Annotated in this window: 56 protein-coding genes, 1 pseudogene and 2 other annotated features (2 of these 59 running past the window's edge); of the genes and pseudogenes, 40 read left to right on the top strand and 17 right to left on the bottom strand. The window is 40.7% G+C overall.

Annotated features, from left to right (window positions below; genetic code table 11):
* On the bottom strand, positions 1-744 hold the beginning of the coding sequence (locus tag SB660_RS12105; protein WP_410582743.1) for a multifunctional 2',3'-cyclic-nucleotide 2'-phosphodiesterase/3'-nucleotidase/5'-nucleotidase. 3,540 nt of this gene lie to the left of the window's left edge; 744 of the gene's 4,284 nt are visible here — the first part of the coding sequence; it begins with the start codon at positions 742-744; its stop codon lies beyond the left edge, outside the window.
* Between the two features lie 254 nt (positions 745-998).
* On the opposite strand from SB660_RS12105, the gene SB660_RS12110 reads away from it, so the two are divergent.
* Positions 999-1,517, top strand: a complete 519-nt coding sequence (locus SB660_RS12110) for a type 1 glutamine amidotransferase domain-containing protein (RefSeq protein ID WP_342498104.1) — start codon at positions 999-1,001, stop codon at positions 1,515-1,517.
* A 102-nt stretch (positions 1,518-1,619) separates the two neighbouring features.
* On the opposite strand, the gene SB660_RS12115 is transcribed toward SB660_RS12110, so the two are convergent.
* Both SB660_RS12115 and SB660_RS12120 read right to left on the bottom strand, forming a co-directional pair.
* A complete protein-coding gene (locus tag SB660_RS12115) occupies positions 1,620-1,835 on the bottom strand; it encodes a DUF1128 domain-containing protein (RefSeq protein ID WP_003214000.1) in 216 nt (71 codons plus the stop codon).
* 77 nt (positions 1,836-1,912) lie between these two features.
* Entirely contained in the window at positions 1,913-3,268 is a 1,356-nt protein-coding gene (locus tag SB660_RS12120; RefSeq protein ID WP_058015725.1) for an alanine/glycine:cation symporter family protein, read from the bottom strand.
* Between the two features lie 174 nt (positions 3,269-3,442).
* On the opposite strand from SB660_RS12120, the gene SB660_RS12125 reads away from it, so the two are divergent.
* The 3 genes from SB660_RS12125 to SB660_RS12135 are packed head-to-tail and all read left to right on the top strand — an operon-like array spanning position 3,443 to position 5,103.
* Positions 3,443-3,913: a low molecular weight protein-tyrosine-phosphatase gene (locus SB660_RS12125; protein WP_058015726.1), complete on the top strand. Its 471-nt coding sequence runs from the start codon at positions 3,443-3,445 to the stop codon at positions 3,911-3,913.
* Positions 3,914-3,933: 20 nt separating this feature from the next.
* A complete protein-coding gene (locus tag SB660_RS12130; RefSeq protein ID WP_058015727.1) occupies positions 3,934-4,266 on the top strand; it encodes a YtxH domain-containing protein in 333 nt (110 codons plus the stop codon).
* An 18-nt stretch (positions 4,267-4,284) separates the two neighbouring features.
* Entirely contained in the window at positions 4,285-5,103 is an 819-nt protein-coding gene (locus tag SB660_RS12135; RefSeq protein ID WP_144463014.1) for a YihY/virulence factor BrkB family protein, read from the top strand.
* Between the two features lie 210 nt (positions 5,104-5,313).
* Here the strand turns inward: SB660_RS12135 and SB660_RS12140 are convergent, their stop codons facing one another.
* The gene (locus SB660_RS12140; RefSeq protein ID WP_012009266.1) at positions 5,314-6,495 is read right to left on the bottom strand and encodes an MFS transporter; all 1,182 of its coding nucleotides are present in this window, start codon (positions 6,493-6,495) and stop codon (positions 5,314-5,316) included.
* 75 nt (positions 6,496-6,570) lie between these two features.
* Here SB660_RS12140 and SB660_RS12145 point away from each other — a divergent pair, with 75 nt between their 5' ends.
* From SB660_RS12145 to SB660_RS12155, 3 genes are all read left to right on the top strand, one after another.
* On the top strand, positions 6,571-6,948 hold the full coding sequence (locus SB660_RS12145; protein ID WP_410582748.1) for an OsmC family protein: 378 nt from the start codon (positions 6,571-6,573) through the stop codon (positions 6,946-6,948).
* A gap of 65 nt (positions 6,949-7,013) precedes the next feature.
* Positions 7,014-8,081 carry a calcium/proton exchanger gene (gene cax, locus SB660_RS12150; protein WP_058015730.1) on the top strand — a complete coding sequence of 356 codons (1,068 nt, stop codon included), beginning with the start codon at positions 7,014-7,016 and terminating at the stop codon, positions 8,079-8,081.
* A 67-nt stretch (positions 8,082-8,148) separates the two neighbouring features.
* Positions 8,149-8,931 (top strand): YfkD family protein, encoded by a 783-nt coding sequence (locus tag SB660_RS12155; RefSeq protein ID WP_169057340.1) that lies wholly within the window; start codon positions 8,149-8,151, stop codon positions 8,929-8,931.
* 257 nt (positions 8,932-9,188) lie between these two features.
* On the opposite strand, the gene SB660_RS12160 is transcribed toward SB660_RS12155, so the two are convergent.
* The 4 genes from SB660_RS12160 to yfkAB form a co-directional block, all read right to left on the bottom strand.
* A complete protein-coding gene (locus tag SB660_RS12160; RefSeq protein WP_058015732.1) occupies positions 9,189-9,908 on the bottom strand; it encodes a YebC/PmpR family DNA-binding transcriptional regulator in 720 nt (239 codons plus the stop codon).
* 131 nt (positions 9,909-10,039) lie between these two features.
* Positions 10,040-10,441 carry a nuclear transport factor 2 family protein gene (locus tag SB660_RS12165; protein WP_180309391.1) on the bottom strand — a complete coding sequence of 134 codons (402 nt, stop codon included), beginning with the start codon at positions 10,439-10,441 and terminating at the stop codon, positions 10,040-10,042.
* A gap of 101 nt (positions 10,442-10,542) precedes the next feature.
* Positions 10,543-11,379, bottom strand: a complete 837-nt coding sequence (locus SB660_RS12170; RefSeq protein WP_058015734.1) for a mechanosensitive ion channel family protein — start codon at positions 11,377-11,379, stop codon at positions 10,543-10,545.
* Positions 11,380-11,386: 7 nt separating this feature from the next.
* Positions 11,387-12,508, bottom strand: coding sequence for a radical SAM/CxCxxxxC motif protein YfkAB (yfkAB, locus tag SB660_RS12175; protein WP_050944782.1), 1,122 nt, complete (start codon positions 12,506-12,508; stop codon positions 11,387-11,389).
* 146 nt (positions 12,509-12,654) lie between these two features.
* On the opposite strand from yfkAB, the gene SB660_RS12180 reads away from it, so the two are divergent.
* The gene (locus SB660_RS12180; protein ID WP_012009274.1) at positions 12,655-12,846 is read left to right on the top strand and encodes an SE1561 family protein; all 192 of its coding nucleotides are present in this window, start codon (positions 12,655-12,657) and stop codon (positions 12,844-12,846) included.
* A gap of 101 nt (positions 12,847-12,947) precedes the next feature.
* Positions 12,948-13,739 carry a delta-lactam-biosynthetic de-N-acetylase gene (pdaA, locus tag SB660_RS12185; protein ID WP_061407100.1) on the top strand — a complete coding sequence of 264 codons (792 nt, stop codon included), beginning with the start codon at positions 12,948-12,950 and terminating at the stop codon, positions 13,737-13,739.
* A 35-nt stretch (positions 13,740-13,774) separates the two neighbouring features.
* Here pdaA and SB660_RS12190 read toward each other — a convergent pair.
* From SB660_RS12190 to SB660_RS12200, 3 genes and pseudogenes are all read right to left on the bottom strand, one after another.
* Positions 13,775-14,266, bottom strand: a pseudogene (locus SB660_RS12190) (DUF2716 domain-containing protein).
* Between the two features lie 32 nt (positions 14,267-14,298).
* Positions 14,299-15,258 carry a magnesium/cobalt transporter CorA gene (gene corA / locus SB660_RS12195; protein WP_144462996.1) on the bottom strand — a complete coding sequence of 320 codons (960 nt, stop codon included), beginning with the start codon at positions 15,256-15,258 and terminating at the stop codon, positions 14,299-14,301.
* 133 nt (positions 15,259-15,391) lie between these two features.
* On the bottom strand, positions 15,392-15,904 hold the full coding sequence (locus tag SB660_RS12200; RefSeq protein WP_044139727.1) for a hypothetical protein: 513 nt from the start codon (positions 15,902-15,904) through the stop codon (positions 15,392-15,394).
* 433 nt (positions 15,905-16,337) lie between these two features.
* Here SB660_RS12200 and SB660_RS12205 point away from each other — a divergent pair, with 433 nt between their 5' ends.
* The 14 genes from SB660_RS12205 (at position 16,338) to SB660_RS12270 (ending at position 32,109) form a co-directional block, all read left to right on the top strand.
* Positions 16,338-17,207, top strand: a complete 870-nt coding sequence (locus SB660_RS12205; protein WP_410582753.1) for a DNA-3-methyladenine glycosylase family protein — start codon at positions 16,338-16,340, stop codon at positions 17,205-17,207.
* A 98-nt stretch (positions 17,208-17,305) separates the two neighbouring features.
* The gene (gene rlmD, locus SB660_RS12210; protein WP_410582755.1) at positions 17,306-18,691 is read left to right on the top strand and encodes a 23S rRNA (uracil(1939)-C(5))-methyltransferase RlmD; all 1,386 of its coding nucleotides are present in this window, start codon (positions 17,306-17,308) and stop codon (positions 18,689-18,691) included.
* A 151-nt stretch (positions 18,692-18,842) separates the two neighbouring features.
* Positions 18,843-19,409 (top strand): TetR/AcrR family transcriptional regulator, encoded by a 567-nt coding sequence (locus SB660_RS12215; protein WP_339165249.1) that lies wholly within the window; start codon positions 18,843-18,845, stop codon positions 19,407-19,409.
* A gap of 58 nt (positions 19,410-19,467) precedes the next feature.
* A complete protein-coding gene (locus SB660_RS12220; RefSeq protein WP_410582757.1) occupies positions 19,468-21,330 on the top strand; it encodes an alpha/beta fold hydrolase in 1,863 nt (620 codons plus the stop codon).
* Positions 21,331-21,436: 106 nt separating this feature from the next.
* Positions 21,437-21,862 (top strand): DUF6508 domain-containing protein, encoded by a 426-nt coding sequence (locus SB660_RS12225; protein WP_410582759.1) that lies wholly within the window; start codon positions 21,437-21,439, stop codon positions 21,860-21,862.
* Entirely contained in the window at positions 21,852-22,364 is a 513-nt protein-coding gene (locus SB660_RS12230) for a hypothetical protein (RefSeq protein WP_410582761.1), read from the top strand. Before SB660_RS12225 ends, SB660_RS12230 begins: the two co-directional genes overlap by 11 nt.
* 139 nt (positions 22,365-22,503) lie before the next feature.
* A complete protein-coding gene (locus tag SB660_RS12235) occupies positions 22,504-23,331 on the top strand; it encodes a MerR family transcriptional regulator (protein ID WP_410582763.1) in 828 nt (275 codons plus the stop codon).
* A gap of 26 nt (positions 23,332-23,357) precedes the next feature.
* Entirely contained in the window at positions 23,358-24,545 is a 1,188-nt protein-coding gene (locus SB660_RS12240) for an MFS transporter (RefSeq protein ID WP_410582764.1), read from the top strand.
* A 136-nt stretch (positions 24,546-24,681) separates the two neighbouring features.
* Complete coding sequence (locus SB660_RS12245) at positions 24,682-25,512, top strand: DNA alkylation repair protein (protein ID WP_410582766.1); 831 nt, start codon at positions 24,682-24,684, stop codon at positions 25,510-25,512.
* A 236-nt stretch (positions 25,513-25,748) separates the two neighbouring features.
* A complete protein-coding gene (locus SB660_RS12250) occupies positions 25,749-26,933 on the top strand; it encodes a DUF1835 domain-containing protein (protein WP_268498278.1) in 1,185 nt (394 codons plus the stop codon).
* 74 nt (positions 26,934-27,007) lie between these two features.
* Positions 27,008-27,230 (top strand) — a binding site (T-box leader).
* A 37-nt stretch (positions 27,231-27,267) separates the two neighbouring features.
* Positions 27,268-27,492 (top strand) — a binding site (T-box leader).
* A 50-nt stretch (positions 27,493-27,542) separates the two neighbouring features.
* On the top strand, positions 27,543-29,474 hold the full coding sequence (gene thrS / locus SB660_RS12255) for a threonine--tRNA ligase (protein WP_268497987.1): 1,932 nt from the start codon (positions 27,543-27,545) through the stop codon (positions 29,472-29,474).
* A 166-nt stretch (positions 29,475-29,640) separates the two neighbouring features.
* Positions 29,641-30,207 carry a hypothetical protein gene (locus SB660_RS12260; RefSeq protein WP_268497985.1) on the top strand — a complete coding sequence of 189 codons (567 nt, stop codon included), beginning with the start codon at positions 29,641-29,643 and terminating at the stop codon, positions 30,205-30,207.
* A gap of 26 nt (positions 30,208-30,233) precedes the next feature.
* Positions 30,234-31,514 carry a hypothetical protein gene (locus SB660_RS12265; RefSeq protein ID WP_268497984.1) on the top strand — a complete coding sequence of 427 codons (1,281 nt, stop codon included), beginning with the start codon at positions 30,234-30,236 and terminating at the stop codon, positions 31,512-31,514.
* Positions 31,515-31,827: 313 nt separating this feature from the next.
* On the top strand, positions 31,828-32,109 hold the full coding sequence (locus tag SB660_RS12270) for a hypothetical protein (RefSeq protein WP_003217864.1): 282 nt from the start codon (positions 31,828-31,830) through the stop codon (positions 32,107-32,109).
* A gap of 53 nt (positions 32,110-32,162) precedes the next feature.
* Here the strand turns inward: SB660_RS12270 and SB660_RS12275 are convergent, their stop codons facing one another.
* Positions 32,163-33,671: an AcpB/EbpR/MafR family transcriptional regulator gene (locus SB660_RS12275; protein WP_268497983.1), complete on the bottom strand. Its 1,509-nt coding sequence runs from the start codon at positions 33,669-33,671 to the stop codon at positions 32,163-32,165.
* 710 nt (positions 33,672-34,381) lie between these two features.
* Here SB660_RS12275 and SB660_RS12280 point away from each other — a divergent pair.
* Genes SB660_RS12280 through SB660_RS12290 form a run of 3 tightly spaced genes read left to right on the top strand, consistent with a single transcriptional unit; the run spans position 34,382 to position 41,471 of the window.
* The gene (locus SB660_RS12280) at positions 34,382-40,528 is read left to right on the top strand and encodes a SpaA isopeptide-forming pilin-related protein (protein WP_410582769.1); all 6,147 of its coding nucleotides are present in this window, start codon (positions 34,382-34,384) and stop codon (positions 40,526-40,528) included.
* Between the two features lie 21 nt (positions 40,529-40,549).
* Positions 40,550-41,152 carry a class D sortase gene (locus tag SB660_RS12285; RefSeq protein ID WP_058015751.1) on the top strand — a complete coding sequence of 201 codons (603 nt, stop codon included), beginning with the start codon at positions 40,550-40,552 and terminating at the stop codon, positions 41,150-41,152.
* Complete coding sequence (locus SB660_RS12290; protein ID WP_058015752.1) at positions 41,145-41,471, top strand: hypothetical protein; 327 nt, start codon at positions 41,145-41,147, stop codon at positions 41,469-41,471. The genes SB660_RS12285 and SB660_RS12290 overlap by 8 nt, the downstream gene beginning before the upstream one ends.
* A gap of 52 nt (positions 41,472-41,523) precedes the next feature.
* Here SB660_RS12290 and SB660_RS12295 read toward each other — a convergent pair whose 3' ends face one another.
* The 3 genes from SB660_RS12295 to SB660_RS12305 form a co-directional block, all read right to left on the bottom strand.
* Positions 41,524-41,838, bottom strand: a complete 315-nt coding sequence (locus tag SB660_RS12295; RefSeq protein WP_034665057.1) for a DMT family transporter — start codon at positions 41,836-41,838, stop codon at positions 41,524-41,526.
* The gene (locus SB660_RS12300; RefSeq protein ID WP_017358819.1) at positions 41,839-42,183 is read right to left on the bottom strand and encodes a DMT family transporter; all 345 of its coding nucleotides are present in this window, start codon (positions 42,181-42,183) and stop codon (positions 41,839-41,841) included.
* 80 nt (positions 42,184-42,263) lie between these two features.
* A complete protein-coding gene (locus SB660_RS12305; RefSeq protein ID WP_144463097.1) occupies positions 42,264-42,842 on the bottom strand; it encodes a TetR/AcrR family transcriptional regulator in 579 nt (192 codons plus the stop codon).
* Positions 42,843-43,015: 173 nt separating this feature from the next.
* Between SB660_RS12305 and SB660_RS12310 the strand changes: the two genes are divergently transcribed.
* The 7 genes from SB660_RS12310 (at position 43,016) to SB660_RS12340 (ending at position 50,442) form a co-directional block, all read left to right on the top strand.
* On the top strand, positions 43,016-43,564 hold the full coding sequence (locus SB660_RS12310) for a VanZ family protein (RefSeq protein ID WP_058015754.1): 549 nt from the start codon (positions 43,016-43,018) through the stop codon (positions 43,562-43,564).
* The gene (locus SB660_RS12315) at positions 43,561-44,025 is read left to right on the top strand and encodes a DUF6884 domain-containing protein (protein ID WP_268497979.1); all 465 of its coding nucleotides are present in this window, start codon (positions 43,561-43,563) and stop codon (positions 44,023-44,025) included. Before SB660_RS12310 ends, SB660_RS12315 begins: the two co-directional genes overlap by 4 nt.
* A 150-nt stretch (positions 44,026-44,175) precedes the next feature.
* Positions 44,176-44,805 carry a rhamnogalacturonan acetylesterase gene (locus tag SB660_RS12320; protein WP_410582772.1) on the top strand — a complete coding sequence of 210 codons (630 nt, stop codon included), beginning with the start codon at positions 44,176-44,178 and terminating at the stop codon, positions 44,803-44,805.
* Between the two features lie 152 nt (positions 44,806-44,957).
* Positions 44,958-45,998: an NAD(P)/FAD-dependent oxidoreductase gene (locus SB660_RS12325; protein ID WP_410582773.1), complete on the top strand. Its 1,041-nt coding sequence runs from the start codon at positions 44,958-44,960 to the stop codon at positions 45,996-45,998.
* 75 nt (positions 45,999-46,073) lie between these two features.
* Entirely contained in the window at positions 46,074-47,678 is a 1,605-nt protein-coding gene (locus SB660_RS12330) for a helix-turn-helix domain-containing protein (protein ID WP_339165278.1), read from the top strand.
* A 109-nt stretch (positions 47,679-47,787) separates the two neighbouring features.
* Positions 47,788-48,714: an ABC transporter substrate-binding protein gene (locus SB660_RS12335; RefSeq protein ID WP_061407121.1), complete on the top strand. Its 927-nt coding sequence runs from the start codon at positions 47,788-47,790 to the stop codon at positions 48,712-48,714.
* 12 nt (positions 48,715-48,726) lie between these two features.
* Entirely contained in the window at positions 48,727-50,442 is a 1,716-nt protein-coding gene (locus tag SB660_RS12340; protein ID WP_339165279.1) for an ABC transporter ATP-binding protein, read from the top strand.
* Positions 50,443-50,517: 75 nt separating this feature from the next.
* Here SB660_RS12340 and SB660_RS12345 read toward each other — a convergent pair whose 3' ends face one another.
* On the bottom strand, positions 50,518-50,844 hold the full coding sequence (locus SB660_RS12345; RefSeq protein WP_169057368.1) for a YnfA family protein: 327 nt from the start codon (positions 50,842-50,844) through the stop codon (positions 50,518-50,520).
* Positions 50,845-51,200: 356 nt separating this feature from the next.
* On the opposite strand from SB660_RS12345, the gene SB660_RS12350 reads away from it, so the two are divergent.
* The 6 genes from SB660_RS12350 to SB660_RS12375 all read left to right on the top strand — a co-directional run bounded on the left by SB660_RS12350 (position 51,201) and on the right by SB660_RS12375 (position 55,042).
* Positions 51,201-51,767: an RNA polymerase sigma factor gene (locus tag SB660_RS12350; RefSeq protein WP_339165281.1), complete on the top strand. Its 567-nt coding sequence runs from the start codon at positions 51,201-51,203 to the stop codon at positions 51,765-51,767.
* The gene (locus tag SB660_RS12355; protein WP_339165283.1) at positions 51,764-52,510 is read left to right on the top strand and encodes an anti-sigma factor; all 747 of its coding nucleotides are present in this window, start codon (positions 51,764-51,766) and stop codon (positions 52,508-52,510) included. Before SB660_RS12350 ends, SB660_RS12355 begins: the two co-directional genes overlap by 4 nt.
* A gap of 96 nt (positions 52,511-52,606) precedes the next feature.
* Positions 52,607-53,110 carry a hypothetical protein gene (locus SB660_RS12360; protein ID WP_339165285.1) on the top strand — a complete coding sequence of 168 codons (504 nt, stop codon included), beginning with the start codon at positions 52,607-52,609 and terminating at the stop codon, positions 53,108-53,110.
* Positions 53,111-53,198: 88 nt separating this feature from the next.
* Complete coding sequence (locus SB660_RS12365; RefSeq protein WP_339165287.1) at positions 53,199-54,224, top strand: zinc-binding alcohol dehydrogenase family protein; 1,026 nt, start codon at positions 53,199-53,201, stop codon at positions 54,222-54,224.
* Positions 54,221-54,748 (top strand): YfiT family bacillithiol transferase, encoded by a 528-nt coding sequence (locus SB660_RS12370; RefSeq protein ID WP_339165289.1) that lies wholly within the window; start codon positions 54,221-54,223, stop codon positions 54,746-54,748. Before SB660_RS12365 ends, SB660_RS12370 begins: the two co-directional genes overlap by 4 nt.
* 12 nt (positions 54,749-54,760) lie before the next feature.
* Positions 54,761-55,042 (top strand): hypothetical protein, encoded by a 282-nt coding sequence (locus SB660_RS12375; RefSeq protein WP_339165291.1) that lies wholly within the window; start codon positions 54,761-54,763, stop codon positions 55,040-55,042.
* 22 nt (positions 55,043-55,064) lie between these two features.
* Here SB660_RS12375 and SB660_RS12380 read toward each other — a convergent pair whose 3' ends face one another.
* Complete coding sequence (locus SB660_RS12380; protein ID WP_003217817.1) at positions 55,065-55,544, bottom strand: MarR family transcriptional regulator; 480 nt, start codon at positions 55,542-55,544, stop codon at positions 55,065-55,067.
* Between the two features lie 168 nt (positions 55,545-55,712).
* Here SB660_RS12380 and mprF point away from each other — a divergent pair, with 168 nt between their 5' ends.
* On the top strand, positions 55,713-57,671 hold the 5' portion of the coding sequence (mprF, locus tag SB660_RS12385) for a bifunctional lysylphosphatidylglycerol flippase/synthetase MprF (RefSeq protein WP_268497963.1). The gene runs 612 nt beyond the window's last position; 1,959 of the gene's 2,571 nt are visible here — the first part of the coding sequence; the start codon lies at positions 55,713-55,715; the stop codon falls past the right edge of the window.

Below are 57,671 nucleotides of genomic sequence, written 5' to 3' on the forward strand. Positions count from 1 at the left end.
AGCAAGAGCGACAATGACATCTGCGCCTTTCTCTTTCATTTCAGGAATGGTCTCATTGGCAGATTCGACGATGTCCTGCACTTGGACTTGTCCATCTAAATGCTTCTTATCCCACGTCATAATTTGTGGTGGAACGAATCCTATGTAACCAACTTTCACAGTTTGTGAGGCTCCGCTTGCATCTTTAAAGGTTTTATCTTGGATCACATAAGGTGTAAAACGGTGTTCTCCATTTAGCTTTTTGACGTTCGCATTAACAATCGGGAAATTGGCGCCCGCAATGGTACCGTCAAGGAAGGATAATCCGTAGTTAAATTCATGATTGCCAAGTGTTCCTGCATCGTATTTTAGTTTGTTGAGTGTATGAATAATAGGGTGAACCTTTGTTTGATTGATGATGCTGTCTTTCTCATTTTTGTAAACGTATTCTCCAAGAGGGGTTCCTTGAATCAGGTCTCCGTTATCAACAAGGAGTGTATTTGGATTTTGTGAGCGGTGCTTGTCAATGAGCTCGGCTGTTTTTGCCAAACCAAATTCATTTGTCTCTTTGTCGCTGTAATAATCATAATTCATCATGTTCGCATGAACATCGGTTGTGGCTAAGATACTGACCTTTACGGCTTTGCCGTTTTCTGTTTCTGCATGAGTAGGTACTGCTGGGAGAATGAGACTAATCATCATAATGGAAGTGAGCAGAATAGACAGGTTTTTCCTTCGTTTAGACCTATGTGCTTGCTTCTTCACCTGATCTCCGCCTTTCTAATTTTTTTGACCACAATACCTATTGTAGAAATGTTTCGTTAACTTTTGTAGTTATTTTTTGAAGATTATTGTAAAGATAACATAAATCATACGAATTACCTTGTTAAGGGAATGTGAATGAGTCTAAATACTCATTTTTATCATAAGGGGTTTTCTGATAGGGATAGGATGTTTGATTTCAACATGCCCGGGTATAGTGTGTAGTGTAAACGATAATCAAGCAGGAGGGTTTCTACATGGGTAAGAAAATTGCAGTTGTATTAACAGATTACTTTGAGGATGTTGAATTCACCGAGCCTGCAAAAGCCTTTAAAGATGCAGGTCATGAGTTGACAGTCATTGAAAATGAAAAAGGAAAAACAGTGAAAGGGAAGCAAGGAGATGCAGAAGTGAGAGTGGATGCGTCTATTGACAACGTGAAGCCTGAAGACTTCGATGCACTTCTCATTCCTGGCGGTTTCTCACCAGATATTCTGCGTGCAGATGATCGTTACGTCCAATTCACTAAAGCATTTATGGATGAGAAAAAACCAGTATTTGCGATCTGTCACGGACCGCAATTGCTCATTACAGCGAAGACGCTTGAAGGAAGAGGCGCGACTGGCTATACATCCATCAAAGTCGATATGGAAAACGCAGGCGCTAAATTTAAAGACGAAGAAGTCGTCGTTTGTCAGGATCAGCTTGTGACAAGCCGTACACCTGATGACATTCCAGCCTTTAACCGTGAATCATTAAAACTGCTTGAGAAATAAAATCGCAGTTGTAAAGCCAGCACCTTGCGGGGTGCTGGCTTTTTGTGTGCATGATGTAAGAAAACTGCGTGTAGACCATAAAAACAGTTTCCTTTTTCACCATTATTTTCTTAAGTTTTTTAGCTCGCTTGCGATGGCTTGCATTTCACTTGGGCTGAATGAAGATTTTTTCATCACCATTTGGTGAAGAAATTCAATATCTTCGTACTTGTCTGGACTGAAGTCCTCTGCTTTGATGACTCCAATGTTCAGCATATTTAACTTTTGCGAAATGTCTTCAATCAGCTGATTGACTTCAGCCGCTTTTTGCTCTGACAAGGGCGGCACGTCCTTTCCTGCATATGTGTCGAATAATATGTCTATTTTAACAGAAATGCAAAAGAATAAAAGGGCTATTAAGATGACACAGAGATGTTTTTCTCCTTTTTCTCCTGCTTAATCTTAACAATGATTCGTTTGGATTCAAATACGACAACCCCTGATAAACCGATGAGCCCGATTAAGTTTGGAATCGCCATCAGTCCATTTAGCATATCTGCCACACCCCAGACGAAGTCATTTTTAAACACAGCACCAAAAAAGACAGCCATCACAAACACGATACGATAATACATGACGTACGAATCCTTCGCCAAATATGTAAAGCATTTTTCGCCATAATAGGACCAGCCAATGATGGTGGAATAGGCAAACAAGAGCAGCCCGATTGCCACAATGGTTGAGCCAGCTGGACCGAGGAAGTGAGCAAAGGATAACGAGGTCAGCGCATCACTTTTCACTGTTAAATACATATCTGCCATGACAATGGTAATGCCAGTGATAGAACAAACAATGATTGTATCAATAAACACTTGCGTCATAGAGACGAGAGCTTGACGGGCAGGCATATCCGTTTTCGCAGCCGCAGCCGCAATTGGTGCTGACCCCAGACCTGCTTCATTGGAAAATACACCACGTGCCACACCCCAGCGAATGACAGTCCCAATTGCACCACCTGCCACGGCTTGACCGGTAAAGGCATCTGAGAAAATAAGACCGACTGCGCCTGGAACAAGGTCAGCATTCATAACAAGAATGATCAGACCGCAAATGACGTAAAATAAAGCCATGACCGGTACAAAAATAGATGTGACCCGTCCAATGCTTTTAATTCCGCCTAAAATCACAAGTGCTGTAAAAGCTGTAATAATGATACCTGTTACCCATGTTGGAATTTGAAAAGTAGAATTCATAACGCCTGAGATGGAATTAGACTGTACCAGGTTGCCGATCCCAAAGGCAGCACTGGCACCGAAAACAGCAAATAGCACCCCTAGCCATTTCTGCTTTAACCCGTGCTCTAAATAATACATAGGTCCGCCAGACATTTCGCCTTTTTCGTTTTTGACCCTGTATTTCACAGCAAGAACAGCTTCGGCAAATTTGGTGGCCATCCCGAAAAATGCAGCAAACCACATCCAGAATACTGCACCAGGACCACCCGCTATAACAGCCGAGGCCACACCTACGATATTTCCTGTACCGACAGTTGCAGCGAGAGCCGTCATTAATGCTTGGAAATGGGAAATATCTCCTTCTGACATTTTGTCTTGTTTTGAAAAAGCGAGCTTTAAAGAATAAGGAAGTAATCTAATTTGAATGAAGAGAACGCGAAAGGTGAGGTATATTCCAGTACCAACAATTAAAATCAACAGGGGAGGCCCCCACAAAAAATTGTTCATCGTTGTGACAAACTGCTCAATTATTCCCATCTAATATCCCCCTTTGTTTGTGTAATTCTCCTAAAGTTTCTCCTGTTTTTGTGTATTTTGTCAATGGCGATGAGAGCTTTTCTTGCAAAGTTTCCAAAAGAAAAGGGAGTTGATATGATAGAGAAAAGGTTTTCGAAAAGAACTCTTAGGGAAAAGATAGGAGGAGAATGAAGGATGATTCATGTGTTATTCGTGTGTCTTGGCAATATTTGCAGGTCACCGATGGCAGAGGCCATGTTTAGAAAAAAAGTAGAAGATGAGGGGCTTAGCGAGCACTTTGTGATTGATTCAGCAGGTATTGGCGGATGGCATCAAGGCAGTCCCCCGCATGAAGGAACGCGAAAGCTGCTTGATGAAAAAGGCATCAGCTATGAAGGAATGTCCGCAAGACAAATCATGGATGAAGACATCACAACATACGACTATATCATTGCGATGGATGCTGAAAATGTAGGGGCACTGCGCAGTATAGCCGGCTATGGGAAACATCACTTTATTGGCCGTCTTCTTGATTTTGTAGAAGACGACGATCGAGATGATGTGCCAGATCCTTATTACACTGGGAACTTTGAGGAAGTCCATGAATTAATTGAAACAGGAATTGACCGTTTTTTGACGTATGTAAAGAAAGAGAACCACCTTTAACTGAAAGGAGATCAGACGAGATGGAAGAAAAAAATCAAATCGTGCTCCGAGGAGCTCTCTTAGGTGCCGCTTGCGGCGCATTGCTGACTTTATTTCATCGACCAACAAGAATTGCACTCAAAGACAAATGGAATGACTGCCAGCAAAAGCTGGATGAGTACCGTCAGGAGCCAGGCAGAATATCAGCTTGCATGAAAGAAAAGATGGAAGAAACGAAGCAGCTGATGCGAACAGTCTCAGATGATTTGTCATTTTTAAATGAACAGGTCAATCAGTTAAAGGAAACAACCCCAAGGGTATTAGAAATTATTGAAGAAACAAAGGATCACTTTCAATCGAAACAGACAGATTGATCATTGGAGATGAGGCGTATGGGTTTTATTAAAGCGTTAATTGAACGCTTTTTGCTGCATGAAGGACCGGCAAAATCTGCTGAGCTTGCCTATTTCTTTTTGCTTTCATTATTTCCGTTTCTCATCTTCGTACTGACACTCGTTGGGTATTTGCCGCTGACGTCAAAGGATGTCCTGAGCGTCATTTCTGGTTATGCGCCAGAAGGAGCGCTATCGATGATTGAATCCATCGCCGAACAGACGCTGAATAATCGGAACGGCGGGTTATTGTCGTTCGGGATTATTGCCGCGCTTTGGTCAGCATCTAACGGCATTAATGCCGTCGTTAGAGCATTTAACCATGCTTACGAAGTTGAGGAGAATCGTTCCTTCATTCTCGTACGTTTAACATCGATCATTTTAACGATTGCGATGGTTTTGACCATTATTTTTGCCCTGATGCTGCCTGTCTTTGGCAAAGAACTTGGTTTATTCGTCGCTAAATTAGTTGGGAAGTCAGATGCCTTTCTCACTGTATGGACTGCGATGAGATGGATCATTAGCCCGCTCATTTTATTGATTGTTTTTACATCCTTATACTATTTTGCTCCAAACATCAGGCTGAAATTAAAATTTGTTCTGCCAGGCGCCATTTTTGCATCGATTGGATGGATTTTGGTGAGCATGCTGTTCTCATTTTACGTAGGCGAGTTTGCCAACTACAGTGCGATGTACGGAAGCATTGGGGGAATCATTATTTTAATGATTTGGTTTTATTTAACCGGCATCATGATTATCCTTGGCGGCGAGCTCAATGCGCTTTTACATAAGCGTAAAATCGTACCAGGCAAACTATAATGAAATCCGGGCATCCTAAAGAAGAACGATCAAGTTCAAACTGAATGGATGGGGGAAATCACATATGTCCAAACAATCAAAAAAAGGCGGAAGCAATACGAAACAAAATAAAGGCCATCAACCTAAGAACAAAACAAGCGGCAGTGCGAACGGACAAAATGGATATCATTAAATGAAAAAAAACTCCTCTGCATGGGTGCAGAGGAGTTTTTATTTAGAAATGGCTTCATTGGAGTTTTCAAGAACTGCCGCCGTCCGTCCGAATCGAACGCAGAAAAACACGAATAATATCACGATGCTGACAAGGTAAAGTAAATTCATACCTTCAAACGTTTGCACAAAGATTCCACCGAGAACAGGACCGAGAATACTTCCCGCACTAAACGCCATCCCGCACATCAAATTTCCAGCAGGCAGCAGATGCTTTGGCAATAAGTCGGTCATATAGCTGATGCCAAGTGAGAAGGTAGAGCCTACAGCCATTCCGGCAATAAAGAAACAAATCGCAACAGCCAAAACGGATTGAATGAATATTCCTGCTAGTAGAAAAAAGAAAGATCCAACGAGTGTGACACATAAAATGATGCGGCGCCTGCCAAACCTGTCGCTGAGCATCCCAAGAGGAAGCTGAAAGACAATGCTCCCAATGGCAAACGCAGGTAAAATAAACGCAACCGCATCTACTGTCACCCCGCTTCTTAGCGCATATACAGGGAAGTTACTATTAAGCGTCGTTTCTAAAAATCCATAGCAAAACGGCATCATAAAGGCGACCCAGCCAAATTGAAAGGCTTTCTTAAAGCGCTTTAAACTGTTTGTCTGCTCTGACGTCTGCACTTCGCCCGTATCTGGATATGTATTTTTCAAAACAAAAACAAGCAGCCAAATACATAAACTAACGGCACCAGAAACAATGAAAGGTAAAGATGGGTTGATTTCAATGAGTGGTGTTAAAAAAGGTCCAGCGGCAAAACCGAGTCCAAAGGATAACCCATACAATGAAATATTTCGCCCGCGATTTCTCGATGACGACGCATAGGTCACCCAAGTCTGTGTAGAGAAATGCAGCATATGATCACCAATCCCGATCATAAGCCGCAGGAAGAACCAGACAACATAAGATTCAAAAAACACAAAGCTGAACAAGCTTAAAAAGACAGCAGCGCCTCCAATGACAATTAACGGCTTAAACCCAAACCGGCGAAGGGGCGCTTCCATAAATGGAGAAGCTAGCAGCACGCCGAGATATAAGCCTGTGGCATGCAGTCCGTTTAACGTAGGAGAAGTCCCGGCATGTTCAAAAATAATCGAAATGACAGGAAGTAACGCTCCCTGCGAAAAACCTGATACAGATACAAGTAAAATTAAAATCATAAAGTGAATTCTCGACATAAGAAGCTCCTTACAAGTTCATATTTTCATCGTACAATGGAACCATAGGGGTTTCAATAGAAAGGTGGAAAAGGAATGAAACTGAGATACGAAACGGATCGGTGGATTGCACATATTGAGGACAGGCAGCTGACTATTTCAGGAACAGAAGAAATGGGGTACCGTCCATCTCAATTGTTCACCTCAGCCATTGCAGGCTGCTTTGGAGAAATACTCATTCATGTGTGCCGTAAAAAGCGAATATCCTATGAAGGGCTGACGATCACACCTGAAACGACAAGGGCAGGAGCTGTAAACAAGATTTCCAGCATTCATTTACATATCTTATTTGAAGACATTAATACATCTGATGAACAAATCGATAAAGTGATCACCCTTGCATTGAAGCATTGCTCTATGGTGCAGTCCGTGAAAGGAAGTATTGATATCACCTTCTCACACGCGCGAATCTAAAATGTATATGATGCCGGCACTCACGAAAGAATAACAGTCAGACATATGTAAAGGAGAATGGCTGTATGAATCGTTTGTTTCTTGTGATTGTCGCAATTGGTGTACCGCTATCGGTGATTGGCAGTTTTCTTCATTTTCCGCAGGTTATCATGTTTGCTGTGTATTGTATCGCAATTATTGGTCTTGCTAGTTTTATGGGAAGAGCCACAGAAAGTCTTGCCATCATAGCGGGCCCCAGAATTGGCGGGCTTTTAAACGCCACATTTGGAAATGCGGTGGAGTTAATTATTTCGTTTTTTGCATTAAAGCAAGGACTGACAGCCATCGTCCTTGCATCATTAACTGGATCAGTGATCGGAAACTTACTGCTTGTGGCGGGGCTGTCTTTTTTCGTTGGCGGTTTAAAATATAAGCGCCAAGTGTTCAATGTCCACGATGCAAGGCACAACTCAGGCTTGCTCATGTTTGCCATTATTGTGGCGTTTGTCATTCCAGAAGTGTTTTCGGTGGAGATGGCAGAGAATAAACAGTTTGTTTTAAGCATTGGGATCAGTATTGTCATGATTTTGCTTTATGTCGCGGCGCTCTATTTCAAACTGGTCAGCCACCGCGGGGTGTATGTTGCTAAGCAGGAGAGCATGGAAGGCGAAGCAGAAACGGAAGAAGAAACACCTGAATGGTCTGGAAAGTTTGCGACTTTGATTTTGCTGCTTGCAACGATGGCCGTTGCGTACATTTCAGAGCGCCTCGTCCATACATTTGATACGGTAGGGAAGCAATTTGGCTGGAGTGAGCTGTTTATCGGAGTCATTATTGTGGCCATCGTCGGCAATGCCGCAGAACATGCCTCTGCTGTTATCATGGCGTATAAAAACAAAATGGATGTCGCAGTGGAAATCGCTTTTGGTTCCACGCTTCAGGTGGCGATGATGGTGGCACCAATCCTTGTCATCAGCTCGCTTTTTTTCAATACCCAAATGCCGCTCATTTTCTCCTTACCAGAGCTGATTGCCATGGCGTCCGCTGTATTACTTACAGTCATTTTATCTAATGACGGAGATACCAATTGGTTTGAAGGCGCCACATTACTTGCTGCCTATTTCATTATGGCGATTGGATTTTTCCTTTTATAATCTTTTGTGGATAAGGGACGACTTTGCGGAAAATACTATGGAAAAATGAATGAGAAAGAGTGATGATATGAAAAAGATGCCCCGCATCATGTTTGTTGTTCTCTTATCCTTAAGTTTTCTATACAGTTTTCCAGCGGAGGCGGCGAAACCATTTAAGGTGCCATCGTCTGTCGCTAGTATTTCTAAGGAGAATACGTATCCGAATGCGTCACAGGATCAGCCATTGCTCCAGCCGAGCGAGTTGACAGCCGAATTGTTTAAAACAACAGATGTGCCGATTGAGAATACTCATTTGATCAAAATGCTGAATGAATCCAGTATTTCAGGGACGCCATTAGCTATTGGTTACCGTGCGACCATTTTCCTTGGAAGATGGGCACTGAGCTACGATTCAAACGAAACGGTGGCCAACTGGGAATACAAAAAAGTGAATACAAATCACATTGATAACAGAGGCGGCAACAAAACAGCCATTGGCAAGTACGTTCAAAAGCAGCAAGTCAAAGTGAGCGGCGGGCTCACAGCAAAGGTGCCAAGCCCAGAAGATGTAAAAACATTGATGATGCAAAAAGCCATTCAAAAGACAAAGCTGCCCCTCGCTTTTGACACCGTGATTGGCGCAGGAACAAAGCGAGATCAGTCATACCACGTCTCTCCGAAAAAAGCAGCTTCGCTTCATGCTTATGCACCAGCGATTAACGAAAAAGGGAAGGTGACATACGGAGAAGTGTACCTTGTGCTTAAAGGAAATAAACGCAAACTCGTCGTGAAAAACGTGACCTCACAAGGAATCGGTGCTTGGATTCCTGTGCAGGATCACCTGACGTTTGGGTTTCAAGGGATGAATTAACATAGTAAAACCCCCTCTTTCACTATAGAAGAGGGGGTTTAATTTGTCGTAAGTTATTAATGTCAGGCGTGATATTTTAAAAGCTCCACCAATCATTAATCCATTGATAAACAATATGTATACACTAGATAAACTTAAGATACGCTTTTCCTAATTTGAATATAAAGTTTTGCTTTCAAAAGATATGATGAGTTTTAAATAAAAAAGCCATAACATAAGTTTATTTAAATAAACTTATGTTATGGCAAAATTCCCTTTTATTCCCCTAAATCCACATTATGATAAACCTGCTGCACGTCTTCAAGCTCTTCTAATACATCGATTAGTTTCTCGAATTGTTCTTTAGATTCATCATCTAATGTCACTTCATTTTGAGGAAGCATTGTGATTTCAGCGACAGTGAATTCTTCTACGCCCGCTTGTTTGAATGCTTCTTGTACTTGATGGAATTGATCTGGTTCAGCGTACACAATCACTGTTTCATCTTCTTCCATGATGTCACGTACATCAACGTCTGCTTCCATTAAAAGCTCAAGCGTTTCTTCTTCATTTTTTCCTTCGACACCGATGACAGCTGTTTGGTCAAACATGTAGGCAACAGAGCCGCTTACGCCCATGTTTCCACCATTTTTTCCGAAAGCCGCACGAACATCTGACGCTGTGCGGTTCACGTTATTGGTGAGGGCATCAACGATCACCATTGATCCGTTTGGACCAAATCCTTCGTAGCGCAGCTCATCGAAATTCTCTTCCGCACCGCCTTTGGCTTTTTCAATGGCACGGTCCACGATGTGTTTTGGGACACTATATGTTTTTGCACGTTCTAGGACAAAACGAAGTGCTTGGTTTGATTCTGGGTTTGGCTCACCTTGTTTGGCAGCCACATAGATTTCACGCCCGAATTTTGCGTAAATACGACTTGTACTGGCATCCTTTGATGCTTTCTTTTCTTTAATGTTGTTCCACTTACGACCCATCTTATTCACTCTCTTTCACTTAGAAAATACACAGTATGAGGGTCCCCATGCTGCATGAAATCAATCTATTTTCTATTATACATGAATTAGTCAAGAGGATAGAAGTTAGAGGGGCTGACTGAAGAGATTTCTTAGCTGATGTGTCCAAGCTGTTCAAACGTTTCATGTTTTTCATGAGCCCGCGTCAGTTCATCGCATCGAATGATCTTTCCATCTAATAACGTGAAAAGAGCCATGACATCAATAAAACCCCTGTCTCCGCTTGCGAGTTCCACATGTACCGTGTAACGAAAACACCCTTGCTGCGCCTCTTCATCAAATAACACATCATGAAAAGCGGGGATCTCAAGCTGTTTTGTCAATCCTTTTAATGTGGATAGATGCTTTTTAAACTCATCAAGTGTCGAAACCTCTCCATCTGTCACTTGCTGATATTCAGGTGAAAAATATGCCTCCACTTTTTCTATATTGAATTTGGTTAACACCTCTTCATACATCTCTTTAATAAATGATAGCGCCTCTTTTTTTGTCATGAATCAACATCCTTTCTTTTTGTTAATCGGTTAACTATATTTCATTATAGTTAACTAGTTAACAAAAAACAATCAAAAAAATAACCCCATCACAAATGAGGTTATTTTGCAGGCTGGGGATAGACGAGATCTTCAAGCAATTTGACATCATGCTGATGAAGTTGTTTGATCATTTCTTTTCGGACAGCGAGGGCAGCATCGAAGTATTTTTCGTCTTCGACCATTCCTTTCACTGTGATCTCAATCCCGCGGTTCAGCTTGTTCAGACCCATAATGCCATGAACTTGAAACGGTTCGATGGCATGCTGGAATTCATCTTTTTTGAGAAAATCATGGTGCATTTGATTTAAATTGTCGCAGGCCGTTTCGAGTGCTTGAAAGGCTGTGTCTGGGTTTTGATTCGCACTAATTAATACAGACTCCGTAATCCGCATGTAGTGCATGTTATAGTTTTGGATTTGCCGGATGTCTCCGTTAGAAATGGTTAACAGCTTGCCGCTCCATTCTCTAATTTGCAGAGATCGGAGACCAATTTCTTCAATCGTTCCATTAAAGAGGTTATTCACTGTCACATAATCCCCTTTATGAATTTGACGTTCATAGATGAGAAAAATGCCTGCTAAAATATCGCGAATCAGCGTCTGGGCGCCAAAACCGATGACGATCCCAGCCACACCAGCACCTGCAAGAATTTTTCCGAAATCATGAAAGAAGAGAGAAATGACATACAATACAAAGCAAATCGAAGCGGTGTATTTTGAAACAGATTTGACCAAGCTCTCGATCGTTTTTTTCTTCTTGTCTTCTATAAACTCTGTTCGTTTAAAGAACAATTGAAGCGCTTTGTTAATCAAAAAGACGGCAAGCCAAAGTACGAGTCCAACAAGGAGAATTTCAATGTATTTGTTCTTGACTACTGTTAGAAAAGTATCGTCCATCTATCGGTTACCCCCTGGCTGTACGAGAAGTAAAATCAACATCTTGATAATAGCTGTTTTTCACAAGAACATTCGGACCAAGGCATTGTACGCTTGGACAATGACAATTCAGCTCTTTTGCTAATTTTGTGTCCATCCAGCGAGTATACGCGGATTGCAATGTATCAGTAGCAATATTTCCTAGCGGCGGTGTGTCACCAAAGTCTGTCACAATAATATTCCCATCAAAAATATTCACATTCAGCCGTGAGCGTCCATCAGGGTCATTTCGTACCGTGACATGTTTCTCCTGACGCAATCGTTTGAGGAGGCGCTGGTCTTCTTCATCTGTGCTGCAAGAATAAAATGGCAGGGTGCCAAACAGCATCCATGTGTCTTGATCACGAATATCAAGCAGTTGATGAATCGCATCACGCATTTGCGGAAGCGTCAATGATTCAAGTGCGCTGGCAAAATCACTTGGGTACATCGGGTGAACTTCGTGGCGCTGGCATTTCATCTCCTCCACAATTTGCCGGTGGATGTGTTCAATATATGGAAGCGTACGCTTATTAAGCATGGTTTCAGCAGATACGGTCACACCTGCTTTGACAAGTGCCCGGCTATTTTCAATCATGCGGTTAAATAATTTCTCACGCTGCTCAAAGGTTGGTTTTCTGTCCATCATTGCAAAACCGACCGTTGCAAACTCTTCGACAGTTCCCCAGTTATGTGAGATGTGAAGGACATCTAAGTATGGAATAATTTCTTCATATCGCGCCAAATCAAGCGTTAAGTTTGAGTTGATCTGTGTACGGACGCCGCGTTCATGGGCATACTTTAATAAAGGGACGACATATTCCCGCACAGATTTGAGAGAAAGCATCGGCTCTCCGCCTGTAATACTGATTGAGCGCAGAAGCGGAACTTCATCTAAACGGCGAAGCAGTAAATCAAGCGGCAGTGCATTCGGGTCTTTAGGCTGCAAAGTATAGCCGACCGCGCAGTGCTCACATCTCATGTTACACAACGTCGTGGTTGTAAATTCAATATTTGTCAGCTTCATCTCTCCGTAGTCCTGCACATCTAGATAGGCTTCCCAAGGGTCATATGCAGGTGTAATCGGACGAAGTGCTGTTTTTTGGTTCATGGTATCTATCTCCTTTTCATTCGGGCAAACGTGGACCCGCCAACAGTTAATTTTAAGCCCCATCACCGTTATACGCAAGTGGGGTTTCATTGATTTACAAGGGAAAAAAAGATAAGCTAGAAACAAATGCTAAAGGGAGTGTATCTATGGGCAAGGCAGCAGACAGCAAAGAGCAGCAGGTTGATTATTTAAAGAACCGATTAGATATGTTTATGAATGTGATTGATTCATTAGATCCTGAATCAACAGATGTTGAGGATATAGACAGACTGATCCAGATGATTGACGACCTAGAAGCGAAATATGAACGGTTTAAAAATGATTGGAAGGAAGAATAGCTCGCACAGTGCGGGCTTTTTTCTTTAAATTGGCAGGTGAATCAGTGTATGAGTCTCGGTCTTATTCTGCACAATAGAAGAAAAACCGGGAAGTGACGTAAATGAAAAAATACATGCTCATCTGTTTATGTGCGCTTTTTGTATCTATGCCTCTCTCAGAAGCGGAAGCCGTGTCTAATCAGCCTGTCCATTGGGGATTTGCGAAAAGCAAAGAACATAAGCCAGCAGATGCGGGTAAAGAACTGAACGCCCTTTTAAAAAAGTATGATGCCTTCTATTTAGGAAACACGAAAAAGAAAGAGATCTATTTTACATTTGACAATGGCTATGAAAATGGGTACACGCCGAAGATCTTAGATGTGCTGAAAAAACATCAAGTACCAGGCACTTTCTTTGTGACAGGACACTTTGTTAAGGACCAGCCGGAGCTCGTCAAACGTATGGCGGAGGAAGGTCATATCATCGGCAACCATTCCTATCACCATCCAGATCTAACAACAAAGAGTACGAAAGAAATCAAAGAAGAGCTTGGGCGTGTCAATGAAGCCGTGTACAAAATCACTGGAAAACAAGACAACCTCTATCTTCGTCCGCCGCGCGGTGTATTCAGTGAAAGAGTGCTGAAGGAAACAAAAGAGCTCGGCTATCAAACCGTTTTTTGGTCAGTGGCGTTTGTGGACTGGCATATCCATCATCAAAAAGGAAAACAGTATGCTTACGATCAAATGATGAAACAGGCGCACCCAGGTGCCATTTACTTACTGCATACCGTCTCAAGGGACAATGCCGAGGCATTGGATGATGCCATCACGGCACTGAAAAAACAAGGTTATTCTTTTAAAAGCCTAGACGATCTCATGCTTGAAAAAGTATGGCATCTCCCTCAGCTATAGAAAAAAAGCTTGCAGAACACCTGCGAGCTTTTTCTTTATCCTTCTCTTATTTTACGCTGAAACAAAATCGGATGATGGCGCGAGAAAGAATCAATCAAGCCCTCACCAAAAATTGTGATACTTTGCTCCCAAGGATGTCCTAGCAAGCCCCAATGCATCTCTTTTGATAAAAAGAAATAATAATCTCCGTTCGGAAGCACAGGCACTGTCCATTCTCCAAATTCATCTTTTTCAAATGAGCCGTATGGTGTGATCCAGTAGCATTCGTGCTGCCAATCAAGTGCCAGCATATATTCGTCTGTTCTGATAAGCTCCTGAAAAACAAGTCATGCTTTCTCTTCAAGGTCTTCATCAGCATGTAGAAGGGAAGAGTCCTCAAAATAAGCAGAAATATCATATGTAACGAAAGGAGAAGGTAGCCGAAATGAGGGAAAACGAGAGAGACTCGGATGAAATTTGAAATCTCGATAGAGCGTCTCCCATACGAGCTTTCGTTCTTGATGAGACAATGGAATCCAGTTTTTCATCTAACCGCCTCCTCAGCCATTCTCTCTACACATTATTTGAATATGCGGAACCATCCTTTATGCTTAAACCACAAAAGCATACCCGAGACGAGCAGACCCATGAAAATCAGTACGCCAAAATAGCCATACTTCCAGTGTAATTCAGGCATGTTATCAAAGTTCATTCCGTACACCCCAACAATAAAGGTCAGTGGAATAAAGATGGTCGACACAATGGTCAATGTCATCATGATCGCATTCATTCGATTAGAATTCAGCGTCTGGTAGCTGTCTCGTAAATCGGCTGTCATATCACGGTTTGATTCGACAATCTCGGTTAGTTTCAAAAGGTGATCATAAATATCATTAAAGTATGCTTGCCGGTTCGTATCACTTCTCATCATATGCGTGTTAACAATACGATATAAAAGGTCCCTCATCGGGATAATCGTTCTTCGCAGTTTGAGCAAATCGGATCGAATCCCGAATACTTCGTTCATCAATGTTCCATATGTTTTATGACCTTCTTCATCCTCGATTTCATTCAGCCTGTCCTCTATTTGATAAATAATAGGGAAATAATCATCGACAAGCTGATCAATCAACATGTAGGCGATATGCTCAGGCCCGCTGTTTCGGGCTTTATCAGATTCTTTGAGTTTTCGAATGACACGGTCAATGTATGGCGCTTCCTTCAAATGAAAGGTCACGATATAATTGTCACCAACAAACAGATCGATTTCCTCAGATCGAAGCGTTTTTTGATTCAGAGCATGAAGCACGAAAAATAAATATCCTTCATAAAAATCAAGCTTCGGCCGCTGTAAATAATGGAAGCAATCTTCAATCGCAAGCGGATGGAATTGAAAGTATTCTTTCAAAAGCGCGGCTTCCTTTTCCGTAGGCGCATGAAAATCAATCCAATACCAGGCGATATCTGGGCTTGAAAGCTGCTGCAATGTTGCATGTTCAATCAAGTCGCCGTTTTTTGTCACTGCAATTTTCTTCAGCATGTGCACCCCTCCAGACTTGCATTATATCATGAAGCAGCACCGGTGAACTTATACGTGTTCTGCATAAAAAAAGCCGATCTCATCACTGAGATCGGTCCAATGTGCGTGTATGATTGATGGATAAAACCGAGAATTAAGGACGATGGAACGTAACAAATTTATCTTGACGGTCAAACCAGCCTCTGAACGCCCAGTTATCCCAGCCGCCATCACCGTTGTTTTTAAAGGTGCCGCTTTCAAATACCCAAATACCATAAACGACATTGCCAAGATTAGCAGTAGCAAAAGTTTTCACGCCATTAAAACGGTCTTCATAGTTCTGGCTGAGGTTAAAGACCATGACATTATATCTGCCGCCAGCAGCATAGAATGTGCTTTCCATCACGCTTTTAACGAATCCAGAACGGTTGGCATTTGCATTTACTGCGTTCACAATGGCATTGGCAATTCCAAGAACATCGAAGTTGACGTTAACATTAGGACTAGCTGTCGTTCCAGCTTTTCCTTCAGCCGCTTTGTTTAATACAGTTTGCTGTAGTGTAGTAGAGACGGGTGCTGACGTTTTTTTCTCCGCAGCGTCAGCGAATACTGGTAGTGTCGAAGAAACAGCAGTGGCAAGGGCAATAGAAAGAATGGTTTTTTTCATTGGTCAGATCTCCTTTTTTAAAAAAAGTTTGGGTCTTCTTTTTCGTAAAAAGTGAAACTAGGTGAAGCCGGTGATCAATGAGGTAAAATATGTTCCTGCAAGATAAAACAAATGATTGCCTAATCAGCTAATTCCTTTGTTCACCTCCTTGATATGTCATAATTATACAAATATTTTCAAGATAGAAGCTATCACCCAGAGGGTCTATTTCTAATTTAAGGAAAATGAACCTAAAATCATGAAGGGTGCTGTCGAATTTTAGCTGAATTCGACTAAAAATGTTCCTTCATCCAAAAGGAAAATGACCGGAAATAAGGAAGATATAACTGATAAATTCTTGTACTCTTTATGTTAGAAAGTATTCAATATAGAGAATCATTCATGCAAAGTGAAACAATCGCATCTGCGTGTTTGCAGAAAGGAAGAGGAAAATATGTGGGAAAAAGAGCTGACCGTTGAACCGCCATATCACTTTGATCAAGTGCTGCGTCGCTTATCAAGTGATCCATTAAAAGCAGTCGATTTAAATAAAAGAGAGATCAAAGTACCAATCAGATTAGAACAAACACCATACGTTGTCGTCGTTCAAGCCACCGGAACAAAAGAAGCGCCCACGTTTCGGGTGAAAGGAAATGGTCCTGAGAAACCTCTCATCTGTGAGGTGAAACGAATATTTGGCATGGAGCATCAATTAGACGCTGTGCATGAGCATTTTTCTGAAACCAATCTAGCGCCCGTTTTTGAGCGTCATAAGGGGACACCTCTCATGCTGGATTTTCATTTATATCATTGCTTGATGAAATGCATCATTCATCAGCAGCTTAATCTGGCGTTTGCTTATGAACTCACAAAACGGTTTGTTCATACGTACGGCGAGCAAATAGAAGGGGTTTGGTTTGATCCTTTACCAGAAACCATCGCCTCACTTGAAACAGAGGAATTGAGAAAGCTCCAATTTAGTGAGCGGAAAGCGGAATATGTCATCGATGTCTCAAAGCGAATTGTGAGCGGCTCTCTTTGCTTAGAAGAATTACACGAATTAACTGATCTGGAGGTGGAAGAACGCCTGCTTCCAATTAGAGGGATTGGACCTTGGACAGTTCAAAATGTGCTTATGAATGGACTTGGAAGACCAAATCTCTTTCCGATGGCAGATATCGGTATTCAAAACGCCATCAAGCGTCATTTTGACCTGCCTGAAAAGCCGACAAAAGAAGAGATGGCAGTGTTAAGCAAGGATTGGGCTCCCTATTTAAGCTACGCATCTTTATATTTATGGAGAAGTATTGAGACAGATAAATGAAAGGGATTTTCTCTCTTTGTCCAAGTCATGGTATACTAATGAGATGGAATAAAATGAAGACAACCTATCAAGGGTTCAGATAGAACGGAGAGAATGAAGTGAAGGAAAAACAGCAAGGTGCCCTTTTGCAAAAGGGACAGCAGTTTCCGCTTACCATTAAACGCCTTGGCATTAATGGGGAAGGGGTCGGGTATTTTAAAAAGCAAGTGGTCTTTGTCCCAGGTGCGCTTCCAGGCGAAGAAGTGGTTGTGGAAGCAACGAATGTCCAAGCAAAATATGCAGAAGGTACGGTTAGAAAAGTAAGAAAGCGCTCCGAGCATCGAGTGAAACCGCCATGCCCAGTATACGAAGAGTGCGGAGGCTGTCAGCTTCAGCATTTGGCGTATGAGCAGCAGCTAAGGGAAAAACGAGATATTGTCATTCAATCAATGGAACGACATACAAAACTACCAGTTGAACAGCTTGATATCAGGCCGACGATCGGTATGGAAGATCCATGGCACTACCGAAATAAAAGTCAGTTCCAAGTAGGGCGTTCTCATAGCGGTGACATCATTGCAGGGCTTTACGGACTGAACTCTCATAAGCTTGTACCGATTAAGGAATGCATCGTGCAGCATCCAAAAACGAACAAAACAACGGGCGTTGTCCGCAAAATTTTAGAGAAATTCGGTGTATCGGTCTACAATGAACGGACGAGAAAAGGCGACGTACGATCAATTGTTGTGCGTGTCGGTTTTGAAACAGGTGAAGTACAGGTCGTTCTAGTCACATCAAAACCTGAATTTCCAAAGAAAAAAGAAATTGCCGAAGCCATTCAAAAACGTCTGCCAGAAGTGACGTCCATTATGCACAACATCAATGGTGAAAAAACGTCGGTCATTTTTGGTCATAAGACATCTCACCTGGCTGGCAACATGGTCATTCAAGAATTTTTAGGAGACGTCTCCTTCGAACTGAGTGCACGTGCTTTCTTCCAATTGAATCCGAAGCAAACGCTAAAGCTTTACGACGAAGCGAAAAAAGCGTCAAAGCTGACTGGCAAAGAAAAAGTTGTCGATGCGTATTGCGGCGTTGGGACGATTGGGATGTGGCTTTCAGATGGCGCCAAAGAAGTACGAGGAATGGATGTTATCAAAGAATCGATTGATGATGCCAAGAAAAATGCTAAAAAACACGGCATGAAAAACGCGACCTATGTGACAGGAACAGCTGAACATTGGCTGCCAAAATGGGTCAAAGAAGGCTTCCGTCCTGACGTCATCGTCGTGGACCCGCCAAGAACAGGCTGTGAGCGCACCTTCTTAGACACCGTCAAACAAGTCAAACCAAAACGTCTTGTCTACGTCTCTTGCAACCCATCAACACTAGCAAAAGACCTCGAATACATGTCAAAAGACTACAAAATCGAATACATGCAGCCAGTCGATATGTTCCCGCATACCGCGCATGTGGAGACTGTTGTATCTCTCGTGAAAAAATAGATTTTAATCAAGGCTCGAAAATCATATTAGATTTTCGAGCTTTTTTTAGTTTTGGGGCATTTCTTTCATCAGACTTTTTTCTAAATGAAATAAACACTTGCCATATTTAAATTAGTACTATATAGTTCTAATTATGAAAAAAGTAAAATTAATGAATCAAAAACGTGTGCTTGAAGTAGCTGCAACATTATTTTTAGAAAAAGGATTTGCTTATACAAGCATGGATGAATTAGTACGTGTAAGCAAAGTGTCAAAGTCTAATGTGTATTATCACTTTTCTAATAAGGAGGAATTATTAGAAGGGGTCGTTGATTATTGGATTGACATGTATCAATCTGCCATTGATGACGTACTATCTCAGAACCAATTTTTAGTTGAAGAACGTATCCAACTGTTTTTAAAGCAATTATCACAAGGAGTTCAATCGAGAGACTATAAGGGGAGCTGTCCATTTATTACTCTGTATATTCAAAGTCCTGCACAGGCTACGCAAATAAAAGAAAAAATAGGACTGTTTTTTACAGGATTACAAAAGAAGGTTTCTCTATTACTGAAACAAGGAGTAGAGAACGGGGAATTCAGAAAGACGATTCATATTGATGAGGTTGCATCCCTATTTATTTCCAATCTTGAAGGCGCGTTATTTATTTCAGAAACATTGAAGGATGCCACTGTCATCACAAAAACAGCAGATCATTTATTTAACTTGCTTCGATAAAAGAAGCATTTTTTTTACATCAAATTAGTACTGAATAGTACTAAAAAGGAGACTTCATATGAAAACAGTATTTTTAATTGGTGGAACAGGCTTTATTGGAAAGGAGTTAGTAAAAGAATTAGCCAAAGAGAATGTGAACATTCTTCTTTTAGTAAGGTCGAAAAGTAAAGCAACACGCACTTTTCAAGAAAGAGGCATCTTAAAAGAAGCAGTGATGCACTTTGTTGAAGGTGATTTGACGAAAGTCGATTTGGGTCTAAGTGCTGAAGATAAGGAGAAGGTATTGAAAACGGATGTGATCATTCACGCAGGAGGACCCATGGATATTCAAGCGACAAGTAAAGAGGCCGCTTCCGTCTTTTTAAATGGCGCCAAACATATGAGTGAGTTAGCTAAAAGTATTCATCAATTGAAGGGCTTGCAGCAATTTATTCATGTTGTCGGTTATATGAGTCCCTTTGATGATCAAAATAGCAAGGTTGAAATTGATGTGTTTAAAGAAGGAAACAGCTATTTGAAAATAAAAAATCCATATGAGAGAACAAAATTTTTAGCAGATCTTTATATTCGTCAACAGGCATCAGCAGTAGGTTATCCGCTGTCTGTCATTAATCCGCCAACTGTTGTCGGTAGTAGTCAAACGGGGAGTACAGAGCAAATAGCAGGAGTAGGCTTGCTTGTGAAGAGTATGCGAAGAGGGCTCATGCCGGTGATTCCTGGAGGTAAGGACTATAGGCTGCCACTTATTTCAAACGATGAGTTTGCGAGGTTTATTGTGCAGGTTTTCAAATTGGAGCAGCCGGCTATTCAAACATATACGCTTGTTGAAGACAAGCAGCGCGATCAGAATATTGGTGAATTATTGAGTGTGATGTCAGAAAGTATGAATATGAGGTCACCAAAAATATCTGTCCCAATGCCATTGATGAAAGCTATGATGAATAGTGGCGTAAGTAAAATCACAAACATTCCTTCTGATGGATTGAACTTTATGACAAAAAGAACATTTTCAAATGTTGCAGTGAAAAAAATAATGGGAGAAGATTGGTTTCAGAAGACAAGTGTCATGAAATTTTTCCCTGCTGTAGTAGCTGATCTGGATTATCGAATGATGAATCAAAACGGTAAGGATGATCATTTATTTAAACGAACACTATGTGATAACACGACCCTTTACCAAATACAAGGAGAGGGGAAGCCGTTTATTTTATTACATGGTTTGTTGAGTGATGGAGAGGATTTATTCCCTTTAGCACAAGAACTGCATGAAAAAACGGATCGACCTGTATGGATCTTGGATCTTCCAGGTTTGGGACGTTCTCCTTTTAAACGAGAGAAACATCTTCTAGATATCTATTTGAATGTCGTGAAAAAGGTATTGGAGAAAGCGGCGAATGGTGCACATCTAATCGGCCATTCATTCGGTGCATATATTCTTCTGGAAGCATTGGTACAAGAGTACATCGATCAAAAGTATTCAATCACTTTACTTCAGCCGCCTATTGATAAGAAAAATGCTGCATCACGAAATGTTCCTCAATTTATGAACAAATGGACATTGAAATGGGCATCGACTAATATGATAGGGCGTTATGTCTTAAGGACTGGTTTGTTTGAAAATACGGAGAGCATCCCTGAACATTATATTGAAAAAGTCAGAAATAGTTTTATGTCTCCTAGAATATTAAATACGACGGTTCAGCTTAACAGCTTACTACAACAGAAAGCCAATCAAGATGATTTCAATGTGGTCACAAAGGATCATCTTCATATCATTTGGGGAAATGATGACAAAGGCTATTCAGCCCCATCGCATCTTGGTAAGATTGACTTTGTTTCATATGGTCATCATTTTCCTCTCAGCCATCCGAGAGAAACAGCAGCATTGGTCATAAAGCAGATGAGAGTATGGGGTAAATAAAAGGTTTGAGGGAGACCAGCGTGGCTAAATAATCTCACTAGTAAAATACTTGATGAAATCGCGAGAAACAAAGTGAACCATATCAATGAAATAGGGGAGAATAAGAATGAGCCAATTCGATATTCTAACAAAATACTTACCGATGCTTCAGGAAGATCCTATTGGGGAATGGGTCATCGATCAAGAAAATGATGGTACAGTTGAACATCCGATTCAGATGCCCTTTGTGAATTATTCCGAAACGGTCCGTCACTTGATTGCAGATATTTATACCTTTGCAGAACAACATGAAGAGAAGGAGCTTATCCGCTACAGAGAAATCCTGAAAGAAAATGGGATTGAATCGGGACTGAACGATATGGAGAACGTGGACATTTCAAACTTAAATGCGCAGTGCGTGCTTGCTCTTATGATGGAGGTTGTGAGAGCCGAACGATTTAGCGAGGGTGTCATCCTCAATTTCTTTAAAAGCGGAGCTATTGTAAAGTGCCTGGAAAGATTGGATTGTTTGGATTCATTAAATGAAAAGTAAAACACATGCAGTCAACACTTTTCGTCCTATGAAAATAGAAGAAATTGATTCCATTTCATTAAATGATCTTGATGCAATAAAAATGGAAAAAGAAGATGAGCGTATAAAATTCATTTTACAAGATCCCTATTGCCCTGATAAAAGTGATATTCACAGTGTGTATGTCATCTATAAAAGGTCTATACTCAATTTACTTGAAGGTAGGATACGCTCTATTCATAGTTATGAATTTATCAATGCTAAGAAAAAGGATCGAACGATTTCTAAAGAAGATATTGAATATGTACTAGAGATGGCTACAGTTGTGGTTCTTGAAAGTGAACATAGTGGAGTACTGACAAATTATTATTTTAGCGGAGTCGGTGAAAGGTTAGATTGTATTTTTAATCTATGCTTAGGTTATTCTTCGGATTTACAGAAAAAAGAGAACAAAGTAAGTTTGCAACGATGTATGAATGATATAAAGATTGTTGAAGAAATGGGCTTGTTAGAACAATTTTAGAATAATGAGCAAAACCTAGATGTTAGAGACATTTAGGTTTTTTCGTGCTTTTGAAAAATTTATTCAACTTCATGTTGACCTTCCCCTTAACTGAAAGGTTTATACTTTGATCAGATCAACAAAACGGAGGAGATGCAGGATGTTCAAGATCGGTGATTTTTCTATGTTAAGTAAAGTGCCTGTTAAAACCTTAAGATACTATGACCAAATTGATTTATTAAAGCCAAAGCAGATTGATCAAGATTCGGGATACCGTTATTACTCAGCTGAGCAGCTGCTTGAGGTCAATCGAATTTTTCTGTACAAGGAATTAGGCTTTACGTTAAAGCAAATGGCTCAGCTTCTTCGTGAAGATATCTCAGTAGAGCAGATTCAGGGCATGTTTCTGCTGAAAGAAAGTGAGATTCAGCAATTGATCGAGAGAGAACAACAGAAATTAGCGCGTATTAAGGAACGGATGCACCTCATTCAACGAGAGGGATGTGTTGAAAAAGAACAGGAGGTCATCATCAAATCTGTGGAAAGCAAGCGCATCATGTCTTTTCAATCGAACGGAACGGTTGATGAGATTCCCTCATTCTTTCAAACGTTTCATCATTTATTACTTAAACATCAACAAGAATCGATCTCGGGACCACAAGTAGTGCTATGGAGGGAATCATTCGAAAAGGAAAGTGAGTTCGAATTTGAGGTAGGGTATTCCGTCAAAGCGTTAAAAGGCATTCTTCCTCAAGGAATCAAGATACGTACGTTACCTGCTGAAGAGACTATGGCGACACTATTATTTCATTCCCATTCTCCATCTGCACAAACAGCTTGTATTGACCTAGCGACATGGATCGAAAATAATGGATACCGCGTGAAAGAAGACCAGCCGGGCCGAGAGATTTATTACCCGCTGTCTGAAAATGAAGAAGGCAGACTCATTGAAATTCAAATTCCGATTATAGATGAAATCAAATCGTAAACATTGCCCAAAGGAGAAACATCACGATGAAGAATAAAACCGTTGTCTATTTACTTGCATTAGCAGCTTTTTTAATTGGAACAATCGAATATATCATTACAGGCATTATCCAAATGGTCGCAGATGATTTACATGTCACGACGTCTGCCGCTGGATTATTGGTCACGTCTTTAGCGCTCTCAGCGGCCATCGGTGCACCTATTGTCATTGCACTGACCATCAATATAGACCGCAAAAAAATACTGTCATGGATGCTGATGATTTTTATTTTAAGTAATGTCATCACAAGTGTCAGCCATTCGTTTGAAATGGTGATGATGACAAGGATTTTACAAGGAATCAGTGGGGGGACGGCTATTGTAGTGGCAATGGCTGTTGCGACTCGTCTTGTAGAACGTGAAAAAAGAGGAACAGCTATTGGCATCATTTTAATGGGACTCAGCAGCTCCTTGGTTTTAGGCGTTCCAATCGGGACATTTCTAAGCAGTCTGATCGGATGGAAAGCATTATTCGCAGCCATTGGATTGATCACGCTGATTCCGCTGATTGTTGTGTACAGGCGAATCCCCTCTATGAAAGAACAAGAACCGGTGACGATTCGTATGCAGTTATCGATTTTAAAAGATAAACGAATATTACTGGCAGTGGCAGTGACGCTATTTTATGTAGGTGGATATTCCACGTTGTTTACCTATTTAACACCCTTCCTGCAAGCATCAGTAAACCTGAGCATTACAGAAATCAGTGGCATTTTGTTACTAGCGGGAATATGCAGCTTTTTGGGCTCCAGCCTTGGAGGGATGGCAGCAGATAAAAAAGGCCCAATATTCACGATTTTCACAGGAATCATTTTGCAAATCATCATGCTCATGCTGCTAGCATTCGTCACAGGGAATCTCGTGGTTATGGTGGCTGTCATCATGATATGGATGATCGCTACATGGAGCACATCACCAGCTCAGCAGCTATATCTTGTCACACTTGTACCAAAATCTCCAGATATCGCGTTAAGTGTCAATACATCATTTATTCAATTCGGATTTGCCTTAGGCTCTGGTGTAGGAGGGTTTGTGCTAAGCGAAACATCTATATTAAACCTAAGCTGGATAAGTGCTGGCACGGTTTTTCTCGCTTTACTTATGACCATTCTAATGGTAGCGTTTGCCCGATTTTCTCAGCGTAAGAGTTTGAAGGTGATCGAGCAAGGAAGCTAACTGACATTCAATGTTGTATGGAAGGAACTACTTAATTCGGGTAGTTCCTTTTTGATTTGAAGAATGCACCAGTGAAGTTGTTTATTTGCTACAATAGGAGTCAATATCCAAGCCTTAGACAAGGAGAGAATACAGAATGCCAATAAGTGAGGAAATGATCAATCGAAAAGGCGCTCGAAAGGGAACTGATATCCCTCATGACGTCTTGAACCTTTTGAATCAGGGAGAGATCGAAAGTGTGAATTTAACTGAATGGCTGGCTGTCAATCATATGACGCTAATACAGCATGTTTTGCCGTCCGTTGGTTTAGACCATCGTTTAGGGGAAGTATCATCTGAGATCGCTAAACAAAAAGCTGAATCAGGAATGAAAGCCATTCGGCTCATTGGTCAATTGTTAGATGACGTGCTGCGTGAAGAGAATGAAGAAAAACAAGCGAAAGTGCTGCAGGCATTTGCTCACCACGTATCTGATAGCGTTCGATGCTGGGCTGCTTATATGAACAAACAGAGTTTATCAACATTGGAAGAGAAACTGGCGTACATTCAGCCATTTGCAGCCGATTATCATTTTGGTGTTCGAGAAATTGCGTGGATGTCAGTGAGAGAAAGTCTAAGTCTTCAGCTTGATCAAAGTATAGAACATTTAACAGAATGGGCAAAAAGTGAGGATGAAAACATTCGCCGGTTCTCTGTAGAGTCGATCCGTCCGAGAGGGGTATGGACAAAGCATATTGAGTTATTAAAACAAGAGCCAGAGAGGGCACTGCCTATTCTAAATTTACTCAAATCCGATCCATCCACATATGTTCAAGATTCTGTAGGAAACTGGCTCAATGACGCGAGTAAAACACAACCAAATTGGGTAACGAACCTGTGCGATCAGTGGTCAAAGGATTCCGACACAAAAGCAACCAGCAGAATTGTGAAGAAAGCCAAGAGAACGATTGTGAAGGGGAATTTGTGAATAAGAACATGAACTGAATGAAGAGGATTTCTATCAATCATTCAGAGAGAAAGTCTCAAAGCGAGCTCAGCAAACATATAGCCCCATTTCGTGGGATATAGTCTCTTCAATTCTGCATTCTATATATCTTATCTTCTCATTGTCATACTTTTGAATGAAATTGACTCAATAGAATTGACGCAAGAACCATGAATAGGTGAAGATGAAATAAACTGTAAGATAAAGGGAGACGAATAATGATACATATCGTATTTGGGGCAGCGGCTGCCGGTAGTTTAAAACAAGCATTCTGCGAAATGAAGCAAGAGCAAGTAAATGATATGATCGTCTTTCATGACATTTATTCGATTGGCCCCCTTCTGAAATTGCAAGAACATGAGGGACAGGAGAAGCGTATAGAGTGGCTTCGTAACGTGATGTCAAATGAATTTGGCCATTTTGATGACATGGTCATCGATCAGCATAGAATGATTCAGCAAATAAAAGATATCAAAGATGGTACGCGTATCCTCATCTGGACAGGCAATAATGCCCATGAGCAAATTGGTTTGCGATATGCCATCTACTTATTAAAAGAGAAAAACATTGAATTGTCTCTCATTAATACAACGACTGCGTTTGACAAGTTGTTCAATACAAATACAAGACGAATGGATATTCGACATGCAGGGGAAATCACATCTGAAAAATTGAAGGTTTTGTACAGAAGTAAAGAGCATATTCACGCAGTGTCAAAAGAAGAAAGAGAGAAATTACAAAACGAATGGCTATTATTTGCTAAAGAACACCATACCCTGAGAGTATGGCAAAAAGGACAAACGATCAGCGTACTAGAGGATGAATTTGATGCTTATTTAGTGAAAATGGCAAAGCGGCTTCATCAGTCCCATCCAGAAGAGGAGTACATCGTAACGCCACGATTAATAGGAGAAGTGATCGGTCATTTAGAACAGTATATCGGCGATGATTTTATTGAGTATCGACTTAAGACATTAATTGATCAAGGGATTTTTGACATGATAGGGAGCCGAACTTCCATGCATTATTACTCGTTTAAACTGACAGAGTTCGGTCAGCACTTCAAAAAATGGGTGTGCTGTCGAGAATTTGTGGAGCATCCTTTCGTGAAAATTGAAGGAGATTACGGTGGTGAACCTTTTCATTGTGGGCATTGTCAATGTCATTTAGAAAGAGACGATGTACCAGTAAGCGATACACTTTTCTCGAAGATCTGGAATTGGAACATACAGTATGGCCGCTGGTTTGACGAAGAGACAGATGATTTGGTGCTAAATGGTGCAGACATGGAAAAGAAATTCAATCAAGAAGGAGAGCGCATCACTGAAGAAGTGAAACGAGCCTTATTCCCTGCGTTTCAAATTGAATACAGTCCAAGTAAATACACCCAACATATCATTTAAAGAATGAATTTCGGTAGCACTGCAAAAAATAATGCTTTACATGATCCATCACCTTCATGTAAGATATGGAGAAATTAAAAGCGAAGAAAAGGACAAGAGCCATTTTTACTGGTTACCAGAGAGGGAAGTCACGCTGAAATCTTCCTAGCGCAGAAAAGTGTCTTACCACCTTTGAGCTGTATTGGGGAAATCATAGTATCCAATATCGTCTACGCCACGTTACGGCACCAGAGCCATAAAGCGAATACGCATTATGGGAATTTGGGTGGAACCACGGATTACACATTCGTCCCTTTATGAGGGATGGGTGTGTTTTTTTGTTCACTCAACTATGATCATTGCTTTGAAAAGGACATGAGCCACTTTTATCGGTTACCAGAGAGGGAAGTCACGCTGAAATCTTCCTAACGCAGAAAAGTTGTCTTACCGCCTTTGAGCTGTATTGGGGAAAATTGAAGTATCCAATACCGACTATGCCACGTTACGGCACCAGAGCCATAAAGCGAATATGCGTTATGGGAATTTGGGTGGAACCACGGATTACACATTCGTCCCTTTATGAGGGATGAGTGTGTTTTTTTATATCAAAAAATGAAAGGTGTGTCAGTCATGAGAGAAAAAATGGTGAAGATTCAATTTCCAGACGGAAAGATAAAGGAGTTCTCTGCAGGTACGACTGTCGCAGATGTTGCCTCCTATATTAGCCCAAGCTTAAGGAAGAAAGCAGTGGCAGGAAAGATCAATGAACAAATGGTCGATGTCAGTCATCAGCTGGATTGTGATGCTCGGCTGTCTATTGTCACACTCGATTCAAAAGAAGGGCTTGAAGTGCTGCGCCATACATCTGCACACGTATTAGCCCAAGCTGTGAAAAGGTTATACGACAATGTCACACTTGGAATCGGACCTGTTATCGAAAATGGATTTTACTATGATATGAAGCTCAATCAAACATTAAGTGTAGAGGATTTGGCTGCAATTGAAAAAGAGATGACAAAGATCATAAACGAGAATCTTCTCATCCAAAGAAAGGAGGTCTCTTACAAAGAAGCTGAATTGTTGTTTGCACATGATCCATATAAGCTAGATATCTTAAAACGACTCCCCTCAGAAGAGGCCATCACAGTGTATCAGCAGGGTGAATTTATCGACTTATGCCGCGGTCCTCATTTACCTTCTACTGGGTTCGTAAAGTCATTTAAGCTAACACGTGTTGCAGGGGCTTATTGGCGGGGGGATAGTCATCAAGATGTATTGCAGCGAGTGTATGGTGTCGCGTTTCAACATCCAAAACAACTAGCTAATTATCTTCATTTCATAGAAGAAGCAAACAAACGTGATCACCGGAAATTAGGGAAACAATTATCTCTGTTTATGTTTTCAGAAGAAGCGCCAGGTATGCCGTTTTACTTACCAAAAGGGCAGCTTGTGAGAAATGAATTAATGGCCTTTTCAAGAGAAGTTCGAAGCAAAGCGCAATATGAAGAAGTGAGCACACCGTTTATGATGAACCAAGAGCTATGGGAAAAGTCAGGTCACTGGGATCATTATCATGAAAATATGTATTTCTCAGAAGTTGATCATACAAGCTTTGCTTTAAAACCGATGAATTGTCCAGGGCATATGCTTATGTTTAAAAATAGCTTATTTTCATACAGAGACCTTCCGATCAGAATGGCTGAGTTTGGTCAGGTGCATCGTCATGAATTTAGCGGCGCATTAAATGGATTGTTCAGGGTCAGAACTTTTTGCCAAGACGATGCCCATATTTTTTTGAGAGAAGATCAAATTGAAGCTGAAATCAAACGGATTTTCCAATTAGTTGATCATGTGTATCGGACATTTGGGTTTGAGTACTCTGTGGAACTATCCACTCGTCCAGAAAAGGCGTTAGGGGATGATGCCATTTGGGATATTTCAGAATCAGCGCTAAAGAATGTGCTTGATCGGCTAAAGGTCGATTATCAGCTAAATGAAGGAGATGGGGCATTTTATGGACCGAAGATCGATTTTCATATTAAAGACGCCTTGCAGCGGAGCCACCAGTGCGCCACAATCCAGCTGGATTTTCAAATGCCTGAGAAATTTGATTTAACATATATCAATGAAAAGAATGAAAAGGTACGGCCAGTTGTCATTCACAGTGCCATTTTCGGTTCTCTTGATCGTTTCCTTGGTATTCTCATCGAGCATTATGCAGGCGCCTTCCCATTATGGCTGGCACCAGTACAAGTACAAATCATCCCTGTCTCAAAGGTTCACCTCGACCACTGCCTTGAGGTGCAGCTGCAATTAAGAAAGATTGGAATCAGAGTCACAATCGATGAACGGGATGAAAAACTCGGCTATAAAATGAGAGAAGCACAAATGCAAAAAATCCCTTATATCGCTGTCATTGGCGATACAGAAATGCAAGAAAAAACACTGAATATCAGACAGCATGGAGAAAAGACATCTAGACAGCTGTCTATTGATGACTTTAAACACATGGCGGCTCAACAAATAAAAGACAGAACAGCTGCTCAAGAAATGATGTGCTGATTTCATGAAGAAGGATAAGACGTTCATTGAATGATGGGCGTCTTTTCATTTGCGAAAAAAGCCGAATTGACAATAAAAAGGGAAAATATTGAAACATTTTTTCGGTGGAATCGTAATAAAGATAGAGCGTTCAACAGAAACATTTAAACGGAGAGGAGTTTATGACATGGAACAAGCTGCACTGAAAAAGATGAGGACGAAACAAATAGCTGTCTCTAATTTATTTGTCGGACTTATGATTATCGTTTTTTTTATGTTGATTCAAATTGTTAAAATCCAATTTACACATTTCCTTTTTTGTTTAGGAATTTTAATGCTTCTTCAAGGTATTTTAGGCTTTATTAGAAAAGGGACAACAAAATCTTTCATTCCAATTTTCGAGCAGATAGCTATTTATGAAAAAGAGAAATTAGGGAAAGAGTGGGAAAAAGAAAAACGGTTAGATAATGTTTGGAAAGTCATATTGAGTGGCATTATGTTTATTCAATCATTCACTTTTCAAAATGTGGATAATACGTTCAGTGCCGTCGATCCTGCATTGATCATTTTCTTGTTTTTGATGGTTCTAGCCATTTTAAATATAAGCATGCTTTTTCGTTTTAGAAAAATTGACCGATCGACTGTAGGTGAATTAACAGGCTACACTAAAGAGTCAAACATAATGGCAATAGCTTTAGGATTTTTTATGGCAATCATCATCTTCATCTTTATCGTCATTTTTCTTCTCCCATAAAACATAACCATTTTGAGGTGAAACAAATGAATGCAAACATTCAACAACTAATCGATCAGACAAAGGCGAAATTTGGCTTAGATTTTTACTATTTAAAAAGACACAGCTTTTATCGTTACGTCAACATGTTCAATGAAACGATTTATACATTGAATATGGAATGGTTCCCCTCTCATGAAGCTGAACCTGAGGATGACGATGTCAACCCAGATGGCACTGCTGTTATTGAAGTGAATTTGAATACAGGACAGATCGAATCGGTTATTTTTGTCATGGACAAAACCTATGCGCAGCATGGTGTCACGTTTAAGAGACCTTATCCAGCCCATGTCATTCAATGGATCGAACAAGAAACAGGGTTGATCTATGGAGAGCATTTTTATATGCATCAGAAGGAAAAAGGGGAACTTTCTTTCGAAGAAGCAATAGATGGTGTGAAAGTAACACCTTCAGGCAGAATCGAAGTGAAATGGGATGAACATGGACAGCTCATGTACTTTACACACCACGGTCCATTTTTAGCCAAAACATTACTGAAAGCTGAGAAATATGCGCTTTCCCTTGATAAGCTGGAGAATTTAGCCGAGCAGCAAGTGCAGCTGTTTCAATGGCCTTCCTTCGAGCATAATCGAATCCGATCTATTTATGCATTAGAAGAAATTTATGTGAAGAACGATGGAACAGGAACGCTTCCGTTTGAAATTGGGCGTGAAGAAACGCACTGTATACACATGAATGAGATCATTGAGTGGAATGAACCGTTAAATAATGCTTTTGAAAAAAAGGAAATGAATATTCATGAGAACATTTCAGCTGAACAAGCTTTCTCATTGGAACCGTCACCAGATTCCTTCCCGATATCAAAAGAAGAGCAAGCTGAGTGTATCAAAGCAGTCCGAACCTTCTTGGCGCAAAAATATCCAAAGGATACAGGGAAGTGGATTCTGAAAACACTCCATCGTGATCATGGATACATCCATGCAATATTAAAAACGAACGGGCAAGAAGACAGTGGGTTTATGGACAAGATCAAGGTCTTCATTGATGCCAGCTCGTTTGAAGCCGTTCATTACATAGACAAAAAAGAAATGTTTCAAGTGTGCGGGATACTCAGCCCCTCTCAAGCGGCAAGTGAAATTTCTGTAACTCAGAAAGAAGCCTTTGAAAAATTGAGAGAACGTCTTGAACTTACACCTATCTACGTCTATGACGAAGCGCAAAAACAATATGTTCTGTGCGGAAAGCTTGATTGCCATGAGGGTGTTGATGCAGAGAGCGGCGAAGTGTTTTCTTTGAAAGAACAGTGAGGAGCTGTTCTTTTTTGTCTCAATGCACCAATTTTTTGAAGAAATTTGGAATTTTGTAGCAGGAAGTTGTCGTTTCATCACGAAAGAAACAGATAAGAATATGATCATAGGTCCATCGGTTGGAATATAGTAGACGCCATACATATGAAAACCTCATGACAGTAAAGTTGATCTACATTGCTATTTGAAGAAAAATGAAATCATGTCTCTAGTAGTATACAACATTTGATGGACTGGCATCATAGGATGACTTTAAACAAGTTTGTTTTAGGTAAGCTTGAAGCCATGATAGAAGAAAGTGAGGATATCTACCTTGAGTACATTGGAAGTGTTTCGTCAGTTTTTGGTTGACCATTATCCTGCGTTACAAGATGAACTTTGGCTAAAAGATGTTGATACCCTTCGAATCTCTCCTATTCTTCATCCTTTTCTGAAAAGCAAGCTGCCAGAGGGGATCGAAAAATTCACTTGTGTCCTATTCACGCAGCAGACCGATCAAACCGCTGCACCGCTCAAAGTATACCTATTATTAGATGAATATGAGCAATCACTTTATGCCATTGATTTGATGAATGAACAAATCGTGCTTCATTAATACAGAAGCAAAAAGCTGCTTGAGAGCTCCTCAGCAGCTTTTTTTGATATAGATTAGTCGATCATTTCAACCAATCTTCGGTGCAAGTTGTCCAATTCTTTCTTTGTTGGAAAAGAGCTGATCAGAAGCGTAGACCGCCCGAATTGAACCGGAAGCTCAGTATCAGTCACAATCATATCAATCCCAAGTTGATCCATCGTAACATCATTTAATGTATTCTCTGGACTTGTGAAAATGTGAATGAGAGGAGGCACGCTTAATTTAATTAAATCAGCAATAAACAAGCTATGATAATAGCCTAATGTTGAAATAACAAAGATGTTCAGCGCGTTTCTCCGTTCCATCTCCAAATGAACAAGTCCTCTCCATGAAGACGTAATGATACGAATCAATTCCCGTTCATTTTTCACAAAAGAACCGAGGATATCGTCTGTTTTTAACTCTTGGATGATATGAGTAATCCTCGAATAGAAGTAAGGAAACTGTTTTTTCACCTCTGATAAATAGCTCGATTTCTTTTTGAAAAGGAACCCATCTCTCACGGTAATTTCATTGGAATACACATAATATTGGAGAAGAACGAGTGTCATCACCTTGCGATTCGCTATTTCTTGATGAAAAATCGACTCCAATTGGTTGATAAATGAATGAATGGCATCATAGAGTCGTGGTGTATGTGACTGAAAGAACGTCAATTTTTCTTCGACAGTTTCAATTGATTTAAAGTGACCAATAGCTGGTTCGATCAATAGCAAAAAGACAAATTCATGATGATCCAGCGTCACATCAAATACGTCTTTGGTCATTCGGCAAATATGCTCTTCCCATGTTTTGATTTGATTATAGATCCCTTTGGCTACAGAATTTTGTTTTTCCTCTTTCATTGAGTACGTATATTTACGGCTTATTGTGAAATTTTTCCTCATTCGGTGAATGGAGACGGCAAACCACAGGCAGTATTTATCTATCGCCACATCTGGCACATTGACTTCAAGCACCTGAAATAGCTCCTGTAATAAATCAACTGCGTCTTGCTTTTGAATATCATCGAATGGCCAAAGCCGGCTTCCATACACTTCAAACAAAAATTCAACAAAAAATTGACGAATCTCCTTCTCATTTCCATGGAACTGCATACTATCTGGGCGTAACTCAATGTCATAAGAGATAAGAATTGAATTGATTTTATGAATGGTGTTATACAATGTGGATCTACTGATATTAAGCGTGTCCATCCATTCATAGAAAGACCTGTTTTGTTCGAAGAAAATGCCGTCAATCAATCGAATTTCAATCGTATCTTTTAAAATTTCCTTGATATAGTAGTCGACTCGTATCGTCTGTGTATAACAAATGGATATGCCTTGTCTTGGCTTTATGTGGATTAACGGCTCTCCGTTCTCTGTTTGGAACGATTTCATTTGTTCTAAATCGCTTTGAATGGCACGAACCGAACCGATATGTTCATTCGATATCTCTTGAAGGCTCCACCACTTATTTTTGGATACAAGCAGTTTTAAAATGTTTATCCATCTCTTTGATTTATTATCAATGAGCTCCATCAAACAACTAACTCCTTTCTTTGGATTGCCTCTATGTTATGAAGTTCACTTAAAGAACATTTGATTCTCAAAATAGGCATGAAATGATTGTAATGTTTAGGCTAAATCGTTTTGTCTTCACTTTTCATGATAAAAGAGAAAAAAATTAGACGAAAACAAATGTTATACGTTGATTCTCCATATTTTTCTTTTAAAAGGTGATAAATGAGCCATGAATCCTATAAAAATGGATCATTTTAGATATTTCGTTTATTTTTTTGCTGTTGAAACGGTAAATGTAAGAATAAAACGCAGCAGCTTTTTGATTACCATATGAAAGGGAGTAGAAAGGAATGCGATCTACATGATGCTGAACTGTCTAACCATACATACCATATGATACATGCTTGTTTCATATGAACGAACCATATGTGAATACATGCTTATATATGCATGTACACATTATTTATTGTTCATTCCAGTATAAATAGAAAAATTCACATTTATTCTTTTCACGATCCCTCTCACTATTCCCCATTTCTATAGCCCCCTATCCAGATACTATATCCACTACTCATGATTCCCTTTCAAGCTCATGATTGATCAACTCATTTTATTCATAGGGTCTTAAGGAGCTTTTTTTAAAAAATATTTGATCAGAAGCGGAGTGATTTATCAGATAGTATCCAAATTGTTTTTTTATTGTTGTTGAAAATTAATTTTAGAAAAGGGTGTATGTATTGAAAAAAATATTGTCATTGGCTCTCATCACCGTGTTAGTCATACAGTCAAGTATATTGGGAATATTGCCTTTAGCAGGAGCACAGGCCAAAGAAATTCAAGAAAATATTTTTGGGGATATTGAGTTTGCTGACAGCGAAGGAAACAAGTTATCAAACAAGGAAGATCAGCAAGTCAGAAAGGCCATTGTTCATTGGTCTATAAAAGGAATTGATCTAAAAAAGCAATTTCCGTATGTTCTCTCACTTCCTGCAGGCATACAGGTAGAAAAGGAGCAGAAGGAACTAATTACTGTGGGTGACATACCTGTTGGCGAGTATACCGTTTCAAAACAAAATGAAGTGACGGTCATATTGAAAGAGGATGTTGAGCTTGATCCAAATTTAGAAGGATCAATAGACATCGATGTCACTAGTATAGCTGAGCAAAAAGAGAAAACAAAGCAAAATGAGGGTGAAGAAAGCCTTCCAAAAGAGGACTCAACCTCATTTGAAAAAGAAGATAAGAATCAAGAAGCCGTTCAAACGAAACAAAGCGATGAAGAGGAATTACTAAAAAACAAAGTGAACGTATCTAAGCGTGTAGGGCTGCAAAGTGTTTCAAAACAAATGCAGATACAAGAAAATCTTCTCACTGATGCAAAATTAATTTTTGAAGATCAGGAAGGAAATTCAGTTGATAAGCCTGACATCAACTCGCTTATTTCCATTAACTATGAGTGGGCGATCCCAAATGGTCATAGCTATAATGGCGGGGATGAATTCCATTTCAAGGTTCCAGAGGAATTAGTCATTTACGAAAAAATCGATCGTCTCGAGATGAAATTTAATCAGGCAACCATTGGCTATTTTTCTGTAGATGAGAGCGGAAATGCCTTCATCGAATTCACGGATTTTATTAAACAATATTCAAATATCCATGGAACACTTCAAGTGTGGACGCAATTAGATCAAAAAACAGTCATTACTGAAGAAAAAGAAGTAGTCATTACCCCGATTGAAGGCAAAGATACGATATCGATCCCTATTCAATACATTCCAAATGGTCCAAACGTCTCGAAAAAGGGAGAACCAAATCGATCTTACAATGCTGAAACCATTCAATGGACAGTCGATTTTAATATGGACTTAGACGATGTGAAACAAGCGAAACTGTTAGATCCGATTCAAGAAGGTCAAGCGTTAAAGAAAGATTCAATCAAGCTTTATCGTGTTGATACAAAGCTAAATGGTGAAACATCACTTGGTCAGCTGCTTGATGAAAATCACTACACAATCGGCCAAACAGCAGATGGTCAAGATTTCACGATTGAATTTAAAGATGACGTGCATCTAGCCTACCGTTTAATGTATGAAACGGACATTACGAATCAAGATCAGTCTGCGTTTCGTAATAAAGCGTCCCTTGTCTCTGCTGATAAAGTGATTAGTTCAGCAGAAGGAACAGTGAATGTGACAAGAGGCAGTCCTTTAAATAAAAAAGCCGCCCACTACGACCCAGTCACACAAACAATTACGTGGGAAATTCGTTATAACTATAACGAAAAAAAGATTGCTGAAAAGGATGCTTTGTTAGAAGACTTCTTTAATGGCACACAGGCGCTGATTTCTGATTCATTTCAAGTCAAGGAAGTCACAATTGATCAGGATGGTAAAGAATCAGGAACAAAAGCGTTTGGAAATTATGTGGTTCAACCTCAAAAAAAGGATGAACAAAACGGGTTTACCTTGCAATTCAATCAAGATATTCAATCGGCTTATCTTATCACATATCAAACAAAAGCAACCGAGCGAATTTTCGAAGCTGAAGAGATTATCAATACTGTAACAGCTGGTAAAGAGAGCAAACAAGGAAAGCAAAGAATTGATCAGCAAATCCTGACGAAAAATCATGGAACACCGAATTACAAGAACAAGACCATTCCATGGCGTATCGTCTTCAACAAAGATCAACAAACCATGAACAACCTGATATTAAAAGATACGTTTACAAACGAAGGATTGACGCTGCAAAAAGATAGTTTAAAAGTGACGACAGGTAATACAGTGCTTGAAGAAGGCACAGATTATCAAATCGTTGAACATGCAAATGGTTTTGATATTCAATTTATGAAAGAAATCAAGACAGAACATACCGTCACATATACAACTTCTTTTGATTATGAAAAAAGAGCAGATAAAGATCAAAAGAACCTGCGTAATCATGTAAAGCTTGAATGGGTAAATGAGGATGGCAAGGATTTGACGAAGGAAAATCAATCTGTCTTCACGCCTGACACATACACGCAGTCAAATGGGTTCAAGAACGGAACATATGATGCAAAGAAAAAAGAGATCACATGGAATATCGGTGTGAACTATAACTTGAAACATTTAGAAGAGGCGAAAATCGAGGATTTCATTCAAGGAAATCAGCGTTTGCTTAAAGATTCAATCATCGTCTACTCGCTTGATTTACAAGGCGGGGAAAATGGGGCGGAAGAAAAAGAGGTATTAGCGAAAGAACATTATGACATCAAATTCCTTGAAAATGAAAAGGGAGAATCAGGCTTCGAAGTCACTTTCAAACATGCCATTGATTCCCCATACAAAATCACGTATCAAACAAGTGTTGAAGGAATGGATTTAGTACAGAAAACCTATGAAAATAAAGCGACCCTGTATGATGGAAAGACGAAAGAATCAGACGTGAATGCTGAGGTATCCATTCCAAATGGAGGGAAATACACAAGCAAATCAGGAAATCAGCAAGGAAAAGTCATTGATTGGAAACTGAATATCAACTTTGGTCAATCAACAGTCCAAGATGCGACGATTATAGACCATCCGAGCAGTAACCAAGCCATAATAGAAAACTCATTTCATCTGTATTCGACGACAATAGATGAAAAGGGGCAAGTGACCAAAAAGGAAGAGCTGGAAAAAGGGAAGGATTATGAGCTAGACCTTGAATTCGATCCAGATTCTTTTCAAATCAAATTTAAAGAAGAAATCACGAGACCATATATTTTAGAATACCAATCTCTCATTTTAGATAAGGTGGGAAGTACACTACAAAACGAAGTAACGTTTAGAGGTGAAAATGTAAAAGAAATTAAAAAGGAATCCGAAGCCTCAATTGTGGTCAAACGTACCGCTGGCATGGGAGATGGCACAGGAGCGATTGGCGCTTTAACCATTAAAAAAGTAGATGCGAGTAGTGGAAAAGTGCTAAAAGGAGCAAGCTTTTCTCTGACAGATGCGGCGAGCGGTATCGTCATTGGAACAAAGACAACAGATGAAGAAGGAGCTCTTCGATTTGATCGTCTTCTGTATGGTGACTATATCGTGACAGAAGAGAAAGCACCCGATGGTTATATTAAGACAAAAGAACCAATCAATGTCACGATTGATCAGCCTTATGAATCAGGAGATCAAGCGAAAACAGGAAATAGCATGACGGTGCAGAACCAAGAAATCCGCCAGCATGTCAAGCTCACGAAAAAAGACAAAGAGACAGGTGCTGCATTAGAGAATGCAGAATTTGAACTAAAAAATGAATCTGGGGATACCGTTCAAACCCATTTGAAAACGGACGAAAAAGGAGAAATTCTTTTCAAACATCTTGACCCAGGTTCCTATTATTTTGTGGAGACAAACGCACCGAAAGGCTATCAATTAAATCAGCAAAAATGGCCGTTCACCATTAAAGAAAATCAAACAGAAACAACGATTGTCACTGCAGTAAATGACATCATCAAAGGCTCTGCTGAATTGAGCAAAATAGGTGAAGGCGGAGAGAGACTAGAAGGTGCACAGTTCAAGCTCTTAGATCAAGATGGGCATGAGCTAAATGGTTCGCTCGTCACAGGAGAAAATGGCAAGATCACGATAAGCGAACTAAGACCGGGTACGTATCAGCTCATTGAAACAAAAGCACCCGATGGTTATGTATTAGATGAAACACCAATCACATTTGAAGTACCACTCGATCCAACAGAACCAGTCATCATTTCACAAAAGAACCTATATGAAACAAGTGCACTAGAAGTGATGAAAGAAGGGGAAGATGGCAAGAAGCTTCAAGGTGTTCGATTTGAAATCACGGATCAAAATGACGAAGTTGTACGTAAAGATTTGACAACAGATGAAGATGGGAAGCTTTTGGTCAATAACCTCAAACCGGGAAAATATCAGCTTGTAGAGACAGAGAGTATTGATGGTTATCAAAAGAAAAACAAACCTTATCCGTTTACCATCGAAATCGCACAAAAAACACCGGCAGAGATCAAAGTGATCAATGATCTCAAAACTGGAGCTGTCCAGCTCACGAAGCTTGGTGAAAAGAATGAAGCGCTTGAAGGAGCAGAATTCAAGCTTGTAGATGCAAATGGAAAAGAGATAAAAACAGGTCTTGTCACTGATCAGAACGGGGAAATCATCGTCAACGATCTTAAACCAGGAACCTATCAGTTTGTTGAAACGAAGGCTCCATTCGGTCATGAGCTTGACGAAACACCTGTCACTTTTGCTATCCCATTTAACCCTGAGAAGCTAGTCAGTGTGACAAAAGAAAATAGCCGCACTACAGGCGGAGTGCTGTTACACAAAAAAGGCGAAGATGGAAAATCATTAGAAGGGGTTGTCTTTGATCTATCTGATGCCAAAGGAAAAATAGTGGCAGGAGGAGAAGGAATCTCAACCAATCAGGATGGAAAGATTACCTTCACAGGTCTAAAACCAGGAACCTATCAATTTGTTGAAAGAAAGAGTCTTGAAGGCTATGAATTGAGTGCGACACCACTTGTCTTTGAAGTTGAATTAGGTCAAAAAGAATTGATTCAAGTGGAGGCCATCAATCAGCTCAAGAAAGGTTCTGTAGAACTAACAAAAATAGGGGAAGAAAAAGAAAGATTGAAAGGCGCAGAATTTACACTTTTCAATGACGATGGTAAAGAATTGATGTCAGGTTTAACAACCAACGAAAAAGGCATCATCACTGTCAACGATTTGAAACCAGGCGCTTACCAATTGGTTGAAACGAAGGCTCCTTTTGGACATCAACTTGATGCAGAACCAGTAGACTTCAAGATTGATTTCAATCCAAATCAACTGGTGAAAGTGACAAAAGAAAATATTCGGACGACAAGTGCTGTGAAACTTGAGAAAAAAGGGGAGGATGGTCAGTTGCTCGCTGGCGTGACCTTTGAACTGATTGATGCGCACGGTCAGCGTGTGAAGAAAGACTTAAAGACAGACAAAAACGGTCAACTGACAGTCGATCAACTGAAGCCAGGAACCTACCAATTTGTCGAAACAGCAAGCATTGCCGGCTATGAATTGGATCAGACACCTGTCTCATTTACGATTCGATTAGGTCAAGACAAACCAGCAAAAGTAGAAATGATCAACAAACTGACGCCGGGAGCAGTGGAACTGACCAAAGTGGATGATGAGGGACATACGCTCGAACATGCAGAGTTTGCTCTTCTGAGTAAAGAAGGGAAAACGTTGAAGAAATCACTTGTAACCGACCAAAAAGGAAAGCTTCATATCAACGATCTAAAACCGGGAGAATATCAATTCGTTGAAACGAAAGCACCTCATGGCTATCAATTGGATCATAAGCCGATCCTGTTTACAATTGAAAAAAATCAGCAGAAGCCACTTCAATTAACAGCAAAGAATCATTTGATCTTAGGAAGTCTGCGTATCATAAAGGTAGATTCGCAGACAGATAGAACCTTAAAAGGTGCAGCCTTTGACATTCGTACAAAAGCTGGAAAAACGATAAAATCTGTGACAACAGGAAAAGACGGAGAAGCCATTGTCAAAGGGCTTAAACCTGGTGAATATACACTCACAGAGACGAAAGCTCCAAATGGTTATGTAGCTTTAAAAAAACCACTCGCTTTTACAATTCAAATGGGCGAAGTGGAGATCAAGACAATGATTGTGAAAAATGCTCCAATGAAGAATGAAGAGGACCACACGAATCCTCCAGCCTCAGATAAAGGGGATCAACATCCGCCCCATGACTCAAACGGTGAGCTGCCAAAGACTGGAGAAGAATGGCTGCGTTATATGATGTATGCAGGGATTTTACTAGTAGTATCTGGAGCTGTTCTCCTTGTTCTTAGAAGAAGAACCATTCAGTAAAAGGAAGGAACGAGTGTATTAATGAAAAAAAGAACCTTATTAGGCAGCTTTTTGGTGGTCGCGGGACTAATGCTCATCTCCGTTCCTTTTATATATGAGTGGCGAACTTCTCAAGAGACAGCGGCAATGGAACAGGCATTAAAGATGATAGAAGAAAATGACAGTGATGCCCTTTCTTCTATTCCACATCTCACTGTGTCAGAAGAAGACCTTCGAGATGTAATGGAGCTAGAGATCCCGTCAATTGATTTAAACGAAAAAGTGCTTCCTGTTACATCAAAAGAAAATTTAGGTATTGCACTGACTCAGATCAAATCTCATCAAATGCCAGGTGAAGGGAATTTCACGATTGCAGGCCATAGAGGGTATAGAGGTGATCGGCTTTTCAGGCAGCTGCCTGAGGTGCCGAAAGGAGAAAAAGTTGTCTTACATCATCAAGCGAAAACATACGAATATAAAATTGTCAGCTCAGCTACAATTGAACCGACGGATGTTGATGTATTAAAGGATCGCGGGAAAAATGAACTGACATTGATCACTTGTACTCTTGATGGCCAGAAACGATTTGTCTTAAAAGGAATACGAATCAATGCTTCAAAAAGTGAGCAGCCGTCGGATGTATAACACCAACATAATAGATGATGGGTACGATGGAAAAGCAACGCTCACAACCGACATGTTACACCAATTGTTATCAGAGCATTATCCAACTTTAAAAAACGAATGTTGGGATGTTGATGTAGATACAATCCGGACTTCGCCTATTCTTCACCCTATATTAAAAAGAAAGCTTCCAATTGGTATCGAAAAATTCACCTGTGTTTTGTTCACGCAGCAAACAGTAGCTTTTGGCGAACCTTTGATTGTGTACTTTTTATTAGATGAAAAAGGCGAAATGATTTACGCAATGGGTATCTTGCTCGAGCAGCAAGATATCCATTAAACGAGAAATAAAAAAGGAAGGGACTTTGATCCCTTCCTTTTTTGTGATTTAATTACGCAAATAACTTCAGCCCAACGACGCCAATCACAATCAGCAGCAAGCTGAGGATACGAATCATGTTTTTCGGCTCTTTAAATAGAATCATATTAAACAAGACAGAGCCCGCTGTTCCAAGTCCAATCCAGACTGTATAGGCAACGGATACTTGAACGGAAGAGAACGAGGCGTATAAAAACAAAAAGGATAAGGCAAATCCGCCAACAAATAAAATGCCTGTCGTGATTTGCTTTTTCTTACTGAACATATTGAGACCAATGGTTCCGCCAATTTCAAAGGCAGAGGCTAACAGCACAAAAAACCAGCCCATTTATACCGCTTCTCCTTTCTGCTCATGTGCATCTCCATCAGACACTTTCAGTCCAATAATGCCGAGAATTAAAATACCCATAAATAAGAGTTTTTCTAATGAAAACGAACCGCCAAACAGCGCATAATCCATCAAAGACGTACCAATCGTTCCAACTCCGGCAAACACGGCGTACACGGTGCCTGTCGGCAGCTTCTCGCAGGCTTTCATTAAAAAATAAAAATCAACCGGGATCAGGCAGATAATGATCGCCCACTCCCACACAGCATCAGCTTTATTTAAACCAAATACCCAAAGTAATTCGAATAAACAAGTGAGTGCGACATACATCCAGCTTTTTTTCATCGTATTTCCTCCTAAAACTAAAAACTGACGATTCGTCATTTTGAAACCAAAAAAGAGCGTACAGCAAGTGCTGTACTAAGTTAAGGTGTCTCTATGCCAAGTGCGTAAAGGAGAAATTGCTTTACCTCTCGCTTTTGAATCAGAACCTCTTCTGTATCTGTTTCTGTAAATAAGTACATTTGCTCAGCAGACGATTCCAGTAAACCGATAATGAATTTGGCTGCATATTGACAGTTCAAATTCGCACGGACCTTATTGTCCTGCTTTGCTTTTTCTAAAAAAGCAGCGACCCATTTGTAAATCGGCTCATAAATATCTTCCCATTCCTTTAAATGCTCCGTGGCAGCTAAACCTGAGTAGGTCAGAGCAAGGACGTCACGGTATTGTCTTGTAAAAGAGAAGATGAATTCAACAAGCGCATCTGCTTGATCGAGGACATCTGCATGCTGAGTTAATTCCTTTTCGATCGCAGGCACCATCTGTGCGATAAGATGTTCTGCGATAGCAGGCATGACGGAAAGCTTTGAAGGAAAATATAAATAAAACGTTCCTTGCGCTACTCCTGCTGCTTTCACAATATCCGAAATGGTCGTCTTTTCGATTCCTTTTTCTTTAAACGCGCCAATGGCAGCAAGCATAATCTTTTCTCGTTTCGACACATCATCACCGACCTTAAATGACTGAATGTCAGTCAGTTTAGCGGAAAAATGACGATTTGTCAATATGGGTTTCTCGTCATTGAATAGGAGAATAAGTGATGAATAGATGCAGGCAAGCCTGAATAAGCTGTAAATATGGTCAAGCATCATGTGAGAAAGGGGCAGCTCTCCGTATGACATTCAGTGCGATGTTTTCCATTGCTTATTTTCTCTTGCTCGTCCCGCTCTATCTACATATGAGATACAGACAGGCGAAAAAGCACAAACGATTTATCTATTTACGAACAGAAATCGTTCTTGCCTGTCTGTTTATGTATACGAATGTTTTATTGTATTTGACGGTCTTTCCTAATCGTTTTTCCGCACCAAGGGATCAGGTGAGTGTCAACCTCATGCCTTTGCAGTCCATTTATCAAAATCTCCATGCCTATCATCACGGCTATCCCAATCTTGTTTTTTTAAATTTGGCAGGGAACATTTTGTTATTTGTGCCACTTGGTTTTTTTCTCTATCAAGCATTCCGAACCTTGCGCTGGCAAAAGGCGATTCTTGCTGGCTTTTTCTTGTCAACAATGATTGAAGTGCTTCAATGGATATTCTCGCAATCTGGTATGATTACAAGAAGCAGCGATATTGATGATATTCTCTTAAATACACTTGGCACAGCGCTAGGTTGTATGTTGTATCGGATGTATCAACGAAGGAAGGAGAAAATCAAGTGAAGCGAGTTTGTATCATTCCATGTGGGGCGAAGAAAATGTGGGACGTCCATCCAGAGGCAGGGAGCCAGCCGGCGAACCTCGTTTATTTAAGTCCGCTGCATCAACGTACGAAAAGCTATGCCCAAACATTCTTTTCAGACTACCTAATCATTTCAGCGAAGCATGGATTCTTAAAGGTAGATGATATTATTCATGAAAATTATGATGTGGCTTTTGGTACACCGCATACTGATCAGATAACAAGAGAAGCACTAAGTCAGCAATTTCATGAAAAATATCTCACTGCATATGATGAATTAGTGATACTAGGTGGAAAGAAATATCGAAAGGTGATCGATCCTTTATTACTTCCTCATCAGAAAGCGATTTATCCGCTAGCTCCATATAAGGGAATTGGCTATATGCTTCAGGCGTTAAAGCAAGCCGTTGAGACAAAAGTAGAACTTCCGCCGCATATTTAACGTATTCACATCTACCGGTAAGCAGGGTTTTGATCATTAAAAAGAGAATGAATGAAGTAGCGATGCTGATTGTTTCATATCTTTTCAGCAGCCACTTGGATGTCCGCATCGCTTATTAGAGTGGCTATATGAAAAAGGGGGCGTATGAACATGACAACCATCTATTTAGCTGGTGATTCAACCGTTTCATCTTACCCAGATCGTCCTGTTCAAGGAGGGTGGGGAGAGTTTTTACATCGCTACACAGCGCAGGGTGTGAGCGTCGACAACCGCGCAATCGGTGGAAGAAGCTCAAAAACATTCATTGAAGAAGGACGGCTTGATAAAATATTGGCTGACATTCAGCCTGGGGACTGGCTGTTTACACAAATGGGGCACAATGATGCTTCAACGGAGAAGCCCGAACGGCATACAGATCCTTTCACAACGTATAAAAGCTATTTGTCTCAATATATTCACGGAGCAAGAGCGAAAGGAGCTACACCGCTTTTATTAACGCCAGTCGGCCGCTTTCATGAAAAAGACGGAGAATATATCAATGATTTCCCTGATTACTGTGCCGCTATGAAAGAACTAGCTGATGAAGAAGAAGTCCTTCTTGTAGATTTAAATACGGCAAGCCTTCAGTTTTATCAAATTTCCGGCATAGAGAAAACGACTTCTTACTTTATGCTGTCAACAGGCATAGAGGATCGCACGCACTTTACAAAAGAAGGAGCAGATGCGATTGCAAGAATTGTTTCGCTGGAATTAAAGGACCTTGGATTAACGATTGTGTGATGGAGGACAGGACGAGAAAGCGCTCGTCCTGTTCTTTTTTGCAGAAAGCTATTGATTCCCTTCACCAGAGTAGACTACAATAGGTACATATGATAATGAGAATCAATATCACTTATAAATAGATCAATCGATGAAAAACTGGAGGGACTCAAATGACAGAACAACTTGAATTGTTTGACGTCACCATTATTGGCGGCGGTCCAGCAGGAATGTACACCGCCTTTTATAGTGGGATGCGGGATTTAAAGACGAAGGTACTTGAGTATAACGAAAGCCTTGGCGGGAAAATCCTACTGTATCCTGAAAAGGTCATTTGGGATGTAGGCGGTTTGCCGCCAACAAGAGGTGAACAGTTGATTCAGCAGCTGGAAACGCAGGCGAAAACATTTGAACCAGAGATTGCACTGAATCAAAAAATCACGTCATTCGAGCGCGATGAACATCAGAACATTTTGCTGACAGCTGAGAATGGTGATCGCCATTTGACGAAGACCCTCATTTTAGCAATGGGCCACGGTATTCCTGTTCAGCGGAAACTTGAAATCGAGCATGCAGACCGTTATGAAGTGACAAACCTTTATTACACAGTGCAGGAGCTTAAGACATTTGCAGGAAAGCGAGTGGTCATCTCTGGAGGCGGCGATTCTGCGGTTGACTGGGCAAATGCCCTTGTTCCAATTGCTGAAAGTGTCACCGTCGTGCATCGCCGTGACATGTTTGGCGGACATGAGAAAAACGTCGCCAACATGAAAGCATCTTGCACACGAATTTTAACCCCACATGAACTGACGGAACTTCATGGTCAAGATGACAAAATTGATGCTGTCACTATTCAACATTTAGAGACAGGTGAAATCGAACGAATAGAAACAGACGCTGTCATCGTCAACCACGGTATGAAAGGCGATTTAAGCGTGCTATCAGAATGGGGACTCAAGCAAGGTGAATGGGGACTAATCGAGGTCAATGAAAAAATGGAAACCAATTTACCGGGCGTCTATGCGGTAGGCGATTTATGTACACATAAAAGCAAGGTCCGCTTAATTGCTGGGACATTTGTTGACGGAGTCAATGCGCTCAATAGCGCAAAGCTGTATATCGAGCCAGAAGCCGAAAAAGTGGCGTATGTTTCTTCTCATAACGAACGCTTTAAAGAGAAAAACAAAGAATTGCAAACGGCTGGCGCTCGTTAATGAACAGGAACATCCAGTCAACCATTGAAGTGCTAAAATTTTAGCACTTTTTTTATATGGAAGGAGAAAGAGAAAATGACAACCCGTACTCATACCATTCTGCGCATGAAAGAAAGTAGAGAGCGATCTCTTTCTGACAAACAAACAGTCTCCTGGCAAACATCTTCCCCTATGTTCTTGACTTGCGATGGATCTGTGAGAATTGAAATGGAAGGATTACAATATCAGCTAAACGCAAAAGACAGTATATTGATCCGCTCAGGTATAAACGTCATGCTCCAATCTTTATCAAGCGAGGTGGTGTCAATTCACACAATCACATTTAACCAATTTACCCTGGCAAATGATGCGCAAAATGAATTGGTCTATAAGATGAATTATGACGATCTCCCGGATAATGGATCGATGGTCAAAGGCTCTGCCATGCTTTTTTCCTGCATCAAACAAATGAAGACGAGTCAAAGCACCCAAGAACAGGTGAAGGGGCTGGAGGACATCATGCACATCTTTCACCGTCAATCCAAGCCATACACTGAGAAGGTGCATTATTCTATTGAAATGATTTTGCAATATATGGCGCAGCATTATGAAAAAAAGCTAACGAGAAAAGACTTAGCCCATAAGATGGGTTTTCATGAGAGCTATTTTTCGACCTTTTTCAAACAAAGTATGGGACTAAGTGTGACGGACTATATTGCCCAAATTCGAATGGATGAAGCAAAAAAACGTCTTCTGCAAACAGATGATCAAATTCAAATGATTGCGCGGCAAGTGGGCTATACAGACAGTTTATATTTCAGCAGGATCTTCAGGCGGAAGACAGGAAGGACCCCTAGTCAGTTCCGAAACAATCGAAGACCAGAGCGGATTGCTGCTTTTCAATTTGTCGGAACATTGGTCGCGCTAGGCATTCGCCCTGTCTGCATTGAAAAAGAAACCTTTCTTCATTCAGATATACTCAAAGATCAGCTGGCAGGTGCGCTGGTCATAGATGAACACACGCCTGATGACGTTTTCAAATCACTTCAACTAGATTTAATCATCATTCCTAACTATTTTTATTCGAAGCCTGAGTTGATCAAGCGGTTGGAGCGGATTGCCCCTGTCCTTGTTTTGCCATATGGCGGTGGTCATGTGGTACAAGAGGTCTTATCTACAGGCCGCCTGTTAGGAAGAGAGAAAGAGGCAGATGATTGGGTGAAACGCTTCAAACATGTGAGTCAGAAGGCAAGAAATGATCTATCTTCCTTTAGGAAAAAAGGAGAGACAGTGGCGATTTATGAAATGAGAGGACATGACAAAGTGTATATGTGGTCCTATGATGCTAGAGGCGCCTTCTACCTTTATGAAACGCTTGACTTAAAGCCTCCGAAGACGATTCTAGAAGAAGTTCTTCTCCCTAATCAACATACAGTCATTCCTTTAGAGAGGCTAAGAGAATTCGAGGCGGATCACATGTTTTTTATTGTAAGTGTTGAACATGGGTGGTATGAACAAATGGATCAGCGGCTGGAGGAAAGCGATGTTCTTCGTCAATTATCTGCTGTGAAAAACGGAACCTTCTATCCACTAAAGCTAGAGGAGTTTCGATTTGATGAGGGGGAGCGGGTGATTCATTTAATGAACCGATTTGTCTCCCAATTAACTCAGGCAGCCGATCCAACAATTGTCCATATGTAAGTTGCGAGAATCCTCCATAGACCATTTCGTATGAGGTTGTTAGAATACATGAGACTAGTAATTGATAACTATTCTCATTTATATCAGGGAATGAAGGAGGAATACTCATATGAAAAAGACATATTGGATATGTGCTGTCATCCTCATGCTGATATTGTCAGCCTGTGGTCATAAAGAACAAGCCAAAACGGCAGAAACAAAGGAACAAACGAAAACCATTGAGACCGTAAAAGGAAAAATCGACATTCCGGCAAACCCAAAACGCATTCTCATAGATGGATATTTAGGCAGTGCCATTGCATTGGATGTTCACCCTGTAGGTGCAACAACACAAGATTTAAAGAATGTACACTTGAAGGACAAGATCAAAGGAATAGAGGACATTAGTGACGAACGTTCAGCTGAAAAAGTACTTAGCTTAAAGCCTGATCTGATTATCACAGCAGTACAGGACGAAAAAGTCTATGATGTGTATAAAAAAATAGCGCCAACACTCGTATACCCTTACAATTCATTCAAAGATGCACAGGAAGAAATCAAGACTTTGGCTAAAGTGTTAAACAAAGAAGCGGAAGGAAAGGCGTTTCTTGCCTCCTTTGATCAACGAATCGAAACAGCTCGAAAAAAAGTGAAGTCTGCATTAAAAGAGAATGACACAGTGTCCATCATGGGCGCGTTTAAAAACGATGTGTATGTGTATGGGAACGGAATTTACCGAGGTGGACAGGCACTATATCAACAACTGCAAATGAACCCACCAAAGCAGGTCGAAGATATAATTTTAAACAGTAAAACAGGCTACGAAGTACTCTCCTATGAAACCCTTCCGAAATATGCAGGAGATTATATATTCATTGATGAATCAAATGGCGGGACATTTGATAAAAATAATTCCATTTGGAAGAGTTTAAAAGCTGTCAAAAAAGAGCAAACCTATCAACTAGATGCAGAATTCTTTTGGCCTTATGATCCAATTGCAGTCATGAATCAAGCTGAAAAATTTGCTGATATATTGACAGATTTATCTCATCAGTAGGAGGTCTGTCAATTGTTTAAACGCTTTTTTTCATACTACAAACCCTATATGGGACTATTTATATTAGATTTTTCCTGTGCGGTACTGGCGGCCTTACTCGAACTATCCTTTCCACTAGCCATCAGTAAAGTGATGGACGATTTACTGCCAAATGGTAATTGGGAAGCCATTTGGTTCTGGGGCAGTTTGCTGCTTGTTTTATACGTTATCAGCTCCACCATGCATTACGTTGTGACCTATTTTGGCCATAAGCTGGGCATCAATATTGAGACTGATATGAGGAACCAGCTATTCTCTCATGTACAGAGAATGTCCTTCCGCTTCTTTGACCAAAAGAAAACAGGCAAGCTCGTTTCTCGTATGACCAATGACTTAATGGATATTGGAGAGATGGCACATCACGGCCCAGAGGATTTATTTATTGCCATTATGACATTAACGGGCGCGTTTGGCCTCATGCTATCGATTAACTGGCAGCTTGCGGTTCTTACATTTATTGTCGTTCCATTCTTGATCGGATTATCCGTCTACTTTACGAAAAAAATGTCTGCTGCTTTTGATAAAATGTTTTCAAGCATTGGACAATTCCATTCACGAGTGGAAAACAATATTAGCGGCATTCGTGTGGTGAAAGCATTCGGAAATGAGTCACATGAAATGGATCGTTTTATCGAACATAACGAGGAGTTTAGAAAAACAAAACTGACAACGTATCAAATGATGGCAGTTCATACAGCAGTGAGTCATTTCCTCATTAAAAGCGTCACGGTATTTGGCCTCGTGTGTGGTGCATGGTTTGTATTGCAAAAAAATATGACGTATGGCGAATTTGTTTCATTCGTCCTATTAACAGGTATTTTCTTAGGACCAATTCAACAAATTAATGCAGTCATTGAAATGTATCCAAAAGGTGCAGCCGGCTTTAAACGATTCGCATCACTCATCGATCAAACACCAGATGAAAAGGATGATGAGGATGCAATCGAAGTCCAGCAGTTAAAAGGGAATATCATTTTTGACCACGTTTCTTTTCAATATGAATCAAACAAACCCGTGCTGCATGACATCAATCTAGAGGTCAAACAAGGAGAGAAAATTGCCATTGTCGGCCCATCTGGTGCTGGGAAATCGACCCTTTGCAGTCTGATTCCCCGTTTTTATGAATGGCAGGAGGGGAGCATTACAATTGATGGCATAGAAACGAGAAAGATGACACTTGCATCGCTGCGTTCTCAAATTGGTGTCGTGCAGCAAGAGATTTATTTATTTCATGGAACGATACGTGAAAACATCCTATACGGAAAACTGGATGCATCGGAAGAGGAAATTTGGCAGGCAGTAGAGAAGGCTCAGCTGATGGATTTAGTCAATAGTTTGCCAAAAGGGCTTGATACGATCATTGGTGAGCGCGGGATGATGTTATCTGGCGGACAAAAGCAGCGTATCTCCATAGCACGTATTTTCTTAAAAAATCCGCCGATTTTCATTTTAGATGAGGCGACCTCTTCGCTTGATACCGAGACAGAGTCTTTTATCCAAGCATCACTAGAAGAGCTGGCTCAGGGACGAACGACCTTTATTATTGCGCATCGTTTAGCGACAATACAGCATGCTGACCGCATTATCGTTCTCACAAATGAAGGCGTGAAAGAGCAAGGAAAGCATGAAGAGTTACTCAAAATGAACGGTCTGTACCGCCGGTTATACGAAACACAATTTAGAATGTAAACTTTACGCTAAAAAGAAGACAAAGGGCTAAAATAACCTTATTTTAGCCCTTTTTGTTTTGTAGACATGAGACAATTAACTGCGAGGCGCAAATAACATCACACTGACCCCGGCTAAACAGATCAAAGCACCCATCCAGTCATAGAGATCAGGCGTTTTTCGATCGACCCACCAGCCCCAAAACACAGCAAGAACCACAAATACACCGCCATAAGCCGCATAAACCCGTCCGAAAGTCGGGAACTGCTGGAAGGTAGGGATGACCCCGTAAGCGACGAGAATGAGGCTGCCGGCGATCCCGAAGCTGATAGGTTTTGCTTCACGCAGCCAAAGCCACACAAGATAGCCGCCGCCAATTTCTGCTATTCCTGCTAATAAAAAAAGAACGATCGTCAAGATCATGTAAGAACACTCCAATTCATTTCGTTACCTTCTATTATGACATGTTGAAAAAATGCGTTCTACTTCATTTCCATTGTGAGGGACATGAGAGTCTGCTAAAATCAACTGAACAGAGAATGGAAACACATGGATTCTTGACTTTTTAGATATAAGTGATCCAAATGGCCTTGCTTTTCGTACAGTAAGTACATTCTCATGAGGAGCACATTTCCTTTTTCGGCGCTCTTTTTTTCTCCTTGAAAAAAGAGTAAAGTACAAAGTAGGCTTATTTCAGCAAATCGAGTGATAAGCAATACGTGAAGGATTTCATGATGAATGCAGCATGCTCTTTCTCATGAAAAAGGAAGGAGATGACCATGGATACACTGAAAGATTCTGAGCTGTATCACAAGATCAAATTTGATCGTCACAAGCCTTCGCTTGAAGTGCTGTATGATCGTTATGAACGTGTGTTATATTCGTTTATTTATAAAATGACTGGAAGCCGTGAGCTTGCGGAGGAAGTGCTTCAAGAAGTCTTTATCAAGCTCTGGCGCGGTATAGGAGAATACCATACGGATAAAGGGAAATTCTCCTCGTGGTTATTCATGATGTCACGCAACACGGCCATTGATCTTCTAAGAAAGCACCGGAACGAAACGGCACTAGAAGATGAGCATATTGAATATTTAGCCGATCATCAAGAAGATGTGTCAGAGGAAGTCGAATGGAACGAGGAAAAACAAATCATACGTGAAGCAGTATCTACATTGTCAAAAGAACAGCAAACCATCATAGAAGATGTCTATTTTAAAGGAATGACACAAAAAAGCATTGCTGAAAAGCTAGGCATCCCCATTGGAACAGTGAAGGGAAGGGTTCGATTGTCATTGAAGCACTTACGGACGAGACTGTCTCGCGGAGGAAAGGAGGAAGAGGCATGACTCAGTGTAAACATCAAGTGATTGATTATTTCAACGGGCATATCCAAGGAGATGAAAAAGCACAATTTGAAGAGCATCTCAAGCACTGCTCAGCTTGCAAAGAAGAGCTTGAAGAATTGACATCGCTCATGTCTGACATTCCATTTCTAGCAGGTGACCAAACACCTCCGGCAGGGATGAAAGACCGTATTTTATCCCAGGTGTTTGAAGAAGAGACAGTCGAAGAAAAGAATAGCCATAGAAAAGACCTCAAGGCAGCATGTGAACCAAACGAGATGAAACCACTGCAAAAGAAACGAAACCAGTGGCTATTGCCGCTCGTTGCCGCACTGCTTCTCATTTCAGCAGCTGGAAACGTGTATTTCTTATCGAATGGAAAAGAACAGGCGGAAGAACCTGTCAGAGTTGTTGCGACAAAATCACTGGCATCAGCCGCATCACCAAAAACAACGGGTGCTTTTTCAGTGATTGAGCATAACGGCAAAAAAGAGCTGGTTGTGAGTGCAGACGGATTAAAGGGTCAGCTTGATTCATCTGCTGTTTATCAAGTGTGGCTCATTAAAGGAGATCAGCCGGTACCAGCTGGTGCCTTTAAAACAGATAACAAAGGAGAAGGAACCGTCACCTATGCGTTATCTGAAAAAGAAGCAAGCGAATCATGGGATACCGTGGCAGTCACCCTTGAACCAAAAAAGGATAACAAGCTGCCGCAAGGACCTGTCGTACTAAGCGCTGCATTTTAAATATGATTCAGGAAGGATGCCTTTTTGGCATCCTTTTTTGATAGGCAGAGGGAACTTTATGGCAGAGCAGACGTAGTACATATGGAGGTGACACAGATGAAACCATACATAGAAAAAGAACTATTTCTCTTATCAGTGAGACACGCATGTATTGCATGTTATTTTTTAGTGTTTCCATACGTTGCACAAGTCCTTTATACCCCATCACCTTTATTGATCGCCCTCATCGCTCTTTTTATGACTCATAACTTAGTAGAATGTACCATTTGGTTTTATAAATCGAGAAAGATCAGGAAGCGCCAGTCTGGTGATCTATCGAAACGAGGACATGTCTTGACCCAGCTCATGCAAAGGCTGGAACAGTTGATCATGATCGGTTTTGTTGTTTTCTTTATCACGGAATGGATGCATGGAGCAGCTGATCACCTAACTCTTTTACTAGCTATTTTTCTATTCATGCTCTTTTCCCTTCAGCACATCCAGTTTTATTACGTTCAGCTATTCTTTAAATCCAAAAGCTGGTTTTCCTATGTTCCTTCATTGCAAAAGACACGCCCTTCTTATATAGCAAGGGAGAGAAAGGCTTTGAAGAGTTCTTAATGTGCATTCACTCGTTTGATTACCTATAAACATCAGAAAATTATGATAAAATGTGGAAAAGAAGCATAGAGAAAGGGAGTGCAAGCGAGTGAAAGCTGTTGGATTATTGGAGTACTTACCGATCGAGCATGAGAAAAGCTTGATGGACCAGGAAGTAGAAAAGCCTAAAGCAACGGGCAGGGATATACTGGTGAAGGTAGAGGCTGTGTCAGTGAATCCAGTTGATACGAAGGTGAGATCACCGAAGGATCAGAAGGAAGAAAAACTGAAAATTCTTGGCTATGATGCAAGCGGTACAGTTGTTGAAGTTGGCGAAGCATGTACATTATTTCAGCCAGGTGATCACGTATACTATGCGGGAGATATCACGCGTCAAGGCTCAAATAGTGAGTATCAGCTTGTGGATGAACGGATTGTGGCAAAAAAGCCTGTCAATCTCTCCTTTGCAGAAGCAGCCGCGATGCCTCTGACGACGATTACGGCATATGAAGCGTTATTTGACCGGATGCATATGAAACGAAATGCAGAAGGGGCAACACTGCTCATCATCGGCGGTGCAGGCGGAGTAGGTTCTATTGCCATACAACTAGCCAAATTAGCAAATGCCACTGTGATTGCTACTGCATCGAGACCTGAAACAAAAGAGTGGTGTCTGTCATTAGGTGCTGATCATATCATTGATCATCATGAGCCGCTTCTTGAGCAGCTTCAGGAAAAAGAAATAGGCGAAGTGGATTTCATTTTATGCCTAAATGATACAGACGGACATTTCAAAGGCATGGCAGAAGCCATAAAACCGCAAGGCACGATCTGTACCATTGTCGAGAATCAGCACAACCTAGACATTCAATTACTCAAAAATAAAAGTGCGGCATTTGTATGGGAATTCATGTTCACACGCCCTATGTATGAAACAGCGGACATGATCAAACAGCATGAGCTTTTGACAGAGGCGGGTGAGTTATTTGAGCAGGGAAAAATAACGCATACCTTAACAAAGGTTCTCAGTCCGATCAATGCTGCTAACTTGAAGCAGGCACATCAAACCCTTGAACAAGGAAAGATGATTGGCAAATTTGTACTTGAAGGATTTGAGAAAGGGGAGAGGGTATGACGTCATTACAATATCCGATTGGCTTATATGAACCAGTTGAAAATAAAACAAAGGAACAGCTAGAGTCATGGATAGATCGGTTGGCTGAGATTCCCCAAGAATATGAAACGGTCACCAATCAATTGACAGATGCTCAGCTGGATACACCTTATCGGCCTGGAGGATGGACCGTCCGTCAGCTTATTCATCATGTAGCAGACAGTCATCTGAATGCATACTTACGATTCAAGCTTGCGCTCACAGAAGAAACACCGCACATACGTCCATATGATCAGGCGGGATTCGCCGAGCTTCCAGACAGCAAAGCGTCCATCAGCCTATCACTGCCCTTAATCAGTAGTCTGCATCGCAGGTGGGGCACTTTACTGCGGGGAATGTCAGAGGAAGACTTCAACGCTTCTTATTATCACCCAGCCGATCAACAAACGGTGTCCTTATATGATGCAACAGGTATGTACGTCTGGCACTCAAAGCATCATCTTGCCCATATCACGGAATTAATCAAAAGAAATCAGTGGAATTAAAGGAGTAAACGCATGTCTGGTAGAAGAATTGTCGGCGCCATGTTTATCTGTATGGCGGCATTGTTTTATTTAGCGAAATATGTTCTTTTTGAGATACGCTATAGTAACAGCTTAGGCTCAGAAAGAACGATTGAGGAACTTGAACAGCTGCTCCCTGGCGGTACGTGGATCAGCATTCTATTTCTCATCATCGGTTTAGCCTATCTTTTATGGGATGACAGAGTCGTTCTTCAAAAAACCTTCATCCTCTCAGATAAACAAGTAGAAGAACTAAAAAAGACGGATCTCAAGTGACCGTCTTTTTTCCTTTTCATGTTTAGCCGCGTTCAGGACGCAGTGCTTTTTCTAAAATAGCCAGCCCTTCGTTGACTTTTTCTTTTTCCTCGTCATTGAGCCGTTGCAGGGAGTTTTTGATTTTTTCGTGTCCTTTTTGATAAATGCTTCTGAAAATATTTTTCGCTTCCTCAGTTAGTTCGACGACAATGATTCTCCGGTCACGCTCAGAGTGCTTTCGTTCAACAAAATGAGACTGTTCTAACCGATCAAGCAGACCTGTCATATTGGACAAAGAAGCGCCCATTTTTTCAGCGATTTCGGATACCTTGAGAGAGCCATGGTTATTGAGCAGCATGAGTACCTTCATTTGAGGCATACTCATATCGAGCTTCATCCATTCTGACACATCTCCAAGACCTGCAGCTGTGAGTACTTTCATATAAAGCACCCATGTCTTTTTTTCCTCTGGAGATAGAATCTCTTCTTTTAATACTGTGGTGTCATGAATATTGTATTCCACGCTTGTTCACTTCCTTTAAGCGGCTCTTTTCTCTATATTACTGATTTTTACTTCTAATTGAAAGGTTCGTCAAGCTTTTGAATGTTAAACTGCATGAATCAAGTGGTATTTGTTGTATAATAATGTTCAGTCGAAATAAATGAAGCAACTTAGAAAGTTGGGAAAAACATGTGGAACAAAAAAACGGGTATGACGATCTTAAAAATGCTTTTTCCGATCGTGATTATCCTTGTCTTAATATTTGTCGCCAAGAAGGAACTGAGCGGCCTTTCCATTAAAAAAACGTTCTATATCATTGACAGCTTGAATCGAATGGACTTGTTTATTCTTGTCTTTCTTGGACTTGTTGCAGTGTTATCGATGTCCTTATATGATTTTATTTTACGAAAAAGCCTGAATATGCCCATCAGCGGCTGGAAAACGATTCGCATTTCTTGGATTGCGAACTCCTTTAACAGTGTCCTTGGGTTCGGCGGTCTATCAGGAGCAGGGCTTAGAACACTTCTATATAAGGAGTACATAACCGATACGAAAAAACTGCTCAAAGGCATTGCCCTTTTGACTTCCTCGGTCCTTTTGGGCTTATCTATTTTCAGCGATCTGATCTTGGTGAGGGTGCTTCCTGTTGAAAGTATTATCAGCCAAGAGCCGTGGCTGTGGGCTTTTGTGATCATCTTTGCTTGTATTGTGCCTATTTACATCATTATGGCGTCCGTACGAAAAAGCTCAATTGAGAGCGGTGAAAGCGGACTGAAGCATCCGATTTACGCTTATATTGGTGCATCGTTTTTAGAATGGCTCGCAGCTGGTCTTGTCATGTACATGGCTGTCGTCTCTATGGGGATGAATGTCGATGTCCGGATTGTATTAGGTGTATTTGCGATTGCGTCAATTGGCGGTTTAATCAGTATGGTTCCGGGCGGTTTTGGTTCGTTTGACCTCATCTTTTTATTGAGTATGCAGTACATTGGGTTTGATAAAGAGATGGTGCTGACGGCGCTCGTTTTGTACCGCTTCGTGTACTCGATCTTCCCGTTTATCCTTGGGCTTTGTCTAGCTGCTTATGATTTAACGGGAACGACGCTTAGACGTCTTGAAGGCAATCCCAGAATGGCACCAGCCGTAGAAACAACGAACGTCTTAATTGTGCTGCACCGTGCTTTATTAATCCGTTTACTGTACGGATCATTATCAATTTTAACCTTTGGAAGCGGCTTGCTCATTATGGCGTCTGTTGTCCTTCCTGTCGATCGATTAGGTGTAATTACAAGCATTCCACGCTTTTTGTTATCAGGATTTAATGGTCTTTCTTTAATGTTCGGCATTATCCTGATGGTTTTGTCCATTGAAGTGTACAAACGAACGAAAAGATCGTACGTGCTAACGATGATCGCCCTAGCAGGCGGCTTTGTGTTTACTTTGTTAAAAGGGTTTAACCTGAGTCTCATCTTTATATTGCCAGTCATCATGGCTGTCTTTTTCTCTCTTCGAAATCAATTTGTGAAGCAGCAGGCTCCTTATTCGTTGTATCAGTTTGTAGCAGCTGCCGCTGGTTATTTACTCGTGCTGTTTAACTATAACGTCATCGGCAACTTTATTTGGACCAAAATCGGGCATTTCTTGAGTAAGGATTACCTCGTGCATAATGAACGGCATATCACGATGACAAGCATGATTGCGCTCATCGGTGTACCGCTTTTCTTCTTCATTAGTAAATTGATTTTTAATAAGAAAGCATTTCCGATTGGAGAAAAAGCAGATGAAGAAAAACTAAAAACATTTTTAGAAGAAAAGGGCGGCAATGCCCTTAGTCATCTTGGCTTTTTAGGCGATAAAAAATTATTTTTCTCAAGTGATGGAGAGGCAATGCTTCAATTTGGACGTATTGGCCGCTGCGTCATTGTGCTCGGAGATCCCTCTGGACGTAAAGCATCCTATCCACTTGTGCTTGAAGAGTTTTTACAGCAGACAGAAAAAGCAGGCTATCGCGTCGCTTTTTATCAAGTAGAACGGGAAGGAATGGCGCTCTACCATGACTTAGGCTTTCATTTCTTTAAGCTTGGAGAAGAAGCCATGGTTGATTTAGAAACGTTCTCTCTCTCCGGTAAGAAAAAATCAAATTTACGG

The organism is Bacillus sp. SIMBA_005 (genome assembly GCF_046535585.1).
Classification (GTDB): Bacteria; Bacillota; Bacilli; order Bacillales; family Bacillaceae; genus Bacillus; species Bacillus pumilus.

Excerpts from the sequence above, each read along its gene's own strand:
- cax (WP_058015730.1), top strand. The coding sequence starts at position 7,014 with ATGAATCGTTTGTTTCTTGTGATTGTCGCAATTGGTGTACCGCTATCG.
- SB660_RS12350 (WP_339165281.1), top strand. The coding sequence starts at position 51,201 with ATGGATACACTGAAAGATTCTGAGCTGTATCACAAGATCAAATTTGAT.
- SB660_RS12140 (WP_012009266.1), bottom strand. The coding sequence starts at position 6,495 with ATGTCGAGAATTCACTTTATGATTTTAATTTTACTTGTATCTGTATCA.
- SB660_RS12250 (WP_268498278.1), top strand. The coding sequence starts at position 25,749 with ATGATACATATCGTATTTGGGGCAGCGGCTGCCGGTAGTTTAAAACAA.
- SB660_RS12295 (WP_034665057.1), bottom strand. The coding sequence starts at position 41,838 with ATGGGCTGGTTTTTTGTGCTGTTAGCCTCTGCCTTTGAAATTGGCGGA.
- SB660_RS12345 (WP_169057368.1), bottom strand. The coding sequence starts at position 50,844 with ATGATCTTGACGATCGTTCTTTTTTTATTAGCAGGAATAGCAGAAATT.
- SB660_RS12160 (WP_058015732.1), bottom strand. The coding sequence starts at position 9,908 with ATGGGTCGTAAGTGGAACAACATTAAAGAAAAGAAAGCATCAAAGGAT.
- SB660_RS12205 (WP_410582753.1), top strand. The coding sequence starts at position 16,338 with ATGTGGGAAAAAGAGCTGACCGTTGAACCGCCATATCACTTTGATCAA.
- SB660_RS12240 (WP_410582764.1), top strand. The coding sequence starts at position 23,358 with ATGAAGAATAAAACCGTTGTCTATTTACTTGCATTAGCAGCTTTTTTA.
- corA (WP_144462996.1), bottom strand. The coding sequence starts at position 15,258 with ATGCTGAAGAAAATTGCAGTGACAAAAAACGGCGACTTGATTGAACAT.
- SB660_RS12355 (WP_339165283.1), top strand. The coding sequence starts at position 51,764 with ATGACTCAGTGTAAACATCAAGTGATTGATTATTTCAACGGGCATATC.
- SB660_RS12275 (WP_268497983.1), bottom strand. The coding sequence starts at position 33,671 with ATGGAGCTCATTGATAATAAATCAAAGAGATGGATAAACATTTTAAAA.
- SB660_RS12180 (WP_012009274.1), top strand. The coding sequence starts at position 12,655 with ATGGGCAAGGCAGCAGACAGCAAAGAGCAGCAGGTTGATTATTTAAAG.
- SB660_RS12360 (WP_339165285.1), top strand. The coding sequence starts at position 52,607 with ATGAAACCATACATAGAAAAAGAACTATTTCTCTTATCAGTGAGACAC.
- SB660_RS12155 (WP_169057340.1), top strand. The coding sequence starts at position 8,149 with ATGAAAAAGATGCCCCGCATCATGTTTGTTGTTCTCTTATCCTTAAGT.
- SB660_RS12370 (WP_339165289.1), top strand. The coding sequence starts at position 54,221 with ATGACGTCATTACAATATCCGATTGGCTTATATGAACCAGTTGAAAAT.
- SB660_RS12265 (WP_268497984.1), top strand. The coding sequence starts at position 30,234 with ATGAATGCAAACATTCAACAACTAATCGATCAGACAAAGGCGAAATTT.
- SB660_RS12330 (WP_339165278.1), top strand. The coding sequence starts at position 46,074 with ATGACAACCCGTACTCATACCATTCTGCGCATGAAAGAAAGTAGAGAG.
- SB660_RS12335 (WP_061407121.1), top strand. The coding sequence starts at position 47,788 with ATGAAAAAGACATATTGGATATGTGCTGTCATCCTCATGCTGATATTG.
- SB660_RS12200 (WP_044139727.1), bottom strand. The coding sequence starts at position 15,904 with ATGAAAAAAACCATTCTTTCTATTGCCCTTGCCACTGCTGTTTCTTCG.
- SB660_RS12230 (WP_410582761.1), top strand. The coding sequence starts at position 21,852 with ATGAAAAGTAAAACACATGCAGTCAACACTTTTCGTCCTATGAAAATA.
- SB660_RS12290 (WP_058015752.1), top strand. The coding sequence starts at position 41,145 with ATGTATAACACCAACATAATAGATGATGGGTACGATGGAAAAGCAACG.
- SB660_RS12300 (WP_017358819.1), bottom strand. The coding sequence starts at position 42,183 with ATGAAAAAAAGCTGGATGTATGTCGCACTCACTTGTTTATTCGAATTA.
- SB660_RS12235 (WP_410582763.1), top strand. The coding sequence starts at position 22,504 with ATGTTCAAGATCGGTGATTTTTCTATGTTAAGTAAAGTGCCTGTTAAA.
- yfkAB (WP_050944782.1), bottom strand. The coding sequence starts at position 12,508 with ATGAACCAAAAAACAGCACTTCGTCCGATTACACCTGCATATGACCCT.
- SB660_RS12170 (WP_058015734.1), bottom strand. The coding sequence starts at position 11,379 with ATGGACGATACTTTTCTAACAGTAGTCAAGAACAAATACATTGAAATT.
- SB660_RS12285 (WP_058015751.1), top strand. The coding sequence starts at position 40,550 with ATGAAAAAAAGAACCTTATTAGGCAGCTTTTTGGTGGTCGCGGGACTA.
- SB660_RS12245 (WP_410582766.1), top strand. The coding sequence starts at position 24,682 with ATGCCAATAAGTGAGGAAATGATCAATCGAAAAGGCGCTCGAAAGGGA.
- SB660_RS12375 (WP_339165291.1), top strand. The coding sequence starts at position 54,761 with ATGTCTGGTAGAAGAATTGTCGGCGCCATGTTTATCTGTATGGCGGCA.
- SB660_RS12110 (WP_342498104.1), top strand. The coding sequence starts at position 999 with ATGGGTAAGAAAATTGCAGTTGTATTAACAGATTACTTTGAGGATGTT.
- SB660_RS12120 (WP_058015725.1), bottom strand. The coding sequence starts at position 3,268 with ATGGGAATAATTGAGCAGTTTGTCACAACGATGAACAATTTTTTGTGG.
- SB660_RS12135 (WP_144463014.1), top strand. The coding sequence starts at position 4,285 with ATGGGTTTTATTAAAGCGTTAATTGAACGCTTTTTGCTGCATGAAGGA.
- SB660_RS12260 (WP_268497985.1), top strand. The coding sequence starts at position 29,641 with ATGGAACAAGCTGCACTGAAAAAGATGAGGACGAAACAAATAGCTGTC.
- SB660_RS12310 (WP_058015754.1), top strand. The coding sequence starts at position 43,016 with ATGACATTCAGTGCGATGTTTTCCATTGCTTATTTTCTCTTGCTCGTC.
- SB660_RS12130 (WP_058015727.1), top strand. The coding sequence starts at position 3,934 with ATGGAAGAAAAAAATCAAATCGTGCTCCGAGGAGCTCTCTTAGGTGCC.
- SB660_RS12225 (WP_410582759.1), top strand. The coding sequence starts at position 21,437 with ATGAGCCAATTCGATATTCTAACAAAATACTTACCGATGCTTCAGGAA.
- SB660_RS12145 (WP_410582748.1), top strand. The coding sequence starts at position 6,571 with ATGAAACTGAGATACGAAACGGATCGGTGGATTGCACATATTGAGGAC.
- SB660_RS12215 (WP_339165249.1), top strand. The coding sequence starts at position 18,843 with ATGAATCAAAAACGTGTGCTTGAAGTAGCTGCAACATTATTTTTAGAA.
- SB660_RS12320 (WP_410582772.1), top strand. The coding sequence starts at position 44,176 with ATGACAACCATCTATTTAGCTGGTGATTCAACCGTTTCATCTTACCCA.
- thrS (WP_268497987.1), top strand. The coding sequence starts at position 27,543 with ATGAGAGAAAAAATGGTGAAGATTCAATTTCCAGACGGAAAGATAAAG.
- pdaA (WP_061407100.1), top strand. The coding sequence starts at position 12,948 with ATGAAAAAATACATGCTCATCTGTTTATGTGCGCTTTTTGTATCTATG.
- SB660_RS12325 (WP_410582773.1), top strand. The coding sequence starts at position 44,958 with ATGACAGAACAACTTGAATTGTTTGACGTCACCATTATTGGCGGCGGT.
- SB660_RS12165 (WP_180309391.1), bottom strand. The coding sequence starts at position 10,441 with ATGACAAAAAAAGAGGCGCTATCATTTATTAAAGAGATGTATGAAGAG.
- SB660_RS12125 (WP_058015726.1), top strand. The coding sequence starts at position 3,443 with ATGATTCATGTGTTATTCGTGTGTCTTGGCAATATTTGCAGGTCACCG.
- SB660_RS12220 (WP_410582757.1), top strand. The coding sequence starts at position 19,468 with ATGAAAACAGTATTTTTAATTGGTGGAACAGGCTTTATTGGAAAGGAG.